This window comes from Pseudomonas sp. 3JA (assembly GCF_036961705.1).
Lineage (GTDB): Bacteria > Pseudomonadota > Gammaproteobacteria > Pseudomonadales > Pseudomonadaceae > Aquipseudomonas > Aquipseudomonas fluorescens_Q.
Genome location: NZ_JBAMDJ010000046.1, coordinates 1 through 46,859, shown reverse-complemented (window position 1 = coordinate 46,859; position 46,859 = coordinate 1). Strand labels below are relative to the sequence as shown.

The following is a 46,859-nucleotide window of genomic DNA, read 5'->3' as shown; positions in this document are numbered from 1 at the left end:
GCCTTCATACTTATCCACAGCGGGACTGGGACCAGACACAAGACTTATGCCCACTGAAGATCCAATGTGGGAGCGAGCTTGCTCGCGATGGCGCCGGGTCAGCTTGCATCAATGCTGAATGTCGGACCGCTTTCGCGAGCAAGCTTGCTCCCACAGGGTTCTGCGTCGTTTGTTATTTGAAGGCCAATGCCTCTGGCACATCGACATCCCACGTCACGCCCGGGTCATCCACCGGCACCTCGACCACTTGCGCCCCGGCAAACAATGCCTTGGCACCGCGATCTCCAGTCAGTGCCATCAGTCTTGGGCCAAACGCACGGTCGAATCCCACCGGATGCCCGTATTCGCCGGAGAGGACCGGCACACTGATGCCATCCTCGCGAATCCTCGCCGCCACCTGCTCGATAGTCGACGGCAGGATGAAAGGCATATCGCCCAGTACCATCAACCAGCCAGCAAGGTCCGGGCAAGCCTGGACACCGGCCGCGATGCTATCCCCCAGGCCGGGAGAGTCCAGCGCCACGAAATCGCAGCCATAGGCTTGGGCCATGCGGATGGCTTGCGGACGATCCTGGCTCGTCACCAGGACGCGCTTTTGCAGGGAGGCAGGCAAGTTCACCAGCACCTGCTCGATCACCGAACGGACGGCACCGTCCCGCCCGGTGCAATCGGCCAGCAACTTATCCTTGTCGGGGCCGGCCACCTGACGGAAACGACTGCCCGATCCGGCCGCGAGAATGATCACGCCTATCGACTCGCTCATACGCCCTCCTCGCCCACGGCTTACAGCGGCTTTTTCTGCCGCAGTTCAACGCCATTCTTGATGGCCACGATCTCGGCCAGCAGCGACAAGGCAATTTCCGCCGGGGTGTGGCTGCCGATGTGCAGGCCGATGGGTCCATGCAAGCGTTCAATGGCCTGTGCTGACAAGCCTAGCTGAGCCAGGTTATCCCGGCGCTTCTGGCTGTTGACTCGCGAGCCCAGGGCACCGACATAAAAGGCCTTGGAGTCCAGGGCCGTGAGCAGCGCCATGTCGTCCAGGCGTGGGTCGTGGGTCAAGGCCACAATGGCGGTGCGCTCGTCGGTCTGGATGCTCAACACCGCTTCGTCAGGCATCCCCGAGACGAAGCGGCCATGCTGCTCTTCCCAACCATAGACAAACTCCTTGCGCGGATCGCAAATCAGCACTTCGAAGTCCAGCAACCGGGCCATTTCCGCCACGTAGCGCGACAGTTGCCCGGCGCCGATCAGCAACAGCCGCCAACGTGGGCCGTATATGGCCCGCAGGACCTGTCCATCGAACACCAGTGCGTCGGTTTTGCTGGCCGGGGTCAGGACCACGTTGCCGCTGGCGACTGTCAGCTCACGGGCGACAATCTCATGGGCTTCGCAACGTTCCAGCAATTGCGCGACCCAGTGTGGATCACCCACCCGCTCCTCGGTCAAGCGCAGGGTGCCGCCGCACGGCAGGCCGAAGCGCGCCGCTTCTTCGCGGGTGACGCCATAGGTGATCAGTTGCACCGGCGGGCCGTCCGCCGGAATCCGACCGTCGTGCAGCCGGGCGATCAGGTCATCCTCGACACAACCACCCGACACCGAACCAATCACCACGCCATCTTCGCGCAGGGCCAGCATCGCTCCCGGCGGCCTTGGCGCAGTGCCCCAGGTCTGGACCACAGTGAACAGCACCACCCGCTGCCCCGCGCGGCGCCACTCGAGCACGCTGCGCAGGACGTTCAGATCAACGCTGTCCATCAGGCCTTCGCCTGCTGCCAGCCTTGCAGCTGATAGCGTACAGGCAGGCTACGGATGCGCTTGCCAGTGGCGGCGAAAATCGCGTTGCACAGCGCAGGCGCAATCGGTGGCACACCCGGCTCGCCGACACCGCCCAACGGCACCTCACCCGGCGGCGTGACCAAGTGCACGGCCACTTCCTTGGGCGCCAGGGACATGCGCGCCACTTCGTACATGTGGAAATTATCCTGCTGCACCTTGCCGTCCTTGAAGCTGATTTCCCCCACCATGGCATTGCCCAGCCCCATGACGCAGGCGCCCTCGAACTGGGAACGGATGCGCTCGGGGTTGATCTGCGGACCGCAATCCACGGCGATGTCCGCCTTGTGCACGATCACCGTGCCGTCGTCCTTGACCTCTACTTCGATCACCGCCGCCACGTAAGTGACGAAGCTGTAGTGCACGGCCAAGCCCAGGCCACGGCCCTTGGGCAGTTCCCGGCCCCAACCGGCGGCCTTGGCAGCGGTTTCCAGCACCGTGCGGATCCGCGCGGTATCAATCGGATAACGCTCGGGGGATTCACCATAGTTCCACTCTTCGCTCAAGCTACGCGGATCGATCTTACGGTCCGGCCCGAGCAATTTGACCTGGTACTTCAGCGGATCCTGGCCGGCCTTATGGGCCAATTCGTCGATGAAACTCTGGATCGCGAAACCATGGGGGATGTTCGACACCGAGCGATACCAACCCACCCGGGCATGGGCCACCGCTTCGGGATTCTCCAGGCGCAGGTTCGGGATGGCATAAGCCATGTTGGTCACGCCCATGCCTATTTCGAACGGCGCCTCGTGGGTCATGCCCGGCGCAAACAGTGCGGTGATGCTCGGGGCCACGGTGCGGTGCAACCAGCCGGACGGCATACCGTCCTGGTTCAGGCCGGCCTTGAGGTATTCGGCCGATACCGTGTGGAAATACGAGTGATGGATGTCATCTTCACGGGTCCATTGCACCCGTATTGCCTGGCCGGGAAATTCCTTGGCGAGCACAGCCGCTTCGACGACAAAGTCGGGTTTGGACTTGCGCCCGAAACCGCCGCCCAACAACGTGATGTTCACCGTGACCTTCTCGAAAGGAATGCCCAGGCGTTCAGCGACACGTTCACGGGTCACCTGCGGGGCCTGGCTCGGTGCCCAGGCCTCGCATTGGCCGTCCTTGAACCGGGCGACGGCAACCATCGGTTCCATCGGTGATTGGGACAGGTGCGGCAAGTAATACGATGCTTCCAACGTCGAATCAGCCTTGGCCAGTGCATCGTCGAGATCGCCGCTGCTGCGCACGACTTTTCCGGGCTTGAGGGCCGCCGCTTCCAGCTCCTTGCGATAGGCAATGGAGTCATAACCGGCATTCGGGCCGTCGTCCCATTGGATTTTCAACGCTTCGCGGCCCTTGATCGCCGCCCAGGTGTTCTTCGCCACCACCGCCACGCCGCCCAACGGCTGGAATTCCGAGGGCAGCGGGCGCCCTTCGATCTGCACCACCTTGACCACGCCCGGTACTTTCAGCGCGGCGCTGCTGTCCACGCTCTTGACCTTGCCACCATAGACCGGCGGACGCGCGATGACGGCATACAGCATGCCGTCGAAATGCACATCGGCACCAAACACGGCACGACCGTTGACGATGTCCGCGCCATCGATGGCCCGGCTCGCCTCCTTGCCGATGTAGCGGAATTCCGAAGGCTGCTTGAGGCGCAGGCTGCCACGGCTCGGCACCGCCAGGGCACTGGCGGCGGCGGCCAATTCGCCGTAACCCAGTTCACGCCCCGAAGGCTGGTGCAGCACTTTGTGCAGTTGGGCATGGCATTCACCCACCGGCACCTTCCACTGCGCGGCGGCGGCCAGTTCCAACATGGTCCGGGCGGCAGCACCGCAACGGCGCATCGGCTCGTACCAATGACGCATGCTGCGTGAACCGTCGGTGTCCTGGTTGCCGAAGCGCGCCTCATCGGCCGGCGCCTGTTGCACCTTCACTCGCGCCCAGTCGGCCTCCAGCTCATCGGCCACGACCATGCTCAGGCTGGTACGCACACCCTGGCCCATTTCCGAACGGTTGCAGATCACGGTCACGCTGCCATCGACAGCAATGCTGACGTACACCTTCGGGTCGTCAACCGCGCCATGAGGCATGCCCTCGGCGCCGAATTTCTTTTCCTCGGCAAAGGCATCCGGCAGGCCCCACGTCGCCGCCAGCACCAGCACGCCGGTGGCGCTCGCACCCTTGAGGAAGCCGCGACGGCTGAGGTTGCTCAGGACAAAATCATCGGGCAAGCGGCTCATGCCTTGGCCTCCTTCAAGTGAGTGGAGGCCTGGCGGATCGCGGTCTTGATCCGGTTGTAGGTGCCGCACCGGCAGATGTTGCCGACCATGGCTTCTTCGATCTGCTCATCACTCGGGTTGGGGTTGGTCTTGAGCAAGGCGGTCGCCGACATGATCTGCCCGCCCTGGCAGTAACCGCACTGGGCCACTGCTGTGTCGAGCCAGGCCTTCTGGACGATTTGCCCAACCGGATCGACATGAAGTTCGTCTATAGTGCTGACATTTTGCCCATTCACAGAACCGATTGGCGTAATGCAACTGCGCGCTGGGGCGCCGTCGATGTGGATGGTGCACGCGCCGCACAGGCCCATGCCGCAGCCGAATTTGGTGCCGTTGTAACCGGCCACATCCCGGATAGCCCACAGCAGCGGCATGTCCTCGGTCACATCCAGTTGATGGTCTTTTCCATTGAGTTTCAGGGTAATCATGGGCACGCCCGCATAGTTATCGAGTTATGGGGTCGAGCAATCTGCCGCTGGGTTGACGGTTCGGTTGTCGCAGACTGACTCAGGCTGATCGGGCTCTCTTATGCATGCGCACGCAGGCGTCTGCATCGGGCCTTTAGGATGCGATGGTCGCATCGTTAGGAGGCTAAATTAACCCAGGATCACGCAAAACGCCCTGCACAATCCTGCACAAATGATCTGTACGTGATTGTGGCAGGGCGTTGTTCAGTTGATCGCGAGCAAGCTTTGTTCCCACCGCGCTCAGTACCGATTGGGTTCCATTTCCAGCTCGACCTGGAAACGCTCGGCAATGTCTTTCTGGATGCGCAGGGCCAGGTCCAGAAGTTGCGGGCCCGTGGCGTTGCCGTAGTTGACCAACACCAACGCCTGCAACTTGTGCACCCCGGCATCACCTTCGCGAAAGCCCTTCCAGCCGGCCCGTTCGATCAACCAGCCGGCGGCGATTTTCATCTGCCCTTCAGGCTGTGGATAAGCCACCAGGTCAGGGTATTGCAGTTTGAGGTGCGCTACGTGCGCGGTCGGCACCAGCGGGTTCTTGAAGAAGCTGCCGGCATTGCCCAGCACGGCCGGGTCCGGGAGTTTTTCGCTGCGGATGCTGCAAATGGCCCGGCTCACGTCGGTGGGTGTCGCCTGCTCGATGCCCTGCTCGGTCAATCGCTGGCGAACCGGACCGTACTCCAGATGCAAGTGTGCGGCGCGACTAAGGGCGAAGCGCACCCGCAGGATCAACCAGCGACCCGCTTGCTGTTTGAAGAGGCTGTCGCGATAAGCGAACCGACAGTCTTCAAGGCTGAAGTCGCGCAGCTCGCCGGTCTGGCGATCCAGCGCGGTGAGGCCGGCGAAGACGTCCTTGATCTCCACACCGTAGGCGCCGATGTTTTGCATCGGTGCCGCGCCCACAGTGCCGGGGATCAGACTGAGGTTCTCCAACCCGGACCAGCCCTGCGCCAGCGTGTGCTGGACGAACGGGTGCCAGGGCTCCCCTGCTTCGGCTTCGACCACTACGCGTTCGCCGTCATCGCTGAGCAGGCGAATACCGTGGCTGGCCATGCGCAGCACCAGCGCGTCGATGTCGCCGGTCAGCAGCAGGTTGCTGCCGCCGCCGATGACCAACAATGGCACGGCATGTTCGGCGGCATAAGCCAACGCCTCGCGAACATCACCATCGCTGCGGGCTTCGGCGAACAACCGGGCAGTGACGTCCACCCCGAAACTGTTGAAGGGCTTGAGGCTGACGCCCGCCCGAACCTGCAAGGTCATAACCGCCCCTTCAATTCGATCACCAGGCGATCGGTAGCGCGCTCGATCAGGTCCAGCACTTGTTCGAAGCCTTGTTCGCCGTCGTAGTACGGGTCCGGCACATCGTCGAGTTCAGCTTCGTAGCGCCGCAAGAACAGGTCCAGCTCGGCCTTGCCATTGGCCGGTTGCAAGGCCTTGAGGTGGCGCAGGTTGCTGCTGTCCATCGCCAGGATCAGGTCATAGGCGGCGAAATCAGCGCGGGTCACCTGTTGCGCACGCTGGGCCGACAAGTCGTAGCCACGCTTCAGGGCTGCCGCCTGGCTGCGCTTGTCCGGAGCCTTGCCGACGTGCCAGTCACCGGTGCCGGCGGAAGCGACTTCCACCTGCCCGGCCAACCCGGCCTCTCGCAACTTGTGGCGCAGGATGCCTTCGGCGGTGGGCGAGCGGCAGATATTGCCGAGGCAGACAAACAGGACCCGCATCAAGCCTCCAGCAGGCGACGAACGCGCTCGAGGTCTTCGGCGGTGTCCACGCCGGTCGGCGGGGCGATCAGCGCATCGGCGACGTGGATCCGCACGCCGTGCCACAGGGCACGCAGCTGTTCCAGGGCTTCAGTGTTTTCCAGCCAGCACGGGCCCCAGGCGACGAAGTCCTGGAGGAAGCCGGCGCGGTAGGCATAGATGCCGATGTGGCGGCGGTATGGCACGCCTTCCGGCATCACGTCACGGCTTTGGGCAAATGCGTCCCGCGCCCAAGGCAACGTCGCGCGGCTGAAGGTCAACGCCAGGCCATTGAGGTCACTGACCACCTTGACCACGTTGGGATTGAACAAGGTCTGCACATCCTCGATCGGCTCGGCCAGGGTGGCCATGCGCGCCTCGGTGTGGGCCGCGAGGTTGGCGGCGACCTGATCGATAACGCTCGGCGGGATCAACGGCTCGTCGCCTTGCACATTGACCACGATAGCGTCGGCCTCAAGACCGAGCTTCGCCGCGACCTCCGCCAGGCGGTCAGTGCCGGAATTATGGTCTTCACGCGTCAGGACGACTTCGGCGCCAAAGCCTTTGCAGGCCTCGACGATGCGCGCATCGTCAGTCGCCACCACCACACGCTGGGCGCTGCTTTTGCAGGCCTGCTCCCAGACATGCTGAATCATCGGCTTGCCGGCAATCGACAGCAACGGCTTGCCGGGCAGGCGCGTCGAAGCGAAACGCGACGGAATGACAACGGTAAAGGCTGCGGTCATTTGTCCAGGCGCTCGTCGGTGGTCAGGGTGCGGGCTTCGCTTTCGAGCATCACCGGGATGCCATCGCGAATCGGGTAGGCCAGGCCGGCCCCCTTGCTGATCAGTTCGGTCTTGTCGGCGCTGAGCTTGAGCGGGCCTTTGCAGACCGGGCAGGCCAGAATATCGAGCAATTTGGTGTCCATGGAACTCCCCTGGATAAAAGGTTTTAAGGCAAAAGCCGATCCGGCAACAGGCGTATCAACTGCGTATCGAACCAGGCCGCGAAAGCCGGTGACGGCGCGGCGTCTACCGCCAGGTACCACCAGTCGGGTGCGGCGAAGGCACGGCATTTGACGGCGTCCTTTTCCGTCATGACCACCGGCAGCGATGGCGTAAAACTCAAGGCCTGGGCGCTGTATTCGGCGTGGTCGGCAAACCCATGCGGTATTGGCCGCCAGTGTAGCGTTTCGAGGGTCTTGAAGAAACGCTGGGGATTGCCGATGCCGGCCACGGCGTGCAGGGCCTGGCCGGGTGGGAAATGGTCGAGGGGGCGGCGTTCGCCACTGGCCAGGTTCACCAGTTCGGTGGGGCGCAATTGGAAGGCGAAACCGTCTTCACGGTCGGCACTGGCGCCGTTGTACAGCACCGCGTCGACCGATTGCAGGCGCTCGACCGGCTCGCGCAACGGCCCTGCCGGCAGGCAACGGCGATTGCCCAAGCCGCGGGCGTTGTCTATCAACACCAGCTCGAGGTCCCGGGCCATCCGATAATGCTGCATGCCGTCGTCGGACAGGATCAGGTCCAGTGGTTCGGCCTCCAGCAGCGCCTGGATCGCGCGACTGCGATCAGGGTCGATCATCAACGGCACACCTGTGCGCTGGACGATCAACAGTGGCTCATCACCCGCGATGTCGGCGCCCTGCTCGGCCGCGACCCGCCACGGCAGCTGCGGCGGCTTGGCGCCGTAACCCCGGCTGACCACGCCGACCCGCAGGCCACTGCGCTGGCAGTGCTGGATCATCCACAGGATCAACGGTGTCTTGCCGGTGCCGCCGACCGTGATATTGCCCACCACCACCAACGGCACGGGGGGCTGGTAGATCTGGCCTTCGCCCGCCAGGAAACGCTCGCGCTTGCCCACCACCACCCGTCGGTACATCCACTCCAGCGGCCGTAGCAGGGCCAGGGCCGGATGACCTTCGTACCACGCGGCAAGCAATCGATCGGACATGGCCATCAGGGTGCCGGGGCCGCCTCGACCGTGGTCATGCGCAGATGGCTGAAACCGAGCTTGCCGGCCGCGTCCATGGCGGTGATCACCGATTGATGAGGGGTCTTGCCGTCGGCGCTGATGGACAGCGGCAGGTTGGTGTCGCCGCCGGATTCTTTCTGCAGGGCCTCGATCAGGCTCGCCAGGTCGCTCTTGGGCAGCAATTGGTTGTTCACCGAGAACGCCCCTTCGGCGCTGATGGTGATTTCCAGATTCTTCAGTTGCTGGTCTTCAGCCGGCGAGCCGCTGACGGCCTGTGGCAATTCAACCTTGAGCTGGGTTTCCCGGGTGAACGTGGTGGTCACGACGAAAAACAGCAGCAGGATGAACACCACGTCGATCAGCGATGCAAGGTTGATCTCGATGTTTTCCCGTGGCTTGCGGCGGAATTTCACTTCTTGCCCCCAGCCAGGTCCACGTCACGGTCACCTTGCACCACCTCGACCAGCTTGATCGCTTCCTGCTCCATACCGACCACCAACTCGTCGACACGGCGTTGCAGGAACCGATGGAAGAACACGGCCGGAATACCCACCATCAGGCCGGCGGCGGTGGTGATCAAAGCCTTGGAAATGCCCCCCGCCAGTACTGCGGCGTTAGCGGTCATGCCGGAGCCGGTAAACGCACTGAAGATGTCGATCATGCCCAGCACCGTACCCAGCAGGCCCAGCAGCGGGGACATGGCGGCGATGGTGCCCAGGGTATTGATATAGCGCTCCAGTTCGTGGATGACCCGGGCGGCAGCTTCCTCGATGCACTCCTTCATGATCTCGCGACCATGCTTGGAGTTCGCCAGGCCGGCGGCGAGGACTTCCCCCAAGGGGGAACTGGCCCGCAGCTCCTTGAGCTTGTCCTTGTTCAGTTGCTTGTCCTTGATCCAGACCCAGACCTGCCCAAGCAGATGCTCCGGGGTCACGCGGCTGGCCCGCAGGGTCCACAGGCGTTCGGCAACGATACCCAGTGCCACGATGGAACTCAGAATGATCGGCAACATCATCCAGCCGCCGGATTTGACCAATTCCCACACAGTGACTGCCCCCTCGAAAAAGTGCGCCACTTTATCACACCGACTCGCCTTGCAGACCCGCCCCACCGATAAGCGCATCAGCCGATTGCGCTGGATCAATATTGCCCCGGTGCCCCGACTGCTGGCGGATCACGCCAGTATCGGCGATGCCCGGCCTCGGTGCGCGGTAGCTCGAAAGCGCCCAGTTGCAGACGAATGGCGCCCTGCTCGGCACTGTCGTATATCGTCAGGCCCGAGCGCCGATACCGGGCCATCACCTGGGGATGAGGGTGGCCGAACGCGTTGCCCTGCCCTCGGGAGATCAATACCGAATGCGGCTTGAGACGCGACAGCAACGCCATCGACGACGAACTGCGGCTACCGTGGTGCGGCGCGGCCAGCCACTGGATCGGCACCGCCAGGGCTTCGTCGAGCAAGGCGCGCTCGGCATGCGTGTCGATATCGCCGGTCAACAGCAGGCGCTCACCACCGGCCTCCACCAGCAAGACGCAGGACTTCTGGTTGCTCTCGACAGCAGAGGCCCACCGCCACAGTTCGAACCCGACCCCGTCCCATTCCCAGCGCCTGCCACTGTCGCAAGGCCCGGCCAGCAGCTCGGCGGGGAGCGCGTCGGGATCGCCGCTGATCACCTCCAGCGTCGGCAGCCCCTTGCGCACGGCGCGGGCACCGCCAGCGTGATCGGCGTCGGCGTGGCTGAGCAACATCAAGTCCAAGCTGCGCACACCCAGTTTGCGCAAGGTCGGCAGTACGACCCGCTCGCCCGCGTCAGCCTCGCCAAAGCGCGGTCCGGCGTCGTAAAGCAGGGTGTGCCGCCGGGTCCGCACCAGCACCGCCAGCCCTTGGCCCACGTCCAGTTGCCAGATCTCGGCGTGCCCTTGCGGCAGGTGTTCTTGCGGTGGAAAGACCATCAGCAACACCATCGGCCAGCCCAGTACACGTTGCGGCACACCTTTGGGCAACAGCAGCAAAAAAGCACCGAGGACGGCGATAGCCAAGGCCCAGGGCGGGACCGCAGCAGGGACCCAGGCCGGCATCCGTCCGGCAACCAGCGTCAGCCCCTTGAACAGCAGATCCAGCAGCCCGCCGGCGATCCACAGCAGGCCTTCGCCCATGAACGGCACCGGCAACAATGCAGTGCCAAGCAGCGCTGGCGGCAATACCAACAGGCTGATCCAGGGCACCGCGAGCAAGTTCACCAACGGCCCGCTGAGGCTGACCGGCAAGCCCACGATCAACAACAACGGACACAGGCCAAGCGCAACCAGCCACTGGGCACGGGTCCAGGTTTGCCACCAGCGCCAGGGCCCCAGGCGGGCGCCAAAGGTGAACATCAATATGGCCACGGCTGCAAACGACAACCAGAACCCTGGCCGCAAGCTGGCAAGCGGGTCGAACACCAGCACCCCGACGAAGGCCAGCAGCCATGCCCACCACGGATCTGGCTGCTTGAAACGCAAGCGCCACAGCAACACCAGGCCAATCATCGCGCAGGCCCGCCGCACCGGCACCTCGAAGCCGGCGAGCAAGCCGTAGCCCAGGGCGGCGCAAAAGGCCAGCGCACAGGCCCAAGGCAACCACGCCAGCCCCGCCGGCCACAGGCCATAACGCGCCGCTCCGGCCACCAACAGGTACACCAGGCCGGCAAGCAGGCCGATGTGCTGCCCGGAGATCACCAGCAAGTGGACGGTGCCGGTGTCTTGCAGCACCTGCCAATCCTCGCGACTCAGCCCGCCGCCGTCGCCCAGGACCAAGGCCGCCAGCGCGCCGGAGCGGCCATGGGCGTCAACCTGTGCCAACGCCTGGCGCACCTCGTCACGCCAGGCACCCCGGGCCGCGTGCAGGAGATGCCCGTCCTTGACGGTACCGGTCGCACCAACGCCGCGGCTCAACAACCAGGCGGCATAGTCGAAGCCGTGCGGGTTCAACAACCCGGCGGGCCGCTTGAGCTTTACTGCCAATCGCCATCGTTCGCCGCTGTTTACAGGCGGCCCCCCGAACCAGGCGAGGCGCATCGCCGTCGGTAGACGGGTACGGCGCGAATGCACATCGGCCAGTTCGAAGCGCACCACGCCTTCGCCCTGTTGCGGCAAGCCGACCACTCGTCCCTCGACCCAGCGGGTTTCGCCGTCGAGCGCGATGGGTAACCGATCGTCCAGCGCAAACTGCGCCGACAGGCAGGCCCAGGCCAGCCCGAACAGGAAAAAACCCAGAGGGTAGGTTCGAAACGGCAATGCCATCAGCGCCAGCACCGGCATGACTGCAATCAGCCATAACGGCGGCAATGCCGGCAAAAAAATCGGGGCCAACAACCCCAGTGCAAGCGCGACTAACCCTGTGCGCATAACCCGTCCTTGAGAGTGCCCTCTTCAGGCATAGACGGTCCACGGCACCGCTGGCGTTATCAATTGTCACAAAGTCTGAATCTGCCAGCCGTAGAATCCAGACATACTTGCGGCCTTACTGCGTTGAACCGACCGAGAAGCCTTATGCCCCGGCGCCTATTCAAACGTTACATGCCAGACCCAGAGAGCATTCGGGAACATAAGTCCTTACGTTTTCTCGGCACGCTGCTGCACGATCCCAACCTTTGGCACCTCAATCGGCACTCTGTCGCCCGGGCGATGGCTGTTGGCCTGTTTGCCGCGTTCTTGCCAATCCCGCTGCAGATGTTGCTGGCCGCCGCATTGGCCGTCACGGTGCGCGGCAATATGCCGATTGCGGTGAGCCTGGTGTGGCTGACCAATCCGATCACCATGCCGGCGGTGTTTTTCTGCACCTATCAGACCGGCGCCTGGCTGATGGACGTGCCCGCCCGGACGCTGCCCGATGAGCTGACCTGGGAATGGATCAGTGGCCAGTTGTCCACCTTGTGGCAGCCGTTCCTGCTCGGTTCGGTGGTGACCGGCCTGGTACTCGGCGCCCTCGCCTACTTCGTCACCATGAGTTACTGGCGCTGGTGGGTGGCCCGACAGTGGCGGCGGCGCAAGAAAAGCCGGATGTGAGACGCAAAAAGGCCTCCCGGGAAGGGTCATGCTGTTCACTTAAAGCAATCGACAAACCCGTGGCGAGGGAGCTTGCTCCCGCTGGGCCGCGAAGCGGCCCCAAACCTGCCGAATGTGGAGTATCAGACACACCGCACCCGCCGATTTACGACTGCTTCGCAGCCGAGCGGGAGCAAGCTCCCTCGCCACAGGTCCACCATTTTCTTGACTGAACCGCTTTGTCTGGGAATGGAGGCCTTCCTTATGGTGTTTCGACTGACGCCATCGCGAGCAAGCTCGCTCCCACAAGGGTTTAGGTACGCATCCCGCGCCCGCTGACCAACAACCGCGCGCAACCGATGTAAAGCACCACGGTCGCCACCAGCATGAAGGTGATCGCGATGCTGATCTTGATGTCCGACACCCCGAGAATGCCATAGCGAAAGGCGTTGACCATGTGCAGCACCGGGTTGGCCAGGGACACGGTCTGCCAGAACGGCGGCAGCAGGGAGATCGAGTAGAACACCCCGCCCAGGTAAGTCAGCGGCGTGAGCACGAACGTCGGGATGATGGAGATGTCATCGAAGTTGCGCGCAAACACGGCATTGATGAAACCCAGCAGTGAAAAGATCGTGGCCGTGAGCACCACCACCAATACCGTCACGCCCAGGTGATGCACCTGCAAATCGGTAAAGAACAACGACAGCAGGGTCACGATCAGGCCCACCGCCAGGCCGCGCAGGACACCGCCCAAGGTGTAGCCGATGAGGATCGTATGGGGCGACACCGGCGAGACCATCAACTCTTCGATCGAACGCTGGAACTTGCTGCCGAAGAAACTCGACACCACGTTGCCGTAGGAGTTGGTGATCACCGACATCATGATCAGCCCCGGCACGATGTAGTCCATGTACGTGAAGCCACCCATGTCGCCGATCTGCCGGCCGATCAGGTTACCGAAGATCACGAAGTACAGGACCATGGTGATGGCCGGTGGCAGCAGCGTCTGTGGCCAGATTCGCATGAAACGCCGGACTTCGCGGTAAACGATGGTATTGAGGGCGATGAGGTTGGGGCGCAGTTCGGAACTCATGCTCATACCGCCACCTTCGCCAGATTTTTCTCCACCAGGGACACGAACAACTCCTCGAGGCGATTGGTTTTGTTGCGCAGGCTCAGCACTTCAATGTTTTGCAGGGCCAGTTGGGTGAACAGCCCGGTGATGCCCACGGCTTTGTCTACCTGGACTTCCAGGGTGTGGCTGTCTACCAGGCGGGCCGGATAACCCATGAGTTGGGGCGCCGTCGTCAGGTCATTTTTCAGGTCCAGCAGGAAGGTTTCCACATGCAGTTGGCTGAGCAACTGGCGCATGCTGGTGTTCTCGACGATGGTGCCGTGGTCGATGATGCCGATGTTGCGGCACAACTGCTCAGCCTCTTCCAGGTAATGGGTGGTGAGGATGATGGTGATGCCTTTCTGGTTCAGCTCGGTGAGGAAGGTCCACATCGAACGACGCAGTTCGATGTCCACGCCGGCAGTCGGTTCGTCGAGGATCAGCAGGCGCGGCTCATGCACCAGTGCGCGGGCAATCATCAGGCGACGCTTCATGCCGCCGGACAGTGAACGGGACGGCACGTCGCGTTTATCCCACAGGCCCAGTTGGGTCAGGTACTGCTCGGCGCGCTCGTTGGCGATCTTCGGCGGAATGCCGTAGTAACCGGCTTGGGTCACGACGATGTCGAAGGTCTTTTCGAACTGGTTGAAGTTGAATTCCTGGGGCACCACGCCAATGCAGCGCTTGAGGGCTGCGGGCTCGCGATCCAGGTCATGACCGAACACGTTCACCGTGCCGCTGGTCTTGTTCACCAAGGTGGAAAGAATGCCGATGGTGGTGGATTTGCCGGCACCGTTCGGGCCGAGCAAGGCGAAAAAGTCACCTTCGGCGACGTCCAGATCGATACCACTCAAGGCCTGGAAACCGTTGCCGTAGGTTTTGGTTAGCTGCCGGATGGACAGAGCGGAACTCATATCGGATTACGCACCAAGAAGGGAGGGAAGAAAAGACTAGATAAGGGCGGGCGGCGAGCAATGCAACCACGGCGCACGAAGGCAATGGTGCTTGGCGTCGCCGCACAAGTACAGTCAAGTGTGTCGATAGTAAGTATTAAGTCAACGCGGTCATGACAGCTTTGCGGTAGGCCGGACGCTGCTGCAATCGCGCGTACCAGGCCTGCACGGCAGGTAGCTCGGCGCGCTGGATGGGCATCTCGAACCATGCATAAATGAAACTGCCCAGGGGAATGTCGCCCATGCCGATTTCATCACCCGACAGGTAGGGCTGCTCACTCAAGATGCGCTCGACCATGGCCAGCAAATCGTCGCACTCCTTGATCGCCGCGTTGATGGCCGTCCAATCCTGTTGCTCGGCCGGGGTGCGCAAGACGCCCCAGAACACCGTGCGAAACGGTGCGGCAAAACTGGAGGTGGTCCAATCCATCCATTTTTCAGCCTGGGCCCGTGCCTGTACGTCAGCGGGATACCAGGCCGAACCCGACGCATGGCGAGCAGCCAGGTAACGCACAATCGTGTTGGACTCCCAAAGCACGAAGCCGTCGTCCTCGATCATCGGCACCCGACCATTGGGGTTTTTCGCACGGTACTCGGGCGTATCCACCACACCGAATGCCCCGCCCGCATCAATGGCCTCGTAGGCCAGCCCCAACTCTTCTGCGCACCACAACGCCTTGCGCACATTCGATGAATTTTTCCGGCCCCATATCTTCAGCATCACGGCGTCCCTCGATGGATAAATGCCGCAGCAGCATACGCCGGATCAGACACGACTCAAATCACCCCGCATGTCGCCAAGCAAGCGCGGCACCTGCGCGCCGAACAGGTGCGGGTAGCATTTTTCTAGGTGCTCGAAGAAGAACGCTTCGGGCACATCGACGAACTGGCCGTGGTCGGTGATGTACTCCATCAGCTTTGCCCCTTGCCGATTGAACGGGTGGAACACGCTGTCGTGGCGACCGTCGAACTCCAGCGGGGCCACGTCGAACAACTCGCACAGCCCCTGGTTGAATGCCGGCGTGGCCTTGACCCAGCGGTCGTTCAGGTACAGCTCGGTATAACCGTGCATGGCGAACACGTCGCTCCTGAGCAATTCCAGCAAGCGCGGCGTAGACAGGTGATTGCGCACATCCGCCAGGCCGATGCGCGCCGGGATGCCGCAATGCCGGGCGCAACCAGCCAGCAAGGTGGCCTTGGGCACGCAATAGCTTTCGCCTGCAGCCAGCGCGTAACTGCCACGCAGGGTCGCCGGGTCGCGACTGAAGGTGTAGGGGTTGTAGCGCACCGCCTCGCGCACGGCGTAATACAGGCTGACCGCCTGGGCCTGCGGATCGCGATCGGTGCCGCGGTGGGTTTCGGTAAAGTCGATGACCGCGGGGTGATCGCTGTCGATGAAGCGGCCGGGGTTCAGGTATTGCTGCATATAAGGAAAGACCTCTCGAGAAACATCACCGCAGGTAATGCCGAACCAGGTCCTTGTGGCGAGGGAGCTTGCTCCCGCTCGGTTGCGCAGCAACCGTAAACGCTGGGGGCCGCTACGCAGCCCAGCGGGAGCAAGCTCCCTCGCCACAACAGTGGTTGGCGAACTGGCATCGGGAACCACGAGTTTATCCACCGCCCCGGCCCAGCGATAACGGCATTCCGGCCAAACAATGGCGTTTTCTCACCTTGTTAACGAACGATTTCCCACGGCTGTTGCCAACCAGACTGGCGCAATGCACCCAGGGTTTCCCACGAAATCAATCACATCGCGCTGACCGCCGGTTTTGCAGATGCCGTCTAAGCTCTGAAGGTCGGTTTTGCCTTGGTTCACGGAGGATTACATATGCTGTTGTTGTGGATACTGGTCCTGGTCGTCGGGATCGCCTGGCTGGCGCATCGGCGCACCGACCCGCTGCCCGCGCTGGGTATCGTCGCGGTCTATCTGTTGGCCATGGGCATTTTCAGCCATGCGCCCGGCTGGCTGCTGCTGATCCTCTGGGTGGCACTCGCAGCCGTCGCGGCCCCGCTGCTGCTACCGGACCTGCGCCGCCGGTACTTCAGTGCGCCGATGTTCGATTGGTTCCAGAAAACCCTGCCGCCCATGTCCGAGACCGAGCGCGACGCCATCGACGCCGGCACGGTGTGGTGGGACGGCGAACTGTTCAGCGGCCGCCCGGACTGGGACTTGCTGCTGGCCTACCCCAAGGTGCAACTCACCGAGGAGGAGCAGGCGTTCCTCGACGGCCCCACCGAAGCCCTCTGCGCAATGGTCAGCGACTGGCAGATCGGCCAGGCCATGGACCTGCCGCCTGAAGCCTGGGCCCATATCAAGGAGCACGGGTTCTTCGCGTTGATCATTCCCAAGGAATACGGCGGCAAGGGGTTCTCCGCCTATGCCCACTCCCAGGTGGCAATGAAACTGGCCACGCGCAGCGGCGACCTGGCCTCCACCGTGATGGTCCCCAATTCCCTCGGCCCGGCGGAACTGCTGCTGCACTACGGCACTGATGAGCAACGCGACCATTACCTGCCGCGACTGGCCCGTGGCGACGACATTCCCTGCTTCGCCCTGACCGGGCCGCTGGCCGGCTCCGACGCCGGGGCGATGCCCGACACCGGCGTCATCTGCAAGGGTGAATGGGAAGGCCAGGAAACATTAGGCCTGCGCCTGAACTGGGAAAAGCGCTACATCACCCTCGGTCCGGTAGCCACCCTCCTGGGCCTGGCCTTCAAGGCGTATGACCCCGACCACCTGCTGGGTGAGCAAGAAGACCTGGGCATCAGCCTCGCCTTGATTCCCACCGACACTCCTGGCGTGCATATCGGCCGCCGTCACCTGCCCCTTGGCGCCGCGTTCATGAACGGGCCGAACTGGGGCAAGGACGTGTTCATCCCGCTGGACTTCCTCATTGGCGGCCAGGACATGCTCGGCAAGGGCTGGATGATGCTGATGAACTGCCTGTCGGTCGGACGCTCGATTTCCCTGCCGGCGGTGGGCACCGGTGCTGCGAAGTTCACCAGCCTGGTAACGGGCCAGTACGCCCAGGTGCGCGAGCAATTCAACGTACCGTTGTCGGCGTTCGAAGGTATCCAGGAAGCCATGGCGCGCATCGGTGGCAACGCCTGGATGATGGATGCCGCACGCATGCTGACCGCCAACGCCGTGGACCTGGGGGAAAAGCCTTCGGTGCTGTCGGCCATTCTCAAGTACCACCTGACCGAACGCGGCCGCGAGTGCATCAGCCACGCCATGGACGTGCATGGCGGCAAGGGCATCATCATGGGCCCGAACAATTACCTGGGTCGCAGTTGGCAAGGTGCGCCGATCTTCATCACGGTCGAAGGCGCGAACATCCTGTCGCGCAACCTGATGATCTTTGGCCAGGGCGCCATTCGCTGCCATCCGTTCGTGCTCAAGGAAATGGCCCTGGCAAGCCGCGAGGACAAGGACCAGGCACTGGTCGAGTTCGACGCCTTATTGCTCAAGCACATTGGTTTTGCCGTGAGTAACGCCGCCAGCACCCTGGTGCTCAACCTCGGCCTGGGGCATTTCGAGAAGGCCCCCGGCAATGCCTTGAGCCAGGGTTATTTTCGCGCCCTCAACCGGCAGGCGGCGGCGTTCGCCCTGCTGGCGGACCTGAGCATGATGCTGCTGGGGGGGGAACTCAAACGCCGGGAACGCTTGTCGGCCCGCCTGGGCGACGTATTGAGCAACCTGTACCTGGCCTCCGCAGCGCTCAAGCGCTATCACGACCTGGACTCGCCGGACCACATGACACCGCTGTTCACCTGGGCCATGGAGGAAAGCCTGGGCCAGTCGGAGCGTGCGCTGGATGAACTGCTGAGCAACTTCCCGAACCGGGTGCTGGGTTGCCTGTTGCGCCTGGTGGTGTTCCCCTTCGGTCGGCGTCACAAGGGCCCGAGCGACAGGCTCGACGCCGAGGTGGCGGCGGTCATCGGCCGGCCCAAGGGTGATCCAACCCTCGAAGAGTTGCTGCAGGGCTGCTATCGCCCGCAATCGATCGACGACCCGGTGGGTGCCCTGCAACACGCTGCCGACCTGCTGGCCGCCGCTCATCCACTGCACAAGAAACTCCACGTCGCGCTCAAGCAGGGTCAGCTCAACCCAGCGCCGGGTGAACCCCTCATCGACGCAGCCCTGGAAGCGGGTGTGCTGCAAGCCGGTGAAGCGCAGACCTTGCGCGCGGCCGAGGCGGCGCGGCGCAAGGTCATCGACGTGGATGATTTCGACAAGGAGCAATTGACACTCGCCGAAGCCAAAGTGCGCTAAGCGGACAGCGTTTCAACCCCGGTGCCAAGGGGTTGTACCTTCGTGGCGAGGGAGCTTGCTCCCGCTCGGTTGCGCAGCAACCGCAAAAGCCGGGAGCCGCTACGCAGCCCAGCGGGAGCAGCTCCCTCGACACGAAGGCGGACTCTCATCAGCCCGATCCGCTCAAGCGTATGAAACTGCGCGCAGGCCCTTTATACTCCTGCGCCCGTTTTGCTCTTGAGGACTTATCTCGTGTCCAATGTCGTTGCCGATCACCTTGTCTTGCTTGACCACTTGCGCAGCATTCTGGTCGCCGTGGGTGAGGCCGAACAGGTGCCCGAAGAAAGCCACGCCCTGTTTCTGGAGCGCTTCGACGAGTTGCGCGCGCAACTGCCCGTCGACCCGATCGAAAGCCAGTACCTGGGCCAGGACCTCCTGTGCCAAGTGATCGTCCGTTATCCACAAATCGCCCACCTGGTGCCTCGCGACCTGCTCTGGTACTTCGCCGGCGACTGCCTGCACTACATGCCCGACGAAGAAATCGCCCTGTACCAGGCCCTGGAGGAGCGTCGTTTCGAAGCCGAGCAAAACGACGAGCCTTTCGACTGGAACCAGGAAAAGCAATTGCTGGCGATGTCGGACCAGGACAGCAAGCATTGATTGCGATCCGTCATGAAAGGCCCGCACGGTTAACCCTGCGGGCCTTTTTTATAGTATCGACCAGGCGGTCGCCATCGCGAGCAGGCTCGCGATGGGGCCGGTCAAAACAACCCATCACTCTCAGGCAACTCATAACCCGTCGCGACCTTGCTGGAACCACTCCCGCCGCCCACCGTGCTCAAAGTCGGTTCCTTCTCCAGACACGCCACTAGATAATCAATGAACACCCGCAACTTGGGCGGCAGGTAGCGGGTCGGTGAATGCAGCAACCACAAGCCACCGTGGTAGGAAGCCAGGAACGTCCAGTCGGCCAATACCTGTACGATCAAGCCTTGCTCCAAGGCATGACGGGCGGTGAAGTACGGCAGGCTGCCAATGCCGATGTGCTGCAAGACGGCCCCCAACCGCACGCCCGTGTGATTGGCCGCGTAGCGTCCGCGCACGCTGACGGTAACGGACTTGCTGCCTTTCTTGAATTTCCAGCGTGCATCGTTCGGGGTTGCCCCCAGGTAAATGCAGCTGTGCTCCAACAGGTCATGAGGATGCGTGGGCATACCGTGTTCAGCCAGGTACTGCGGCGTGGCGCAGAGCAGGTGATCAATGGTCAGCAACTGACGCCCCACCAGCCCGACCGGAGGTTGATCGGTAATCCGGATGGCCAGGTCGACATGATCATCGATCAGGTCAACCTGCCGATCCTCCAGGAACAGCTCCACATCGACCTTCGGATAACGACGCAAGAATTCGGGCATGTGCGGATGAATCACGAAACGCCCCACTGCCTTGGGTACGCTGATGCGGATGCGACCTTCAGCCTCCTGAGTGAACTGCCCGCTGATTTCCATCACCGACCGAGCGGCGGCGACCATTTCCTGACAGCGCTTGAACACCTCTTCCCCACCATCGCTCAAACGCAACTTGCGGGTGGTGCGTTGCAACAAACGGGTCGCCAGGGCTTTCTCCAAGCGAGAAATACTGCGGCTGATGGCCGACGGTGATGAACCTGACTGGCGGGCCGCCTCGGAGAAACTGCCGGTCTCCACGACCTTGACGAAGATGGCCATTTCGGCCAGCAACGGCAACGGTAGATTTGTGCTCATGGCGCAACAGTCCTTTGAAATTTGAACGGATTATCACCCTTTTACGCCCTACCTATAATCCCGTCACAATTTCTGATGTGGATATGGCACATGACGCTTCGCCTCTTTTTCCATAGCGATGACCTCAAGGCCAACGTGGAAGTCCTGGATTGCAGCCCCCGGGAACATGAGTTTGCCGTGGTGCTGCACGCCACGCTGTTCCATCCCCAGGGTGGTGGTCAGCCCTGCGACACCGGATGGATCGGCGAAAGCCAGGTGCTACGCGTGGTCCAGGAAGGGCCACAGATCGTCCATTACGTCGACAGTCCGGTGGCCTTGGGCACAGTTGCGATCCGCGTGGATGCGCAGCGTCGACAGTTGAATGCGCGCCTGCACTCGGCTGGGCATCTGATCGGCCATTTCGCCGAGACCCGCGGCTGGACGCCGATCAAGGCCCATCACTGGCCCGGTGAAAGCCGTGTACAGTTCCAGCCAAGGGAAAATCCCCAGGAACTGGACATCTCGATGATCCAGCAAGGCATCGACGAATGGATTGCCAACGACTTGCCGCGCCTGATCACGTTACGCGAAGGCCTGCGCGAAGTCGGTTTCGGTGAACTGCCCGCCTACGGTTGCGGCGGCACTCACGTGCAGCACCTGCAGGAACTGGGAACAGTCACCATCGCCTCGCTTTCGCAAAAGAAAGGAATCCTGTCAGTGCATTACCACGTGGCCTGATATCCGCCAGCCCCTGCGACCAGCAATGGCTCGCAGGTCTCGCCTCCCCCGTCAGACCTGGCTCCTGCAAATCCCCTTCACAGCACAAAAAGACAGATTATTGACGCCCATTTGCGCGAACTCTTCCCTTCCGTCACTTTTTAGTCATTTTTTTATTTAAGGCGTGGCGCTTTGCCATGCTTGAACTACCGTCAAACAGAAGCGATGACAGGGTCGGCAAAACGCTCCCTGAAGCGAACTGATCGACACCGTCGTCGCCTTCGAAAATCCCGGAGCTCCCGGGTACCGAAAAGTCGTTTGCAAGCAGCCTGTCGTTCAGTCAGGCCGGTGAAATGCGCCCGTTTGTTGGTAAGCGACGAGGCCTGAAACCGGAATCAATGAACGGTCAGGTTAGATGGAAAGGGGTAGCCCGGGCCTCTTAAGTGATCCGAGGCAAATAGACAAGCCTAGGGATGGCCTCTTCATCGAGGATCACTTCATGACCCATCGTACTGCTCCCGTTCTAAAACATTTCCTTCATGGCCTGTTCTGGATGGGTCTTGGCTTGGATGCGGCCCAGGCCGCAGCGGCAAATTGTTCGCAACTGGACAATTTGCCGGCAACCTTCGAGGTCGGCCAAGGGCTCCAGAGCGAACTGCGCATTCTCGCCCCCGTGACGAAGTTGGCAGTCGGCGACCCGAAAATTGCCGATGTGCAGCCCAGTGGCAGCGATGCCTTTATTCTCACGGGCCTGGCACCCGGCGCCACCAGCCTGATGGTCTGGACCGACTGTTCGAAGATACCGCGCCAGAGCATGATCTTTGTCAAAGGCCGGGCCACCGAGGCGCTGACCGGCGCTGCGAGCATACCGTCCGAAGATCCGATGCTGCTCGCCCAGGTGCAGACCGACATTCGTTTCGTTGAAGTCAGCCGGACCAAACTCAAGGAAGCCTCGACGTCAATTTTTGGCAGCCGTGGCAACTTCCTGTTCGGCTCGCCGAGAACCTTGCCCACTGTCGGCGGTATTGTCCGGCCTTCATTGCCGGTCAATAACGACATGTTCAACCTGTCCTTTGCCACCGGTAAGACCCTGTTGATGATCAACGCACTGGAAGGCAGCGGTTTCGCCTATACCCTGGCGCGGCCGAGCCTGGTGGCCCTCAGCGGGCAGAGTGCGAGCTTCCTGGCCGGCGGCGAAGTGCCGATCCCGGTGCCCAGTGCCGGTAGCGACAACGTGTCCATCGAGTACAAGGAATTCGGCATTCGCCTGACCCTGACCCCCACCGTCATCGGCAAGAATCGCATCGCACTGAAGGTGGCTCCGGAAGTCAGTGAGCTGGACTTCACCAACGCGGTGAACATCGCCGGGACCCTGGTGCCAGCACTCACGGTACGTCGTACCGACACCAGCATCGCCTTGGCCGATGGCGAAAGCTTCGTCATCAGCGGCCTGATCAGCACCCGCAACAGCTCCCAGGTGAACAAGTTTCCAGGGCTGGGCGATGTGCCGATTCTCGGCGCGTTCTTTCGTGACAACGCCATCAACCGCGAAGAGCGCGAACTGCTGATGATCGTCACGCCGCACCTGGTCCAACCGTTGGCCGCCGACGCGCAACTGCCAACATTGCCGGGCGAACAACTGCGCAATTACGACCCGAATTTCTACCGTATGTACTTCCTCGAACATGGCGAGTTCGACAACCGCAGCGGGCTTTCCCAATGAGCCGGCGCCTGGTGTGCAACGCGTACGACGTCCAACGGTTCGCCAAGGGGTATTCCATGAAAACAGTGATCGCATTAGCGGCGTCCTTGATGCTTGCCGGTTGTGCCAGCAGCGGCGTGGTGGCTTCACGCGCGACCGATTGCGCCAAGCCCGGAGCCGACCAGGAACTGGCCTTGAACATGGCCGAAGACATGGCCAACGAAGGTCGTTTGTACGCCAGCCTGGCGAACCTCGAACGCTTGCCCGAGGACTTGGTCCAGGTCCGCCTGCGCAAGGCTCGGGTGCTGCGCCTGATGGGCCGCAACGAGGCCGAACCGTTGTACAAAAGCCTGCTCGGGACATGCCTGGCCGCAGACGGTGAACATGGCCTTGGTCAATTGGCAGTCGCCAAAAATGACAATGCAGCCGCTACGCAATACCTCGAACGCGCAGCGAAAATGGCCCCGACCGAAGGCAAGATCCGCAACGACCTGGGTGTCGTCTACCTCAACCAACGACGCATTTCAGAAGCCCGCTTCGAGTTCATGACCGCCATGGAGCTCCAACAGTCCGACACGCTGGCTGCGCTCAACATGGTGACCCTGCTGATCTACCAGGACAACTGGAAGCAGGCCGCCGAGCTCGCGAACATGGCCAAGCTGAGCCCCCAGCAAGTGGCAGATGCCCAAGCCCGTGCGGAAAAAATCAGGGGTTCGGCCACAAACACAATGACGTCACCCGCCAACCGCCCCACCGAGATCGTCGATGCCTCAACTGGCGCGGTCAAGTAGAGCGTTACGAGGAGTTCAAGAAATGATGACCAAACAATTGATGATCGCATGCATGGTGAGCCTGTCCAGCAGCGCCTGGGCCATTGACCCAGGCCCCTCTTCGGCCGCACAGCAAGGCACCGAGAGCTGGATGCAACTGCAGATTCGCGGTGTGGTGGCCTCCACCAACCTGCAAACCGCCTCGGCCGCCGAGCGCGAGATGGCCATGCAGCGTTGGCTCAACAGCTTCAACTACCCGATCCCGGAATTCTTTGACCAGGACTCGGCAGGAGAAATCACCAGTAGCAAATGAACCACGCAGAAAACGAAAAGATCGCAGCCCTCGACAGCGCCTACATTGATCCGATGTAGGAACTGCCGAGGGCTGCGGTCTTTTGGTCTTTCCTGCATGAACCGAACGCGCTTGGCAGAGGCTATGGCTTTATCTGGCCGGGCGTGATTTTTGGCTTTTTGGGTGTTCGAGCGGGTATCAGCATTCAGGCCATAACCCTTGTGGCGAGGGAGCTTGCTCCCGCTGGATCGCGCAGCGGCCCCTGGCTTTTGGGCGTCTGCTGCGCAGCCGAGCGGGAGCAAGCTCCCTCGCCACGGTTACCGGCTTCGGCCTGACACTCCATGTACCGCATGCCCCAACAGCGCGGTTCGACGTTTAGCTAAATCTCGCGGCCACAGGGGCGGGGTATTGGCTGGAAGGATCGAGTGACGACAGATAGGTGACTGTCAGAAAAATCTGTGGGAGCGAGCTTGCTCGCGATAGCGGACCGACATTCAACACCGTCATTGACTGTCAAGCCACTATCGCGAGCAAGCTCGCTCCCACAATGGGCCTGTGGTGAACACAAGGCTCATGGACACTCACCGATCTACATATTCCCGAAGGCCCTGAACACGCCGATCATGGCCGGGCCGATGGCAACCAGGAAGAAGCTCGGCCACAGGCAGAAGATCAGCGGGAAGATCAGCTTGGTGCCAATCTTGGCCCCCATCTCTTCCGCGGCCTGGGTGCGCCGGTCGCGAAACTCATCGGCGTAGATCCGCAGGGTATCGGCCACGCTGGTGCCGAAACGAATGCTCTGCGCCAGCAGGCTGACCAAACCCTGGATATCCTCCAGGCCGGTGCGCACGGCCAGTTGCTTGAGGGCCTCGGTGCTGGTGATGCCCGCCCGGATCTGCGCATTGACCAGCGCCAGTTCCTCGGCCAGTTCGACCTGGCTGACTGACATCTCTTCGGCCACCCGCTCGATCGTCGTGGGCAGGGCCAGGCCCGACTCGACGCAAACCACCATCAGGTCCAAGGCGTCCGGGAACGCGGCGCGCAGCCGGCCTTGCCGTGCCTGCTTGCGTTTACCGACGTAGATCGCCGGCAGCAACCAACCGATACCCGCGATGAGGGTGACCGCCAGCAGACCAATGGCCACTGAAACCTTGACCATCGGCAGCAGCAACAACGCAATGCCGACCAGCAACAACGGCAACATCAGGCGCACCGCCCAATACATCTGCACCGCCGAGGCAGAGCGGTAACCGGCATGGGTCAGCAAGGTCTGGGTGGCGGACGTGTGGGCCTGGTCGGTGGAAGCAAAGCGTTGGCCGATCCGTTCCAGCAAGAGTTGCAGGTTACCCGGCGCCTCCTGCCCCGTCGTGCTTCCAGCGTAACCGCGCTTGATCAACGCCAGGCGCCGCTGCACCGGATCCTGCAAGCCCAGCATCAATAGCAGGAGCGCGACGGCCGCCAGCACCGTGCTGAGGCCAATCGCGGCGATGAACAACAGGCGCGCCAGTTCTTCGTTACCGGTAAACCGACTCAACAATCCGAGCAAAAAGTCCATGACTGAAACCTCTTGGCGCAACAGCGCTTAAACCTGGATCCGGATGATCTTCTTTATCCAGAAAATCCCGATCAACATGGCGCAGAATGCGCCGATGATCAGCTTGTGCCCTATGGGGTCATTGATCAGCACCGGCATGTAGCTGGGGCTGGTGAGCACGATGGCGATCGCCAGCACGAACGGGATCGCCACCAGCACCCAGGCCGACATGCGCCCTTCCGCCGACAACGTCTTGATCTTGCGCTGGAACCGGAAACGCCCGCGAATCAGGCGGCTCAAGCGCTCCAGCACTTCGGTCAGGTTGCCGCCAGTCTCGCGGTGGATGAGGATCGAAGTCACCAGCATCATCACCGTCATGCTCGGCATCCGCTCCAGCAGGCCGAGCATGGCCCGGCGCACGTCGTTGCCGTAGTTGATATCGGAAAAGGTCATACCGAACTCCTGGGCGACCGGCCCTTTGTGCTCCTCGGCGACCAGACGCAGGGTTTCGTTGAACGGATGCCCGGCGCGCAAGGCCCGGCACATGGCGTCCAGCGCATCCGGCAAACCTTCCTCGAACGCGGCGAAACGCTTGTTGCGGTCACGCAGGATTTTCAACACCGGCACCCAGGTCAACGCAAATGCCGCCAGCAGCGCCAGCCACCAGACGGGCGAGACCATCAGTACCAAGGCACCGGCCGCCGCCCCCAGGACCAGCCCCAGCAGCATGACCCGATAGGCCCGGTATTCATGACCGGACTGCTCGATCAGTTGGGTCAGGTTGGCCATGAATGGCAGCTGTTCCAGGCGGGCTTCCAAGGGTGACAGGCGCGTCAGGTATTTCTGCCGCAACACGGTCTGCATGTTGGGCAAGTGGTTGGCCTTCTCCAGCACATGCAAGCGCCCGCGAATACGCTTGCGCATCTTGCCGGCTTCACCGAATACCGGCACCACCACGCCCTGGGACAGCAGGAATACGGCGATGAACACCATGCCGAGGAAAATCAGAATGAACTCACTGGGGATATTGCTCATGACGTCCGGCCCTCCATCCACTCAGGGCGAAACAGGATCAGTGGCAGCTCGATGCCGCGCTTGGCCAGCACATCGCGGAATGCCGGGATCATGCCACTGGGCCGATACTCCCCAAGCACCTCGCCGTGCTCACCGATGCCCTGGCGCACGAAGGAGAAAATTTCGGTCATGGTGATGATCTCTCCTTCCATCCCATTGATCTCTTGCATGCTCACCACGCGTCGCTTGCCGTCTTCTTGACGCTCCAGTTGGATCACCACATCGATGGCCGAGGCAATTTGTTGACGCATGGCCTTGATCGGAAACGTCGCCCCGGTCATCGACACCATGTTCTCGATTCGACCTAATGCGTCCCGTGCGGTGTTGGCGTGAATGGTGGTCAGCGAACCGTCGTGGCCGGTGTTCATCGCCGTGAGCATGTCCATCGCCTCGGCGCCACGCACCTCGCCGATGACAATGCGGTCCGGACGCATCCGCAAGCTGTTGCGCACCAATTCCCGCTGGCTCACCTCGCCACGTCCCTCGATGTTCGACGGCCGGGTTTCCAGGCGTACCACGTGAGGTTGCTGCAGTTGCAACTCGGCCGAATCCTCGATGGTGACGATGCGTTCGTTATGGGGAATGAAACTCGACAGCACGTTGAGCATGGTGGTCTTGCCGCTGCCGGTCCCGCCGGAGATCAGCACGTTCAGGCGCCCGCGAACAATGGCCTTGAGCAGCAAGGCAATGGCCGGGGTCATGGTGCCGACCTGGATCAGGCTGTCGGTGTTGAGCAGATCCACGGCGAAGCGCCGGATCGACATGCTTGGACCGTCGATGGCCAGCGGTGGAATGATTGCGTTGACCCGCGAACCGTCCTTGAGCCGGGCGTCCACCAACGGCGAGGACTCGTCGATGCGCCGCCCCAGGCTGGAAACGATGCGGTCGATGATGTTCAGCAGATGCTGGTCGTCGCGAAAACGCACGTCGGTGCGTTGCAGCTTGCCGAAGCGTTCGACGTAGACCGAAGCAAACCCGTTGACCAGGATGTCGGACACGCTATGGTCGGCCAACAGCGGTTCCAGTGGCCCGAGACCGAGCACTTCATCGGTGATCTGCTTGATGATCAGTTGCCGGCTGACGGTACTCACCGGCGCCGAATGTTCCTCGAGCAGACGCTGGCAAATTTCGCGTATCTGCCGCGCGGCCTCGGCTTGCTCAAGGGTATCGAGCAACGACAGGTCCATGACCTTGAGCAGTTGCTGGTAGATCTTTTCCCGCCATTCGGCCTCCACCGGGGTCACCTGGCTGCGGGTTTCATACAGCACGTCGGGGATGGCCTGTTCCCAGGCCATCAAGGCGTCCGTCGGGTCCGGCAAGCCGTCCTCGGGCTGGGTGCCCGCTGAGGCGCCGGATTTGGAAGGTTGTTTGCGCAAGCGGTTACGAAAGTCGCTGATCATGGGTCATCCCCCGAAAAAACGGTTGAAGGCACGTTTAAGCAAGCCCTTGTCCGTGGACATCTGGTGACCGACCAGGTCTTCGGTCAAATCGCGCAGGGCGGCGGTGATGGCCGCCTTCGGCGCATGCAGCCCCAACGGCACGCCAGTGTTCTGACTCTGGCTGACCAGGTTGAAGTCATTGGGCAATTTCGACAGGTTCGTGCAACGCAGGGCCTCGCCGATGTCCTTGAGGCTGACGGCGGCGTTTTTGTCATAGCGATTGATCACGATCTGCAACTGATCCCCGCGCACGCCCAGGTCTTCACGCAGGATCCGCACCAGGGCGCTGGCATCGCGCAGGTGGCTGACGCTCTGTTGCACCACCACGTACACCCGGTCCACCTGCTCCAGCACCGAGCCGGTGAGGTGGTCGATCTGCCGCGGCAGGTCCACCACCACCCAGTCATAGCTGGTACGGGCCAGTTGCAACAGGGCATCGAGCTGTTCGGGTTGGGCGTCCTGGGGCAGGCACAACTCGCCGGCCCGGCCACCGAGCACATGCAGGGTCGGGCTGAAGTGGCTGCAAAAACCCCGCAGCGCGACGCTGTCCATGTCATCGATCTGCTGCAGCACTTCCAGATGGCTGTGGGACTGCGCTACGTCCAGGTAATGGGTCACGCTGCCAAATTGCAGGTCCATGTCCAGCAACAGCGTATTGCCGGCCCGGGCGCTGAGTTGTTGGGCCAGGTTGCACGCCACCAGGGTTCCGCCGGAACCGCCCTTGGCGCTGATCACCGCGATCAGCTTCCCTTCATTGCCGTTGCCGAGGCGGACTTCCGTCACCAGGCGATTCAGGGCCGCCACCAACTCTGTATCGGCGATGGGTTCGGGCAGCACGTCCCGGGCGCCGGCCTGCATCGCCAGGCGCATGCCCTCCTGCTCACCCAAGGGACCACACACCAGCATCGGCGGACGTTCATGGGCCGGACGTTGCAGCAAGGCTGACAATTCTTCGCGCCACAGGTGGCTGACGCGTAGCAGCAACAGGTCGGGCATGCGGTCCAGGCCGTAGAGCGGGTCGACATGCCCGTTGCTGACCAGGCGCGTACTCACCTCAAGGCCAGGCATACGCTGGCAGACGCATTGCAGGTCACGCAGGGCCGTGGCATCGCGGCTGCTGATCAGTATCCGCAGCCCGGCTCTGCCAGTCGCGGTCGAAAGCGGAGTTTCCCTGGTATTCAGCATGGTGTGATCTCCCCGGAATCGGAATGACGCCCAAGGCTTTCGCGTGGCAAGGTTGCCCTGAACGCGGGCAAGGTAATGGGCACGCCTAAGCCGGGAATGAACAGGTTGAAAACGAAGTTCTCCACGCTCAAGCGAACGTAGCGAATGGCACGGAAACCGTTGGCGCCGGAGGTGTCGGCTGGGTTCGCCACGACGGCTCCGTTGACATCCAGGTAGGTCAGCGCCAGGTTCGAGGTCGCCAGGCTGGTGATCAGTTGACTGGTGCCGGCGTCCGTCGCGGCGTTGAAGATGGCCCGACGCAACACCACCGGGTCGCTGACATTACACACCGCTGCCAGGCGCGCACCGCGCCGCGCGGCTTCATCCAGCGCATTGACCGTGAAGTACAGCCGGCCCATTTCCACCACGCCGAACAGCAGGATGAACACCAGCAAGCCCACGAAGGAAAACTCCACGATGTAAGTGCCGCGCATGTGTTTGTGATTCATCACAGCGCCCTCATGACAGTGGTTGCGACCAACTGGATCCCCAGCGGAATGGCATTGCCGAAAAATCCTGGAATCGAACCGGTGCAGTTACCCGCACCAATCACCGGACAGAAGGGGTAGGTAATGGTGACGCGCACATGATCGATGCCCTCGGCGGCGACCTGAACGTGAGCCGTGGTCAACCCTGACACCACGGCGGTGCCGGTAGCACTGGGCACGCCATACACCGCGACGTTTTTTGTCTGGGTCAGCAACGTGTTGTTCAGCGTGATGCCGCCCAGGGTGGTATTCCACGCCTGGCTGGCGACGAAACGGTCGGCATCGCGACTGGCCTGCAATAGCACGTTGTATTGGTAGAGCATGCGGCCGAACTCGCCGAAGGCCAGCAGCAGCAACAGCAGCAACGGCAGCACCAGGGTGAACTCCACCAGCGCTACGCCTTGCTGGGCTTGTGCGGGTTTGAAATGAGAAAGTCCCATGACGCCTCCTACGAGTCGGTGCTCGGCGTGCCGCTGCCGTTGAGATAGGTTTTGTAGAGCTGGATGATCTGCGGGCCGGAATCGGTGGAGGGCGTAGGACCGGGCACGTTGTCGCCTTCGCACTCCTGGACGAACTGGCCGAAGATAATGGACTCCGAACCACCGCCGTCCACCGGCTGCACGACGAAATAGCAGCCGAACCCCAAGACTGGAATCGACGTCGATCCGCTCAGCTTCCCGGCGCAATCACCGATCACGATTTTCAACATCCGGCGCTCGAAAACCCCGTTGCTTTCACAACCGCTGCCACCCCCAGCCACACAGGCGGCGACCTGGGCCCGCCAGTCGTTGTAGTCCTGTATCGCCTCGCCGCCCGCCGAAAGATCGCCGTTGCTCGAATTGATGGATTGGCCTTTGTATTGCGCCTGGGAGAGCGCATCGTTGTAGGTGATCGCCGGGGTGCCTGAGGACGTGACCAGGTCCGGCGGGTAGTCCGAAGAACTGACGGGGCCGTTGTAGATACCGAAGCGCGTGTTCAAGCCTTGGGAAGTAGGACCGGCTTTATTACCTGGCGCAGTCTGGACGTTGTCGCCGACACTGCGGCAAACCGAGCCACCGCCGGCCAGATCCTCGCGAACTGCGCTGCCGCCTGAGCCGAAATCCAGCAATTGGAAGTTGCCCGGGCCGATGGGTGATGTGTTCCCCGCCGCCGTTTTCAAGACTTCCAGATCGCCAAACTGATACCCCCAGAAGTTGCCGGCGGCCGGGTCGTATTGAGTGGGATCGCCACAGACCATCAACGGCGCCAGATCACACGGAGAGGTGGGGCTGGGCCCCGCGGTGGCAATCGCCGCCACGCGCTTGTTGCCCAAGCCGGCGCTGCCCATCGTTTGCACGAAGCTCCAGAAAAAACCGTTCAATTGATAACTGGCCACCGACACCCGTACGTATTTGGCATCGGTAGGCCCTGGATAGGAGAACGGGCCGTAGACGCTGCTGGACAGTTCCACCACGGCAAACGCCCCCGGGTTGCCAGCAACGGCGGTTGCCAGTTCGGTGTTGCCGGCGGCGTTGGCGTTTCTGTCAAGCGTGTCCAGGGCCGCCGCGCGAGTGGTGCTGGCCATGTTGATGCTGCCACTCACCTGGCTCAGGGTCTTGGCCCCGCCCAGGGCGGCGGCATCCACCGCATTTTGCAGACGCGTCTTGTTCAGCAGCATGTGCCCGCCATCCAGGGCCAACGCCGCCATCATGGAAATCGCTACCAACGCGATCACCATCAGTACACTCACCGCCCCTCCCTGGCGCCGGATATTGGCATTCATCATCGAGCCCTCATACAACGTTTGAGGATCGGCATCGCCACGGTCCACAAGGGCCTGGCATGGAGGGTGTTACTCAGCGGACATTGATCACACTGCTTTCAGTTCCGCGGATCAGCGTGATCGCCCCGCCTTGCGGCTTGGCACTGCGCTGTACCACAGGTTTTGGCAGTGGAGCGGCCATCGCCACGACTGGCGCCGGGGCTGGCGGTGCAACGGCCACGGCCTTTTTCTCCAGGTTCAACGGGTTGCGCAAGGCCAATTGCAACTTGCCCTCGGTCTGCGCAGTGACCAGCAATTCCGCTTCGGTGGCCGACATTTCCAACGTCACAGCACGCACCACTACGGGTTGGGTCTTGTCCGTGCCTGCGGTCTGGTCCACGGCCAGTACCCGCAGGTTTTCCAGGAGGGTCCGGGACGTCGCACTGTTGCTGCCGGCACTGGTGGTCTTGGTCGCCAAGACATCGACCCGGTTGCCCGGCAAGAGGAAGCCACCCACGCCGACCACATCATCCACCCTTACCGAAATGGCGCGTTTGTCCGGTGCGATCAGCGAAGCCAGGGTGCTGCCACCCAGGTGCTCACTCAACCGCGCGCCCCGCACGATGTCGCCACGCAGGATGTCGAAGGTGGCGATCTTGCCTACGGCCTGTTCGCTGGAATCGAAGGCGTCGTCCGGGATCGTGTCCATGGGCATGCGCACGGTGGTGACCTGCTGGGCCTCGACCATTTGCCCGAAGGGGATTTCCACCGTGGCGACCACCACGCTTCGCAAGTGGTCATCGGGGGTCGCATTGAGTCGTGCGCTCAGCCAGGAGTCGGCCATCCATGCGGCACCAAGGCCCATTACCAGGGAAACGCCTATCAGGGGAAGCGTACGAGAGCTCATGTCGGTATCTCCAGATCAAAGGAAGTCGAGCTGAACGAAATAGTTGTGCCAGGCCCATTCCAGCTCTTGCGGCGACAGGGGCCCGGAACCGCCCAGGTAGCGCTGGCGGTCAAGCGCCATGTTCAACAGGTCACGGGGATGGCAAGGCACCAGCGGCATGCCTTCGCCTGCGTAAAGCCGCTGCAGGACATAGCGCACCAACAGGGGGTCATACGGGATGCCCAGGCGTTCGCATTCCTGGCGCCAGATCTGTTCGTACTCCTCGGGCTTGAGGTAGCCGAACTGCACCTTGTAGCCAATGCGCCGCAGGAAGGCCTCGTCGGCCAATTCGAGGGGATTGAGGTTGGTGGAAAACACCAGCACCAGGTCGAATGGCAGCTCGCAATGCCGGCCGCCGCCCAGGTTGATGAAGTCGCGCTTCTCCTCCATGGGCACGATCCAGCGATTGAGCAACTCGGCTGGGGCCATGCGCTGGCGGCCCATGTCATCGATGATGAACAGGCCGTTGCTGGCCTTGAGCTGCAAAGCCGCCTGGTATTGCCGGGTGAACGGGTCGTAGCGCACGTCCAGCTGTTCCATGTTCAGCTCGCCGCCGGTAATGACGATCGGGCGTTTGCAGCACAGCAGCCGGCGGTCGATGCCTTCGTTGAGCATCAGGTTGTTCGATTGGCCGTGGTCATCCAGGCGCTGGTGCACCTGCGGGTCGTAGATCTCGATGACCGACTCGTTGATGACGATGGCATGGGGCACCCAGATCGCCTCGGCGAACAGCCGGATCAATCGGCTGCTGACATAGGTTTTGCCCGTGCCCGCCGGACCGTAGATCATGATCGCCCGCCCGGAATTCAGGGCGACGCCCAACTGGTCGAGCATGCCTTGGCTCAGCACCAGGCCGGCCAAGGCCTGGTGCATGTCCTTGGCGGTGATGCGGCCATGGTGAATGGTCTGGATCTTGATCAGCGAGCGATAGGTGCTGACCGGGAACGGGGCCGCGCCGATGTAGCCGCTACGGGCCAGGGCGTCACGCGCCGAACTGCGACCGCGTTCGGTCAGGCCATAGCGCAGCGTCTGTACACCCGTTTGCCCCAGCTGGCCCAGCACTTCGACACGACCGTCCTTGCGCAGGAACGCCAGGACTTCTTCCAGCACCGCGCCGGTCAGGGCCAGGCGCTCCACCAGCCGCGACATGTCCAGCACACCGGCGTCGTGCAGATGCTTGCACACCAGCTCACCCAGGAAGCTGTCGCTCAGGCCGGTGTCGCGAATGGTGCAAGGTTGTGGCGCCAGGCGTTGGACCGCTTCCCGTTCGCTGGGGTAGGCATCGCTATCGTTGATGACGTGCATGACTAGACTCCCCAGCCGCCGGCAACCAGTTGCCAGTAAACGCTGTTCAAAGTACCGATCAGGATCGCAATCGAATAAGGAAAGGGTTTACCGGCCACTTCATCGGAAGTCGGCGCCAGATAGGCCTGGGCTCGCACCATCAACCAATAGCGCCCCAGGGTCTGGAGCAGTTGGCCACGGGCCAGGACGATCAGGAAACCGCACACACCGCCGGCGATCAGGCTGAACAGCGCCGCCCACAGTGCGTAATGAAAAGGCAGGAAGCTGCCGACCATGGTCATCAGCTTGACGTCACCGGCGGCCATGCCACCCACCGCGTACATAGGCAGGAACAACCCGAAACAGATCAGCATGCCCAATAGGCTGTCGCCCAGGCCGCCGAGCCCACCGGTATAAACCTGGCCGGCCAACCCCAGGGCAAGGCCCAACAGGACCAGCGTGTTGGGGATGCGGTGGCGAAGCAGATCGCTCACCACCGCCACACCCAGCAGTCCCAGCAGCAGCACCGTCGACACCAGCAATTCCATGGACATGATGCGTCTCCCTAGTGTGATTATCGTTAGCAGGCGACGTTGCCATTGGCGGCTTGGCACAACGCACGGATCTTGGTGTCCACTGCGCCGCCCAGAAGGACGAATGCCGCTGCCACCAACACCGTGATCAAGCCACCCGCCACCGCGTATTCAACAATGGTCAGGCCGTCTTCATCTTTGGCGAACTTGCTGATCGAAGTTCTTATTGTCTGGAAAGTCATTTCATGAACCTCACGCGCGTTAAGAAGTTATGCTACGAACTTGGTTGGAGGGGACAGCGCGAAGTCCATTTGATTGATTCGTTGTACTCACTGCAAAAGAGTCGCAAGCGTTATTCCCTTGAAAGTAACCGTGCCCCCTTCACCGCAAGTTGCCGCTGTCAGCAAGCAACGTTGCCGTTGACCGCCTGGCACAGCGCACGGATCTTGGTATTCACGGCACCGCCCAGAAGAACAAACGCAGCGGCCACCAATACGGTGATCAACCCACCGGCCACGGCGTATTCCACAATGGTCAGGCCATCTTCATCTTTGGCGAACTTCAGTACCGAAGCCTTGATTGTTTGAAGAGTCATTTCGCACACCTCATCGGGGTTGTTTTTCAAGGGCAGTACATTGCGAACTGCCTGATGCAACCCTAGTCAGCAGGTGGTCATAGCCGTTAGGAGGATTTTGCACTTCGCTAGGATTTTTTTGCGGCGGGTGGGAAAGGGCCTGCTGGGTCGGAAAATCCATCCGTACCGCAGCGCAGACGGGCGCTCGCGAGCGTCTCGTGGCGGGACGGCGCTAAAAGATCGGTTTTTTATAAAAATTTATTCGGCGAAGTGATAGCACTGTGACAATACTGCTAGCTAAAGGGCAGGAAGAACCTCTGGGTAGTCGTCCTATGGCGCCAAGTCTGACTGAAAAACCAAAGCTGTTATGGTTCGATCTGACTCACGATCGGTCCACCAAGGAACTCGTCTCCCAATTCCAGGACACGTGCGACTGCACGCTGGCAAAAAACGCCATGCTGCCCAGTGCGGAACAGGTCGACATGATCTGCATCCATTTCGACCGCCCGGACACGCCGGGCCTGCGACGCCTGTTGGAGATCAAACGAACCGTACCTGGCACGCCCATCACCATGTTCACCGTGCAGCACTCCGAAGAGCTGGCGGTGTGGGCCATGCGCTCCAGCGTCTGGGAATACATGGTGCTGCCCTTGTCCGCCGCCGAGAAAAAGCGCTACCTCACGGCCGTGGTGCAACTGTGCGAGTTGCGTCGCAATACCAATGGCCGAGGAAAGACCTCGCAGATCGACCACTCCCCGACCCTGCCGGACAGCATTCGCCTGACCGCCGGGCACCAGAAGCACCAGGCCCTCAGCCACATCATGCTGTACATCGACCAGCATTTTCGCGACAGCATCGATCAACGCGACCTGGCCAAGCGTTGCGGCATGACGACGTTTCGTTTCAGCCGGGTGTTCAAGGAAGCCAACGGACTCGGCTTCACCGACTACGTGCTGAACAAACGCATGAGCTTCGCCAAGGAACTGCTCGATAACAGCCAGATGCCCATCACCAGCATCGGCTACGAGGCCGGCTTCAAGGACCCGTCCTACTTCGCTCGCGCCTTCAAGCAATATGCCAGTTGCACGCCCAGTGAATACCGTCTTGCATACCAGATGCGCAACGCACATCCGACACCGGAGCCACCGGATGAGGCCGCCCTGGAAGCGATTGAAAACCTGGTGCACAGCCTTGAAGGGTAAAAGGTTTTTTACCGTTATTGATTAATTGCACATCGCAAGTTGTGTCCAAATAATAATATTCACGCCCCTGCCAACTTAGAAAAGACCATGCGTGGCCTGTCTTTACGGCGCCTGGCGGGCCAAGCTGAAACAACATGAATCATCGTGTCGTTATCGGTAATTCTTTTTCGACTGAAACCAACTCTGTCAGCCTTGCATAATGCCAGCCGTTTCCAAATGGATGAACCGTGCTGCACGTCCGTAGGCCGCTCCAGATACAGCAGAGCGGGTTCTCTAGTTGGCATGCTTCATCCAAAAAAAATCGAATAGAGCGCTGATGGGTATATGAAAGCAATCAGTTTAGCGAGCGCACGAACGTTGAGCTTGGTGAGTCACGAAGTGTCCGAAACGCTACCCGCCGATGGTATAGAAATAGACATTGTACTCTCCGGCATTTGCGGAACAGACCTGGCGGTATTGTCCGGGCGTGAAGAGGGACAGGTGGGCATCGTCCGTGGTCACGAAGCGGTCGGCGTCGTTGTCAATGTAGGGGCAGGCGTCAAACGCACGCGCAAAGGGATGCGTGTGGTGATAGACCCCAACGAATACTGCGGTAACTGCGAACATTGCAACGCCGCTAGAACCCATCTATGCAATGGCGGTTCAAATGCGGGCCTGGACATCGCCGGCGTCAACAAGCACGGTACATTTGCGGAGCGATTCATAACACGCGAGCGCTTTGTACACTGCATCCCAGACGACATGAGTTGGGAAACAGCCGTCTTGGTTGAACCCGTAGCCTGTATTTTGAACAACATTGAACAAGCCTCCATCAAAGCGGGGGAACGTGTGCTGCTTCTAGGATCGGGCCCCATGAGCCTGGTCGCACAACTACTTTTGCGCGCGATGGGCGTCCATACATGTGCTACCGATTTGAATACCTTTCGAATCGAATTCGGACACTCCCTGGGTTTGAACATTGTGCGCCCTGAGGAACTTGAGTGCCTTGGGCAAAACCAGGAAAAATACGATGTTGTCATCGATACCGTGGGTAATCAGCTCGAGACAGCCGCCAGCCGGGTTGCCCGAGGTGGCAGGATTGTCCTGTTCGGATTCAACGGGAATTATGAATATTCACTCCCTGCAAAACACTTCCTGGTCAATGCCATCAGTATCATTGCCGCAGGCGAGTACAACCAGCACTTCCCCCGGGCGCTGCGCATTGCCCACAGGCTTCCTGAACTTGGAAAGCTAGTCACCCACCGTTATCCCCTTGAAGCTTATTCAACAGCATTTGACAGTTTGTTGAATGATCCTTGCGCACCCACGATAAAAAGCGTCTTCACCCCCAATCCCAAGCACTTGTCACGCTAAAGCTAACCAGCCCTTCAAGTAGACCCCTTATGAAAGTTACTGTATTCAGCCAGATTTCCATCGATGGCAAACTGACGCTCGGCAATGAAGCCTCCAGCAAACCGCTGTTTCAGCATTTCGACGATGAAGACATGCGCTTCATTCATAAATTCCGCGGTGAAGTCGATGCCATCATGGTCGGTCGCAATACGATTATCACCGACGATCCTCAATTGACCAATCGCTATGAGTCCGGTCGTAATCCTGTGCGTATCATTCCTACGACATCGCTCAACTTCCCAGCTTCTGCGAAAATCTTCAGTTCTCCCGAACACACTATCATCGCAACGACAGAAGAAGCACGTGACCACAAGATGGTCGAGCACATCCGCGCGCATGGTAAAGAGGTTCTTTTTGCAGGAACCGCACGAGTCGACTTCAAACAGCTCTTCCCGATGCTTGAAGCTCGCGGAATAAATCACATCATGGTTGAAGGGGGTGGCCACCTGAACTGGCAGGTATTCAATCTTGATCTAGTCGACGAAATCATGCTCATGCAATTGCCTATCATCATTGGCGGCTCAGACACTACCACGCTAATAGATGGCGAAGGATTCCAGGACATTGAAATGACCAAAGCCTTCAAGCTGCATGAGTTTGAAGCACGCTCACACTATAACTTCCTGCACTTCAAGCGTGACCCTCAACAGCGGCGTGCGCATTGATGCCGGCTTTCCAGGGGTTCATTTTCGATATGGACGGTGTGCTGGTGGACAGTGAGCCGGTCTATATGAAACAGGAAAGACATTCCTATGCACGCCATGGCGTGGTGCTTGATGAGGCAGAACTGTCTCGTTTTGTAGGCACCACGCAGCGTCATATGTGGAGCGCCATCAAAACCGAATACGGGCTTGCAGAAGATCTGGACTGCCTCATGGCGGAGCATCACCGGCAGTTGATGGAAGTATTGAGTTCCGCCCCCCTGCCTCCCATGCCAGGTGTGACAGAACTTCTCGGCGCATTAAAGAGAGCGGGAATACCTTGTGCAGTCGCCTCCTCTTCACCGCGAGCACTCGTTGAGCTGATTTTACGTAACGCTGGGCTGCAGCTTTTTTTCAGTGAGATCGTGTGTGGCGATGACGTTACGCACAGCAAGCCGGATCCCGAGATTTTTCTCACGGCCGCCCAACGCCTGGGTATCCCACCGTCATCCTGTGTGGTGATTGAAGACTCCGCTCATGGTGTGGCGGCAGCAAAAGCCGCCAGCATGTTTTGCGCGGGTTTGCTCAACCCCAATTCAGGGCAGCAGGACCTGAGCGCGGCGGATTTACGTGTTCACCAGCACTGGGAAATAAACCACTGGTTTTTCGGGTAATAAAAGCATGAAAAAACTGAGTATTTCAGACTGGACCTGGATTAACGTCCCCGAGCGATCGTCCATCAACGATCAGGAAATCATTATCCACACCACACCCGACACCGATTTCTGGCGAGGCACCTATTACGGCCTGGAGTATGACAATGCACCGGCCATTGTGGTGGCCAGCGAGGAACAATACTGGACATTGAAGGCCAAGGTATCTTTTGCCTCAAGTACCTACTTTGACCAATGCGGCCTGTTTATCTACCAAGATAAAAACCACTGGATGAAAAGCGGCATCGAATACCAGAACAATGGTTTCCAGCAGCTGTTCTCTGTCGTGACCAACAATGGTTTTTCAGACTGGTCCATGGCTGATTTCGATCGCGTCACCCAGACCATGTATTACCGCCTGAGCCGAAGAGGCAGCGACTTCCTTCTGGAAAACTCGGTTGACGGGACACAGTTCTGCATGATGCGTATGTTCCACCTGTTCCATGCAGAAGAACTCGTCCGGTTCGGGTTCTTTGCCAGTAGCCCGGGCGATTCATCTTTCGCGGCACACTTTTCAGAGATTGAATGGACTGAATGCTGTTGGAAAGCGCACGGCGCCCCACGTTTCTAATTTCAAGAGTTTTATACCTGATGCTGTCTGCGCCCAATCCCCATCGACACGCGCTTTACGCTTGTTATGCAGCCATGCTGTGCCTGGCCATGGCACTCAACTTCCTGCCGGTGTACCTGACGACGTTCAGTGATGCCTTTGGCCCCTCGTCAGGGCTGACCACGGAGCAACTGGGACGGATTCCGGCGGTCATGTTCCTCAGCTTTATAGTGGCCATTCTGATCACCGGGCCATTGGCAGACCGAGGGGACGCCAGGCGGATCATTCTCTTTGGGCTGATGACCACTTCAGCAGGTCTGGCCCTTGTGGCTTTTGCCCCTTCCTATACCTTCCTGCTCTTCGCGGTTGCCATCATGGGTTTCGGTGCGGGTGTGCTGGATATGATACTCAGCCCTATTGTCGCAGCCCTGCAACCCGAGCGCCGAAGCGCCGCCATGAACTGGCTGCATTCGTATTTCTGCATTGGCGCGGTAAGTGCCGTGCTGATCGCAAGCATCGCCCTGAGATGGGACATTTCCTGGCGCATGGTCGCCTTGGGCTTGATCGTTGCCCCGCTTGCAACCTTTCTATTGTTCCTGCGATTGCCCCTGCCACCGCTGATACAGGAGCACGTGCAACGCGAATCCATGCCCGCGCTTATCAGACAACCCTATTTCATCGCCTGCATGATCGCCATCTTTCTAGGAGGCGCTACGGAAACGGGACTGTCTCAATGGCTGCCCGCCTTCGCTGAACAAGGATTGGGGTATTCGAAAGAAGTGGGTGGTTTTGCGCTCGCCGGTTTTTCAGTGGGCATGGCCCTCGGGCGCATGGCCGCCGCTCTGCTGCAAGAACGGATACCCGCCGTTTCACTGATGCTAGGCTGCTGCGCCGTTACCGTCGTCCTGTTTTTCGTGATCAGCTTCGCCCCCAGCCCCGCATTGGCGTTAACCGCTGCCATCGCCGCAGGGTTCTCAGGCAGTTGCCTATGGCCCACGATGCTCGCCATCACCGCAGATGCCTATCCTCAAGGTGGAGCAACCATGTTCTCTGTACTGACAGCCTCGGGTAATGCCGGATGCAGTCTGATTCCATGGCTTGTGGGAATTATTTCAGCGCATTCGGATTTGCACATCGGTTTACTGGCGGTCACCCTCTGCCCCGCCGCCATGATGCTATTACTCGTGTGGATGTCTCGCTGGCCACTGAAACATCCCCACCCGTGCCAGAGCTAGACCGGACGCCCATGGCCGGGGAGCGACCTCGTCGATCGAGTACTCCCCGCCCCTGCCTGACAGGCGCCCTGACTCACGGGGCGAGCTTTCTTCTCTCGATAGGAATGGACAGGACAATGCTGGTACGCGTCTCTCCGTATGCGTTTATTTTCGCAATGATGTCCTCGATTTCAGCCATGGATCTGGCGTAGATCCGGATCAGATAGGAATCGTTTCCCGTGATGTGCAGGCATTCAACGACTTCAGGGATGTCGGTGAGCGTTGCTATTAATTTGGATTTCGCCGGCTTGAGGGTGGTGATGCCGACGACAGCTGATATGCCGTACCCCAGTTTGGTTGGATCTAACTGAGCGTGATAGCCCTTGATGACCCCTGAGTCTTCAAGTTTGCGCAACCTGTCATTGGTGGCAGGAATAGAAAGACCTGCGTGCTTGGAAAGCTCTGTGATGGAAATGCGACCACAGTCCTGTACCTTACCCAGGATTTTGACGTCTATACGATCCATGTGCGTTTTCCCCGGTTAAAAGTATAAATTTTAATGAAAAGCCCGCGTTTTTCATTAAAAAAAGCATGCACCAAAATAAAGCAGAGCGCTAGTCTATTTCCAGCCTGAAAGCCTGAGGGCAATCAATAGCCCTGCTCTTTAGCGTGACGCACTCATAATAAAATATTCTCTCCAGGGATGGTGCTCGCATGGAAGATGAGAAGATAAAGTGTGGAAAAAAGTCATACTCATTCGCTCAGTACATTGGCACGCAAGTACTAAGTTTTCGCCACTTCAAGAAGGACCAGCTCCTGATGTACTTGACGGGTGTCGGTTTCTTTTCACTGGGCGCCAAGTGCTTCATCATCAGTCAACTGGGTACCGACCCATTAGACGTCTTGATCATTTCCATCGATAAAATACTTATGCTCGGCATGGGCATTTGTTCGGCTATCGTGTCGCTCTTCTTCCTGACATGGTGGATGCTCTGGAACAAAAAATACCCGCCGATAAGTCCCTTTATTACAACAACGCTGACCGGCCTGTTGATTGATCTCTGGTCAGGGTTGGGGCTCGGAGAGTATTTGATCGCGAGAATGAATGAGTACATGTTATTGGCGACGGGACTGGTGTTATGTGCCTACTCCTCCGCGCTGATCATCATGAGCGGTATTGGAATCAGAATCATGGACCTCGTGGTCCTGACCATGGTTTCCAAGTGGGGCTGGTCATTCACCAAAGCCAAAATGATCATTGAAATCGGCATCTTTTCGGGCGGATGGCTTTTAGGCGGCCCGTTCGGCGTGGGAACGATCGCATTCCTCCTGGTGATCGGCCCGCTTATTCAACCCTTCATGAACATGAATGCCAAGCGCTTTTCTCTCAAGAACTATGGATTGATTCGCGCTTCATCCGCCTACTAACACCCATAAAGATAGTTGCCATCCATGGCAGCGGGATTGTTTCGCCTCGATTTTTTTCAACCGATGATATTGATAACAACTTCCGTGATGAGGAGTGAGAAAGATGGACACTACAAAAAATAAAAACTGGACCTTGGAAAGCAGCCCGGCAAAACTGGAAGAAATACTCCCGGGGGGCGTCGTCAAGTGTCATCTTTCCCCGCGAAACTGTGTCATACAGGAGGGCAAGGTAGGTTTTTGCAAAGTGCGCGGAAACCGAGGTGGCAGACTCGTTACATTGAACTACGGCAAAGGCGTTCACAGCACGGAAGAAACGATTGAGACCGAAGCCGTTTTCCACTTTGCCCCTGGAGAGCGGATCCTGTCCCTGGGCAATATCGGCTGCATGCTCAACTGCGGTTATTGCCACAACTGGAAGACCTCGCAGGCCAAGTACGTCACCGACAAAGACGTTTACTACTACACCCCTGAACAAGTTGTGGAAACCGCACTCAAGCACGGCATACGCGTCATTTCCTGGACGTATAACGATCCCGTTGTCTGGCATGAGTTCATCCTCGACACGGCAAGGCTGGCCAAGGAAGCGGGCCTGATCAACCTATATAAATCGGCGTTCTTTATCAGTGAAGAAGCCATTGATGAATTACTGCCGGTCATCGATATTTTCTCGATTTCGCTGAAATCCATTTCCCCGGAATACTACCGCAAGGTCACCACCGGCTGGGTAGAGCCAGTCCTGGCGGGAATCAAGAAGGTCTACGACGCCGGCAAATATGTCGAGGTCAGCACCTTGATGGTGACCGACATCAGCGACGATGAGGAAACGGCCCGGAAAATCAGCCAGTGGGTATTGGATGAGCTGGGCCCGAATGTGCCGTTGCACTTCGTCAGGTTCCATCCCGATTACAAAATGAGCAACAGCATCCGTACCCCCGTGGACCGGTTGCTGAAGGCTCGGGACGTTGCTCGGAGCATGGGCGTAGAGCATGTCTATCTGGGCAACGTGAATGACGTTGAGGGCACCAACACCAGTTGCAACAACTGTAACGCCCTGCTCGTCACCCGCTATGGTTTGAACGCTGAAATCATCGGGCTGGACAGCAAGGGTTGCTGCTCTCAATGCGGGCACGATGCGCATTTCAAACTGCTGGGCGAACACCAGGCGAACGTTCCTGTCGAGCTGCGAGAGGAGGCGCTGAGCGCTTACGAGAAACGCAAGTTCGAGTGGCATGGGGATATCGTGTCGCTGCACGCTCAAGTGCTGAATACCGAAGATTTCGAACAGACTGTCTACCTGCGGCGCAACTATACGGACGGGCACAACAGCGATTGGAAATCACTGACGCTGCGGCCACATGAAAGCTATCGATTCATTATTGCCAAGGCACGCATCGATGAGACCGGTCCTGAGGTCTGGCTCCCCAACGGGGTGAACTCGAACCTTCATGAAGTATTCGACAGGGCTCACTTCCCCACCGAATCGATTGAAGAAATTGGTATTTCGCAAAACGACATTACCCCGACCATTGGTTACGAGGGCAAGCAAAACATGTATGAACAGGTCATCAAACTGGTCAGCCAAGCATGAAAGTGTCTACTGAAATACTTCATATCAAGGTCGATGACCGGGACGCCCGACCTTCGGTCACGCCTATTTATCAGTGCAGCGCCTTCAGCGCTGACTCGGCCTTCTTCTACTCAAGGAAGGCCAATCCCAACGTGAGTGAATTGGAACAGGTTGTCGCGTCCCTGGAGGGCAGCGAATATGCCCTGGCGTACAGCACCGGGATGAGCGCCATCTACATGGTGTTGGAACTGTTGAAGCCGGGTGCTTCACTGGTCATCAACAAATACATCTATGGCTGCTCTTATAAATTGTTCCAGCGGTATGCAGCACGCATCGGCGCACACCTGACGATTCTGGATCTCACCACGCAAGACGGGTTGAATGCCTTGCCGGCGAACGTCGACATGGTCATTTTCGAAACACCGACCAACCCGTTCCTGAAAGACATTGATATTCATGCGGTCAGCCGGGCCGTCAAGCAAAACAACCCGCAAGCGCTGGTGGTGGTTGACAATACTTGGGCCACGCCGATATTTCAGAAGCCGTTGAACTTTGGCGCCGACATTTCACTGTACAGCGCCACCAAATACTTCTCCGGGCATAGCGACGTCATGGGCGGCCTGGTTCTGGTCAACAGTGAAATGATTTACAACCGCCTGCTCGAGGGTCGCTTTTATTCAGGCACGATATTAACGCCCAATAGCGCATGGTTGCTTCGCAGAAGCATGCAGACGTTCAACCTGCGCATGGAAAAGCACAGCCAGACGACAGCCAGCATGCTCAACTATCTGCGCGAGCTGCCTTTTATCGAGCATGTCTATTACCCACGCGTCGATGGCAAACAACTGACCGGTTACGGCGGCATTGTGTTTGTCGATATTCGACCCGACCTGGTTCCCTTCTACAAAACGTTCACCAGCACGCTCAAATGGTTTGGCACGGGCACGGGAATGGCCTGCGTGACGTCGATGGTTGCCCAACCCTTCAGTGGCAGCCATGCCTCGATGACGGATCAGGAAAAAGCGGACATGGGCATCGAGAAAGGCCTGGTTCGATTGTGCTTTGGCCTGGAGGACCTGGATGACCTCAAGGAAGACCTGCTGCAGGCATTCGAAGCCATGGAGCGCAAGGTCGATCAAGAAAGCTCACTCGATCCTGCGTAGCGGGTGTTGATCATAAGCGACGGGCCTTCAATGGCTCGTTGCTTTTTTATGGAGAAGCGAAAGTGTCCAGCGCACTCGAAAGCACGATATTCGGCGACCCCATCCTGAACGTCATTCACCTACTAAACTCGATTGCCCAAGAAAACCCGGAGGCCATTTCACTGGCCTCCGGTCGACCCGATGATGAGCAGTGCGACCCTTCGCTCATCGACAGGGGCCTGAGCCAATACAAAGATCACGTTGCCGGCACCGAGCAGTCACTTGCGACGCTGCTTTGCCAATATGGAAAAACCGCTGGAATCATCAATGAAATAATCGCCAGCCATCTGCAGGTGGATGAAGCGATCAACGTTGCCAACCCTGAAAGCATTATGGTGTGCATGGGCTTTCAAGAAGCCTGCACCTTGACGCTCCTGTCCATTTTTGAAGGCGGAGGGGTTTTATTGGTACCTGATCCGGTGTTTTCCGGGATCACGGGTATCGCAAAACTGCTGGGTATAAAGGTAGTCCCCGTCCCCATGGCCGCCTTTCTTGATCCGATCGCCCTGCGCAGGTTCATCGAAGCACTGGAATCCAGAGGTGAACGAATCAAGGCGCTTTATGCAATTCCGGACTTCAGCAATCCTACCGCCGACAGCCTTTCCCATGATGACAGGAGAGCCATGCTCTCTCTGGCCGATGAAAAGAACTTTTTCATCCTCGAAGACACTGCCTACCGTTACTTCAGGTACGAAGGCGATGCCATTGCGTCGATGAAGTCCATCGACAGTCGTCGGGTGTTCTTGCTGGGCTCCTTTGCCAAATCGATTTTCCCGGGCTTGCGCATGGGCTATGTGGTCGCCCCAGAGGGCACTGGGGTCATGTCCTTCAGCGGTCGATTGTGCAAAACCAAAAGCCTGATCACGGTGAACACCCCCGCCCTGTGCCAAGCGGTTGTCGCAGGCTTGCTGATCGAGCACCACTACTCGCTGAGAGAGCTGAACCAACCCAGGGTGCTGTCTTATACAAATAAAAGGAATCACATGCTTGAATGCCTTGAGCGCGAATTTCCACTCAAAGCCGACGCTCAAAGAGCGGTCAGTTGGAATCATCCGGCAGGCGGCTTCTTCATCAATGTGCAACTGCCTTTCGTCTTTGGATATTTTGAAATGCGCGAATGCGCCAGGCTGTTCAAGGTGATTGTATTTCCCACCACGTTGTTTTCACTGATGAATGAGGCCACCACCCAGGTCAGGCTGTCATTCAGCAATGCAACCACCTCGCAAATCACCCAGGCGATAGGCCGTTTCAGGGCGTACGTCGAGTTCAGGCTGCAATAAACGTCCTGCGTGCACGTAGGGAGACACCAAGGCTTATGCCCCGCTCAGCGAGGCATAAAAGCTTGGGTCAGATTGCCGTGGCCAGCATGACGCCAGTGGCGACCTGGTAGGCCCCCAGGAGGGCGATGGTTGCCCCTGAAAAGTAGTTGATCAGCCTTAGTTTCGATTCGGCAATCCGCGCCTTGAAAATGGAGGAGAACCCACTCAACCCCAGCCACCAGGCAGCCGAGCCCAGGAAGATACCGGTCACCATCGGCAGCAAGGTGTGCTGGCCGCCTTGGTCACTGGCCATGCCATCACTCAACGCAGCAAATATCGCGATAAACGACAAGATGGTCATGGGGTTGGAAAGCGTCAGGAACAGCGTGGTCGAGTAGGCTTTGAACAGGTTGGCACGCTCCCCCGCCATGGCCGTCGCGCCACCCTTCGATCGTATTGTCTGATAGCCAATGTAGGCGAGGAACAATCCTCCAAAGATGCACAACCAGGGTTTGAAGCTGATGAGCGTCGCAATGACGGCGGTAACACCCAGGGCACCGATGAATCCATAGATCGAATCGGCTGTGGCCGCGCCCAATCCCGTCGCGAAACCGGCTCTCCACCCAAGCATCAGACTTCGCTGTATGCACAACAGCCCAATGGGTCCTACAGGGGCTGCAATGCACAGCCCAATGACCATCGATTTAACGAAAATCAGCATAAATGCATCTCCAGAATGGGTACTGGAAGGTTAGGAGAAGTGCATTTCTTTAGGAATGAACTATTAATCTTCCTAGGCGTTTTCCCTTGAATTTTGCAGGAAGTATTCTCCACTCCCCTTCAATATTAAGGAAAATCGTCGTCAGCCCCCTCAGACAAGACGAATCGCTGGTCAAAGCCCCTTGAGCGCCGGAAACATAACCTTGGGCATTGAGATGGCCTTTTTTACGCGCAAAAAAAAACGCCGCTCAAATGAGCGGCGTTTTTTTTGAAT

At 59.8% G+C, this 46,859-nt stretch carries 48 protein-coding genes; 17 read left to right on the top strand and 31 right to left on the bottom strand.

Annotated elements, in window-relative coordinates; all coding sequences use genetic code 11:
* Positions 1-172 precede the first annotated feature (172 nt).
* The 12 genes from V7773_RS26285 to V7773_RS26230 all read right to left on the bottom strand — a co-directional run bounded on the left by V7773_RS26285 (position 173) and on the right by V7773_RS26230 (position 11,679).
* Positions 173-763 carry a nucleotidyltransferase family protein gene (locus tag V7773_RS26285; protein ID WP_336076050.1) on the bottom strand — a complete coding sequence of 197 codons (591 nt, stop codon included), beginning with the start codon at positions 761-763 and terminating at the stop codon, positions 173-175.
* Positions 764-783: 20 nt separating this feature from the next.
* Positions 784-1,755, bottom strand: coding sequence for an XdhC family protein (locus V7773_RS26280; RefSeq protein ID WP_063324909.1), 972 nt, complete (start codon positions 1,753-1,755; stop codon positions 784-786).
* Positions 1,755-4,070 carry a xanthine dehydrogenase family protein molybdopterin-binding subunit gene (locus V7773_RS26275; RefSeq protein ID WP_336076048.1) on the bottom strand — a complete coding sequence of 772 codons (2,316 nt, stop codon included), beginning with the start codon at positions 4,068-4,070 and terminating at the stop codon, positions 1,755-1,757. The genes V7773_RS26280 and V7773_RS26275 overlap by 1 nt, the downstream gene beginning before the upstream one ends.
* Complete coding sequence (locus tag V7773_RS26270) at positions 4,067-4,537, bottom strand: (2Fe-2S)-binding protein (RefSeq protein ID WP_003204280.1); 471 nt, start codon at positions 4,535-4,537, stop codon at positions 4,067-4,069. The genes V7773_RS26275 and V7773_RS26270 overlap by 4 nt, the downstream gene beginning before the upstream one ends.
* Positions 4,538-4,816: 279 nt before the next feature.
* Complete coding sequence (gene murB, locus V7773_RS26265; protein WP_336076046.1) at positions 4,817-5,836, bottom strand: UDP-N-acetylmuramate dehydrogenase; 1,020 nt, start codon at positions 5,834-5,836, stop codon at positions 4,817-4,819.
* Positions 5,833-6,297 carry a low molecular weight protein-tyrosine-phosphatase gene (locus V7773_RS26260; RefSeq protein WP_072347151.1) on the bottom strand — a complete coding sequence of 155 codons (465 nt, stop codon included), beginning with the start codon at positions 6,295-6,297 and terminating at the stop codon, positions 5,833-5,835. The genes murB and V7773_RS26260 overlap by 4 nt, the downstream gene beginning before the upstream one ends.
* Positions 6,297-7,061, bottom strand: coding sequence for a 3-deoxy-manno-octulosonate cytidylyltransferase (kdsB, locus tag V7773_RS26255; RefSeq protein ID WP_336076044.1), 765 nt, complete (start codon positions 7,059-7,061; stop codon positions 6,297-6,299). The genes V7773_RS26260 and kdsB overlap by 1 nt, the downstream gene beginning before the upstream one ends.
* Positions 7,058-7,243 (bottom strand): Trm112 family protein, encoded by a 186-nt coding sequence (locus V7773_RS26250; RefSeq protein ID WP_003179363.1) that lies wholly within the window; start codon positions 7,241-7,243, stop codon positions 7,058-7,060. Before V7773_RS26250 ends, kdsB begins: the two co-directional genes overlap by 4 nt.
* Positions 7,244-7,266: 23 nt before the next feature.
* The gene (gene lpxK, locus V7773_RS26245) at positions 7,267-8,277 is read right to left on the bottom strand and encodes a tetraacyldisaccharide 4'-kinase (RefSeq protein ID WP_336076042.1); all 1,011 of its coding nucleotides are present in this window, start codon (positions 8,275-8,277) and stop codon (positions 7,267-7,269) included.
* Positions 8,277-8,705 (bottom strand): ExbD/TolR family protein, encoded by a 429-nt coding sequence (locus tag V7773_RS26240; RefSeq protein WP_013694002.1) that lies wholly within the window; start codon positions 8,703-8,705, stop codon positions 8,277-8,279. Before V7773_RS26240 ends, lpxK begins: the two co-directional genes overlap by 1 nt.
* Positions 8,702-9,337 carry a MotA/TolQ/ExbB proton channel family protein gene (locus tag V7773_RS26235; RefSeq protein WP_161951746.1) on the bottom strand — a complete coding sequence of 212 codons (636 nt, stop codon included), beginning with the start codon at positions 9,335-9,337 and terminating at the stop codon, positions 8,702-8,704. Before V7773_RS26235 ends, V7773_RS26240 begins: the two co-directional genes overlap by 4 nt.
* Positions 9,338-9,432: 95 nt before the next feature.
* On the bottom strand, positions 9,433-11,679 hold the full coding sequence (locus tag V7773_RS26230) for a DNA internalization-related competence protein ComEC/Rec2 (RefSeq protein ID WP_336076038.1): 2,247 nt from the start codon (positions 11,677-11,679) through the stop codon (positions 9,433-9,435).
* A 144-nt stretch (positions 11,680-11,823) separates the two neighbouring features.
* Here V7773_RS26230 and V7773_RS26225 point away from each other — a divergent pair, with 144 nt between their 5' ends.
* On the top strand, positions 11,824-12,339 hold the full coding sequence (locus tag V7773_RS26225) for a DUF2062 domain-containing protein (RefSeq protein WP_092150130.1): 516 nt from the start codon (positions 11,824-11,826) through the stop codon (positions 12,337-12,339).
* 292 nt (positions 12,340-12,631) lie between these two features.
* Here the strand turns inward: V7773_RS26225 and V7773_RS26220 are convergent, their stop codons facing one another.
* The 4 genes from V7773_RS26220 to V7773_RS26205 all read right to left on the bottom strand — a co-directional run bounded on the left by V7773_RS26220 (position 12,632) and on the right by V7773_RS26205 (position 15,811).
* Positions 12,632-13,411, bottom strand: coding sequence for an ABC transporter permease (locus V7773_RS26220; RefSeq protein ID WP_053124195.1), 780 nt, complete (start codon positions 13,409-13,411; stop codon positions 12,632-12,634).
* Positions 13,412-13,413: 2 nt separating this feature from the next.
* Entirely contained in the window at positions 13,414-14,346 is a 933-nt protein-coding gene (locus tag V7773_RS26215; protein ID WP_336076035.1) for an ABC transporter ATP-binding protein, read from the bottom strand.
* Positions 14,347-14,482: 136 nt separating this feature from the next.
* The gene (locus tag V7773_RS26210) at positions 14,483-15,106 is read right to left on the bottom strand and encodes a glutathione S-transferase family protein (RefSeq protein ID WP_092224742.1); all 624 of its coding nucleotides are present in this window, start codon (positions 15,104-15,106) and stop codon (positions 14,483-14,485) included.
* Positions 15,107-15,151: 45 nt separating this feature from the next.
* Positions 15,152-15,811 carry a transglutaminase-like domain-containing protein gene (locus V7773_RS26205; protein WP_336076032.1) on the bottom strand — a complete coding sequence of 220 codons (660 nt, stop codon included), beginning with the start codon at positions 15,809-15,811 and terminating at the stop codon, positions 15,152-15,154.
* A 402-nt stretch (positions 15,812-16,213) separates the two neighbouring features.
* Here V7773_RS26205 and V7773_RS26200 point away from each other — a divergent pair, with 402 nt between their 5' ends.
* Together V7773_RS26200 and V7773_RS26195 are read left to right on the top strand one after the other, a co-directional pair.
* Positions 16,214-18,661, top strand: a complete 2,448-nt coding sequence (locus V7773_RS26200; RefSeq protein ID WP_092349058.1) for an acyl-CoA dehydrogenase — start codon at positions 16,214-16,216, stop codon at positions 18,659-18,661.
* A 231-nt stretch (positions 18,662-18,892) separates the two neighbouring features.
* Entirely contained in the window at positions 18,893-19,300 is a 408-nt protein-coding gene (locus V7773_RS26195) for a PA2817 family protein (protein WP_003204309.1), read from the top strand.
* Positions 19,301-19,401: 101 nt separating this feature from the next.
* Here V7773_RS26195 and V7773_RS26190 read toward each other — a convergent pair whose 3' ends face one another.
* Complete coding sequence (locus V7773_RS26190) at positions 19,402-20,400, bottom strand: LysR family transcriptional regulator (RefSeq protein ID WP_336076030.1); 999 nt, start codon at positions 20,398-20,400, stop codon at positions 19,402-19,404.
* 90 nt (positions 20,401-20,490) lie between these two features.
* On the opposite strand from V7773_RS26190, the gene V7773_RS26185 reads away from it, so the two are divergent.
* The 4 genes from V7773_RS26185 to V7773_RS26170 all read left to right on the top strand — a co-directional run bounded on the left by V7773_RS26185 (position 20,491) and on the right by V7773_RS26170 (position 23,881).
* Positions 20,491-21,117: an alanyl-tRNA editing protein gene (locus V7773_RS26185; protein WP_336076028.1), complete on the top strand. Its 627-nt coding sequence runs from the start codon at positions 20,491-20,493 to the stop codon at positions 21,115-21,117.
* Positions 21,118-21,595: 478 nt separating this feature from the next.
* Entirely contained in the window at positions 21,596-22,819 is a 1,224-nt protein-coding gene (locus tag V7773_RS26180; RefSeq protein ID WP_063324894.1) for a type II and III secretion system protein family protein, read from the top strand.
* A gap of 56 nt (positions 22,820-22,875) precedes the next feature.
* Positions 22,876-23,589 carry a tetratricopeptide repeat protein gene (locus tag V7773_RS26175; RefSeq protein ID WP_092150202.1) on the top strand — a complete coding sequence of 238 codons (714 nt, stop codon included), beginning with the start codon at positions 22,876-22,878 and terminating at the stop codon, positions 23,587-23,589.
* A gap of 22 nt (positions 23,590-23,611) precedes the next feature.
* Complete coding sequence (locus V7773_RS26170) at positions 23,612-23,881, top strand: DUF3613 domain-containing protein (RefSeq protein WP_336076026.1); 270 nt, start codon at positions 23,612-23,614, stop codon at positions 23,879-23,881.
* A 568-nt stretch (positions 23,882-24,449) separates the two neighbouring features.
* Here V7773_RS26170 and V7773_RS26165 read toward each other — a convergent pair.
* The 12 genes from V7773_RS26165 to V7773_RS26110 form a co-directional block, all read right to left on the bottom strand.
* Positions 24,450-25,415, bottom strand: coding sequence for a type II secretion system F family protein (locus V7773_RS26165; RefSeq protein WP_063324892.1), 966 nt, complete (start codon positions 25,413-25,415; stop codon positions 24,450-24,452).
* A 27-nt stretch (positions 25,416-25,442) separates the two neighbouring features.
* The gene (locus V7773_RS26160; protein WP_063324891.1) at positions 25,443-26,429 is read right to left on the bottom strand and encodes a type II secretion system F family protein; all 987 of its coding nucleotides are present in this window, start codon (positions 26,427-26,429) and stop codon (positions 25,443-25,445) included.
* Complete coding sequence (locus V7773_RS26155; protein WP_336076024.1) at positions 26,426-27,868, bottom strand: CpaF family protein; 1,443 nt, start codon at positions 27,866-27,868, stop codon at positions 26,426-26,428. The genes V7773_RS26160 and V7773_RS26155 overlap by 4 nt, the downstream gene beginning before the upstream one ends.
* 3 nt (positions 27,869-27,871) lie before the next feature.
* Positions 27,872-29,092, bottom strand: a complete 1,221-nt coding sequence (locus V7773_RS26150) for an AAA family ATPase (protein WP_092224726.1) — start codon at positions 29,090-29,092, stop codon at positions 27,872-27,874.
* Positions 29,086-29,580 (bottom strand): TadE family protein, encoded by a 495-nt coding sequence (locus V7773_RS26145; RefSeq protein WP_336076022.1) that lies wholly within the window; start codon positions 29,578-29,580, stop codon positions 29,086-29,088. Before V7773_RS26145 ends, V7773_RS26150 begins: the two co-directional genes overlap by 7 nt.
* Positions 29,580-30,059: a TadE/TadG family type IV pilus assembly protein gene (locus tag V7773_RS26140; RefSeq protein WP_063324887.1), complete on the bottom strand. Its 480-nt coding sequence runs from the start codon at positions 30,057-30,059 to the stop codon at positions 29,580-29,582. The genes V7773_RS26145 and V7773_RS26140 overlap by 1 nt, the downstream gene beginning before the upstream one ends.
* An 8-nt stretch (positions 30,060-30,067) precedes the next feature.
* Positions 30,068-31,384: a TadE/TadG family type IV pilus assembly protein gene (locus V7773_RS26135; RefSeq protein ID WP_336076020.1), complete on the bottom strand. Its 1,317-nt coding sequence runs from the start codon at positions 31,382-31,384 to the stop codon at positions 30,068-30,070.
* Between the two features lie 70 nt (positions 31,385-31,454).
* A complete protein-coding gene (cpaB, locus tag V7773_RS26130) occupies positions 31,455-32,267 on the bottom strand; it encodes a Flp pilus assembly protein CpaB (protein WP_092462573.1) in 813 nt (270 codons plus the stop codon).
* 15 nt (positions 32,268-32,282) lie between these two features.
* Positions 32,283-33,611 (bottom strand): AAA family ATPase, encoded by a 1,329-nt coding sequence (locus V7773_RS26125; RefSeq protein WP_092150169.1) that lies wholly within the window; start codon positions 33,609-33,611, stop codon positions 32,283-32,285.
* A 2-nt stretch (positions 33,612-33,613) separates the two neighbouring features.
* Positions 33,614-34,144 carry an A24 family peptidase gene (locus V7773_RS26120; RefSeq protein WP_092349040.1) on the bottom strand — a complete coding sequence of 177 codons (531 nt, stop codon included), beginning with the start codon at positions 34,142-34,144 and terminating at the stop codon, positions 33,614-33,616.
* A gap of 26 nt (positions 34,145-34,170) precedes the next feature.
* Entirely contained in the window at positions 34,171-34,365 is a 195-nt protein-coding gene (locus V7773_RS26115) for a Flp family type IVb pilin (protein ID WP_063324882.1), read from the bottom strand.
* Between the two features lie 158 nt (positions 34,366-34,523).
* Entirely contained in the window at positions 34,524-34,718 is a 195-nt protein-coding gene (locus tag V7773_RS26110; RefSeq protein ID WP_008070254.1) for a Flp family type IVb pilin, read from the bottom strand.
* 311 nt (positions 34,719-35,029) lie between these two features.
* On the opposite strand from V7773_RS26110, the gene V7773_RS26105 reads away from it, so the two are divergent.
* The 6 genes from V7773_RS26105 to V7773_RS26080 all read left to right on the top strand — a co-directional run bounded on the left by V7773_RS26105 (position 35,030) and on the right by V7773_RS26080 (position 40,430).
* Positions 35,030-35,899, top strand: coding sequence for a response regulator transcription factor (locus tag V7773_RS26105; protein ID WP_092224720.1), 870 nt, complete (start codon positions 35,030-35,032; stop codon positions 35,897-35,899).
* A 324-nt stretch (positions 35,900-36,223) separates the two neighbouring features.
* A complete protein-coding gene (locus V7773_RS26100; protein WP_336076017.1) occupies positions 36,224-37,252 on the top strand; it encodes an alcohol dehydrogenase catalytic domain-containing protein in 1,029 nt (342 codons plus the stop codon).
* A 29-nt stretch (positions 37,253-37,281) separates the two neighbouring features.
* A complete protein-coding gene (locus V7773_RS26095; RefSeq protein ID WP_063324879.1) occupies positions 37,282-37,956 on the top strand; it encodes a dihydrofolate reductase family protein in 675 nt (224 codons plus the stop codon).
* Entirely contained in the window at positions 37,956-38,606 is a 651-nt protein-coding gene (locus V7773_RS26090; protein WP_336076016.1) for an HAD family hydrolase, read from the top strand. Before V7773_RS26095 ends, V7773_RS26090 begins: the two co-directional genes overlap by 1 nt.
* A gap of 7 nt (positions 38,607-38,613) precedes the next feature.
* Complete coding sequence (locus V7773_RS26085; RefSeq protein WP_336076015.1) at positions 38,614-39,216, top strand: DUF1349 domain-containing protein; 603 nt, start codon at positions 38,614-38,616, stop codon at positions 39,214-39,216.
* On the top strand, positions 39,180-40,430 hold the full coding sequence (locus tag V7773_RS26080) for an MFS transporter (protein WP_336076014.1): 1,251 nt from the start codon (positions 39,180-39,182) through the stop codon (positions 40,428-40,430). Before V7773_RS26085 ends, V7773_RS26080 begins: the two co-directional genes overlap by 37 nt.
* A gap of 73 nt (positions 40,431-40,503) precedes the next feature.
* Here V7773_RS26080 and V7773_RS26075 read toward each other — a convergent pair whose 3' ends face one another.
* Positions 40,504-40,935, bottom strand: a complete 432-nt coding sequence (locus V7773_RS26075; RefSeq protein ID WP_063324875.1) for an Lrp/AsnC family transcriptional regulator — start codon at positions 40,933-40,935, stop codon at positions 40,504-40,506.
* Between the two features lie 188 nt (positions 40,936-41,123).
* Here V7773_RS26075 and V7773_RS26070 point away from each other — a divergent pair, with 188 nt between their 5' ends.
* The 4 genes from V7773_RS26070 to V7773_RS26055 all read left to right on the top strand — a co-directional run bounded on the left by V7773_RS26070 (position 41,124) and on the right by V7773_RS26055 (position 45,886).
* Complete coding sequence (locus tag V7773_RS26070; protein ID WP_063324874.1) at positions 41,124-41,837, top strand: YczE/YyaS/YitT family protein; 714 nt, start codon at positions 41,124-41,126, stop codon at positions 41,835-41,837.
* A 103-nt stretch (positions 41,838-41,940) separates the two neighbouring features.
* A complete protein-coding gene (gene amrS, locus V7773_RS26065; protein WP_063324873.1) occupies positions 41,941-43,425 on the top strand; it encodes an AmmeMemoRadiSam system radical SAM enzyme in 1,485 nt (494 codons plus the stop codon).
* A complete protein-coding gene (locus V7773_RS26060) occupies positions 43,422-44,567 on the top strand; it encodes a PLP-dependent aspartate aminotransferase family protein (protein ID WP_336076010.1) in 1,146 nt (381 codons plus the stop codon). Before amrS ends, V7773_RS26060 begins: the two co-directional genes overlap by 4 nt.
* Positions 44,568-44,629: 62 nt before the next feature.
* Positions 44,630-45,886: an aminotransferase-like domain-containing protein gene (locus tag V7773_RS26055; RefSeq protein WP_336076008.1), complete on the top strand. Its 1,257-nt coding sequence runs from the start codon at positions 44,630-44,632 to the stop codon at positions 45,884-45,886.
* A gap of 67 nt (positions 45,887-45,953) precedes the next feature.
* Here the strand turns inward: V7773_RS26055 and V7773_RS26050 are convergent, their stop codons facing one another.
* Positions 45,954-46,586, bottom strand: a complete 633-nt coding sequence (locus tag V7773_RS26050; protein WP_336076007.1) for a LysE family translocator — start codon at positions 46,584-46,586, stop codon at positions 45,954-45,956.
* Positions 46,587-46,859 lie beyond the last annotated feature (273 nt).

Bases quoted from the DNA above. Each gene is read 5' to 3' on its own strand.
- V7773_RS26285 (WP_336076050.1), bottom strand. From the start codon at position 763: ATGAGCGAGTCGATAGGCGTGATCATTCTCGCGGCCGGATCGGGCAGT.
- V7773_RS26280 (WP_063324909.1), bottom strand. From the start codon at position 1,755: ATGGACAGCGTTGATCTGAACGTCCTGCGCAGCGTGCTCGAGTGGCGC.
- V7773_RS26275 (WP_336076048.1), bottom strand. From the start codon at position 4,070: ATGAGCCGCTTGCCCGATGATTTTGTCCTGAGCAACCTCAGCCGTCGC.
- V7773_RS26270 (WP_003204280.1), bottom strand. From the start codon at position 4,537: ATGATTACCCTGAAACTCAATGGAAAAGACCATCAACTGGATGTGACC.
- murB (WP_336076046.1), bottom strand. From the start codon at position 5,836: ATGACCTTGCAGGTTCGGGCGGGCGTCAGCCTCAAGCCCTTCAACAGT.
- V7773_RS26260 (WP_072347151.1), bottom strand. From the start codon at position 6,297: ATGCGGGTCCTGTTTGTCTGCCTCGGCAATATCTGCCGCTCGCCCACC.
- kdsB (WP_336076044.1), bottom strand. From the start codon at position 7,061: ATGACCGCAGCCTTTACCGTTGTCATTCCGTCGCGTTTCGCTTCGACG.
- V7773_RS26250 (WP_003179363.1), bottom strand. From the start codon at position 7,243: ATGGACACCAAATTGCTCGATATTCTGGCCTGCCCGGTCTGCAAAGGC.
- lpxK (WP_336076042.1), bottom strand. From the start codon at position 8,277: ATGGCCATGTCCGATCGATTGCTTGCCGCGTGGTACGAAGGTCATCCG.
- V7773_RS26230 (WP_336076038.1), bottom strand. From the start codon at position 11,679: ATGCGCACAGGGTTAGTCGCGCTTGCACTGGGGTTGTTGGCCCCGATT.
- V7773_RS26225 (WP_092150130.1), top strand. From the start codon at position 11,824: ATGCCCCGGCGCCTATTCAAACGTTACATGCCAGACCCAGAGAGCATT.
- V7773_RS26220 (WP_053124195.1), bottom strand. From the start codon at position 13,411: ATGAGTTCCGAACTGCGCCCCAACCTCATCGCCCTCAATACCATCGTT.
- V7773_RS26215 (WP_336076035.1), bottom strand. From the start codon at position 14,346: ATGAGTTCCGCTCTGTCCATCCGGCAGCTAACCAAAACCTACGGCAAC.
- V7773_RS26210 (WP_092224742.1), bottom strand. From the start codon at position 15,106: ATGCTGAAGATATGGGGCCGGAAAAATTCATCGAATGTGCGCAAGGCG.
- V7773_RS26205 (WP_336076032.1), bottom strand. From the start codon at position 15,811: ATGCAGCAATACCTGAACCCCGGCCGCTTCATCGACAGCGATCACCCC.
- V7773_RS26200 (WP_092349058.1), top strand. From the start codon at position 16,214: ATGCTGTTGTTGTGGATACTGGTCCTGGTCGTCGGGATCGCCTGGCTG.
- V7773_RS26190 (WP_336076030.1), bottom strand. From the start codon at position 20,400: ATGAGCACAAATCTACCGTTGCCGTTGCTGGCCGAAATGGCCATCTTC.
- V7773_RS26185 (WP_336076028.1), top strand. From the start codon at position 20,491: ATGACGCTTCGCCTCTTTTTCCATAGCGATGACCTCAAGGCCAACGTG.
- V7773_RS26180 (WP_063324894.1), top strand. From the start codon at position 21,596: ATGACCCATCGTACTGCTCCCGTTCTAAAACATTTCCTTCATGGCCTG.
- V7773_RS26175 (WP_092150202.1), top strand. From the start codon at position 22,876: ATGAAAACAGTGATCGCATTAGCGGCGTCCTTGATGCTTGCCGGTTGT.
- V7773_RS26170 (WP_336076026.1), top strand. From the start codon at position 23,612: ATGATGACCAAACAATTGATGATCGCATGCATGGTGAGCCTGTCCAGC.
- V7773_RS26165 (WP_063324892.1), bottom strand. From the start codon at position 25,415: ATGGACTTTTTGCTCGGATTGTTGAGTCGGTTTACCGGTAACGAAGAA.
- V7773_RS26160 (WP_063324891.1), bottom strand. From the start codon at position 26,429: ATGAGCAATATCCCCAGTGAGTTCATTCTGATTTTCCTCGGCATGGTG.
- V7773_RS26155 (WP_336076024.1), bottom strand. From the start codon at position 27,868: ATGATCAGCGACTTTCGTAACCGCTTGCGCAAACAACCTTCCAAATCC.
- V7773_RS26150 (WP_092224726.1), bottom strand. From the start codon at position 29,092: ATGCTGAATACCAGGGAAACTCCGCTTTCGACCGCGACTGGCAGAGCC.
- V7773_RS26145 (WP_336076022.1), bottom strand. From the start codon at position 29,580: ATGAATCACAAACACATGCGCGGCACTTACATCGTGGAGTTTTCCTTC.
- V7773_RS26140 (WP_063324887.1), bottom strand. From the start codon at position 30,059: ATGGGACTTTCTCATTTCAAACCCGCACAAGCCCAGCAAGGCGTAGCG.
- V7773_RS26135 (WP_336076020.1), bottom strand. From the start codon at position 31,384: ATGATGAATGCCAATATCCGGCGCCAGGGAGGGGCGGTGAGTGTACTG.
- cpaB (WP_092462573.1), bottom strand. From the start codon at position 32,267: ATGAGCTCTCGTACGCTTCCCCTGATAGGCGTTTCCCTGGTAATGGGC.
- V7773_RS26125 (WP_092150169.1), bottom strand. From the start codon at position 33,611: ATGCACGTCATCAACGATAGCGATGCCTACCCCAGCGAACGGGAAGCG.
- V7773_RS26120 (WP_092349040.1), bottom strand. From the start codon at position 34,144: ATGTCCATGGAATTGCTGGTGTCGACGGTGCTGCTGCTGGGACTGCTG.
- V7773_RS26115 (WP_063324882.1), bottom strand. From the start codon at position 34,365: ATGACTTTCCAGACAATAAGAACTTCGATCAGCAAGTTCGCCAAAGAT.
- V7773_RS26110 (WP_008070254.1), bottom strand. From the start codon at position 34,718: ATGACTCTTCAAACAATCAAGGCTTCGGTACTGAAGTTCGCCAAAGAT.
- V7773_RS26105 (WP_092224720.1), top strand. From the start codon at position 35,030: ATGGCGCCAAGTCTGACTGAAAAACCAAAGCTGTTATGGTTCGATCTG.
- V7773_RS26100 (WP_336076017.1), top strand. From the start codon at position 36,224: ATGAAAGCAATCAGTTTAGCGAGCGCACGAACGTTGAGCTTGGTGAGT.
- V7773_RS26095 (WP_063324879.1), top strand. From the start codon at position 37,282: ATGAAAGTTACTGTATTCAGCCAGATTTCCATCGATGGCAAACTGACG.
- V7773_RS26090 (WP_336076016.1), top strand. From the start codon at position 37,956: ATGCCGGCTTTCCAGGGGTTCATTTTCGATATGGACGGTGTGCTGGTG.
- V7773_RS26085 (WP_336076015.1), top strand. From the start codon at position 38,614: ATGAAAAAACTGAGTATTTCAGACTGGACCTGGATTAACGTCCCCGAG.
- V7773_RS26080 (WP_336076014.1), top strand. From the start codon at position 39,180: ATGCTGTTGGAAAGCGCACGGCGCCCCACGTTTCTAATTTCAAGAGTT.
- V7773_RS26075 (WP_063324875.1), bottom strand. From the start codon at position 40,935: ATGGATCGTATAGACGTCAAAATCCTGGGTAAGGTACAGGACTGTGGT.
- V7773_RS26070 (WP_063324874.1), top strand. From the start codon at position 41,124: ATGGAAGATGAGAAGATAAAGTGTGGAAAAAAGTCATACTCATTCGCT.
- amrS (WP_063324873.1), top strand. From the start codon at position 41,941: ATGGACACTACAAAAAATAAAAACTGGACCTTGGAAAGCAGCCCGGCA.
- V7773_RS26060 (WP_336076010.1), top strand. From the start codon at position 43,422: ATGAAAGTGTCTACTGAAATACTTCATATCAAGGTCGATGACCGGGAC.
- V7773_RS26050 (WP_336076007.1), bottom strand. From the start codon at position 46,586: ATGCTGATTTTCGTTAAATCGATGGTCATTGGGCTGTGCATTGCAGCC.